The following is a 47,655-nucleotide window of genomic DNA, read 5'->3' as shown; positions in this document are numbered from 1 at the left end:
ATATAAACACCAATAACAATGAATAATCAGGTCGAACGTGAACAATTCAGCGAACGCCTCAGCGTCGCCTTGGAAACGGCGGGTTTCCAAAGTAATAGTGCAACCAGGCTTGCCGAGCTCTTCAATAGTGTTAGTTCCGAAGGTGTCAGTATCCACGCGGCTCGCAAATGGCTGATAGGACAGGCGATTCCCACCCAAAACAAAATTCGTGTGCTGGCACAAATGCTCAACGTCGAGCCTGAATGGCTCAGGTTTGGAACCCCGGCGCAGAATCCGACGCCAGAGCCACAAGCAACGGATCTACTGACAGCATCACTGTTGCACAACTTCACCCGCTTGGATGAAAAGCATAAAAAGGTAGCGGTCCAGATGCTTAGAATATTGGTGGAACTGGACTGAGCGCGATACAGACCGATCGGGGGCGAAGTTTTCATTTCACCGCCGGCGCCTGCGCCAGCAGTTCAGTCTTGCGTCCGCAAAGCCGTTTTCCTTCCCTAGAAATGCAAAAGCCCCGCGGTGAGCGGGGCTTGGAATAGGCTGTGGATTGGTCAGGCAGCTTGCTTCTTCGCCCTGCGCCGTGTCGCCACGAATCCAAGCAGTCCAATGCCAAACAGAGCGAGCGTCTCTGGTTCCGGCACGTTACCACCGTTTATAACAATCGACTGAATGCCACTGCTAACGCCATATGCGGTTCCACCGTAAGTGTTGAAGTAAGTGCTACCGGCAGTTGGATCTGACAAGTAGAAATATGCGTAGTTTACGTAAAAATTAGACGGGTCAATAGTACGACTAATGTCTAAAGAGTTAGAGGATCCGACAAACGCGTCCCAGTAATCATAAGCGTATTGCTGCATTTGAATGTACGAACCGTCATTGGCATTTCCATAGCCGTAGGTATATACCTCGTCGAGGTAATAACCTGCTACGTTTCCTGCACTCAAGCCGTTGGCAATGTAACCTTGGCCCCAATTGTTATTGGTGATAGTGGTTGAGTACGAATGTCCATCTACATTAACCGAAACGCTTATTGGAGCGTAACCATAGGAATTGCTGTACTGATTAGGATAACTTTCGTTGCCGTAATTATTATTAGTATCGAAACTGGTTGTTAGCGTGAAGGACTTGCCGAAGAGGCTACCTCCACCGAAAATACCTGAGTAATCGTAACTGTCACTATAATCACCGGAAATCGTCCCACTCGACGTATAGGTAAAGACGGTAGCAGACGCGGAACTGGCAACACCGACTGTAAGAGCGACGGCGGCAAGAATCGAAGTGATGGCTTTCATGAGGGCTCCTAGTTTCAATAATTGTTCTATAGCAACTTACGGGCCAGCATCACAAATCTGATTTAAATCAAATGCTTATTGGAAACACATGTCGAGGAAGCTCGGTAGATGTAAAGAAATTCGACACGTTTCCCTATTTGCTATTGGTAGCTTTCAGTCATCACTTCGCTACTCCGTTGATCTTCTCGAAGGTACGCAAGCTTCCCAATCCCAGCATGCCAAGCAGCAGCTGCCACAGGTTGTCGTCTAGCCCGGGCAGCGGCGGTAGCGTGTGCCCTGTCAGTAGCGCTATCCAGGTCACTATCGGACGCAGCAGGTATTGATAGACCAGCGCGGCGCCGCAAACCCAACCGATAAACGGGCGCCAGCCCGACGTGAAGACGGAAGCGTTTGCCGCCTCGGCCTTGTTGATCTCAAGCTGCCCGACAATCTGCGTCAGCTCGCCAGACTGGTTTAATTTGAATAGCTCGAGCTTGGCGGCAGCCGCTTGGCCAGGGTCCGGCCACAGCCGGTCGATAACCTTGCTGCCGACGTCGAGCACGGCGGTGACGGCATCAAGTGCCATCACATATCCTCCGCCACAAACCGAAGGTTGTCCGCTACCCTGCCCGCCCAGCCGGCGCCGAACGTCGACCATGTCCGTAGCCGACGCATGAAGTCCAGCCGCTCGGCCAGCAATCGGCACGCCACCTTCGGCTCGTTCATGGTTCGGGCGGCAGCGGCAGTGACAGGCCCCCAATGTCCATCGTCAGCCACGCCCAAGGCCCGCTGGAGGTAGCGCACAGCAGTGTCGATTCCGCTGTTGACGGCGAAATCCAGGGCTTGAAAAGCCACTCCGTCAGGAAGTTCATCAGCATGGATCTTCTCCCAGAAGTCGCGGCGGTAGATGGCAACCGCCTGGTCGCGGGTGAGGTTCTTGATGTCCAGCGTCGGATAGCTGCGCTTTGACAGACCCCAGTTAGTCTCGCCGCCCGGGTCTTCCGGATGCTTCACATAGCCGCCTTCATTCTTGAGCAGCCGGTTGATCGCGATATCGAAGCTCATCTGCGCACCACCCGCTCATTCGCCGCAGCAGCCCGCTCAAGCGAAGCGAGCCGAGTCTCGTGGCTCTGCGCCTGCTGCTGCAGGGTGGCAATCGCCGCCAGCCCGCCGATCTGGCGTTCATGGATGGCGGCAACCTTCAGCTCAGTGCGGCTGTAGTTCTCGATCAGCGTGTCCAGCTTCTGAGATATCTGGCCGGCCGTATAGATGGCGCCGGCGATGATGCACAGCAGGCCCCATGCTGGGATCGCGACCGGCAGCATGATGGTTTCTTTGAGTTTGTCCGGCATGGTATTTCCTTGTGGTTGACGGCTACGGAGTTACTTGCAATGGCGGCCGCTCGGATCGAATGCATCCAGCAGTGAATGGCAGATCCAGCAGCCGAGGGCGCTGCGCCAACCAGCGCCGGAGCGGCAATGCCGGGAGACGCGCGCCGAGACCAGCCACTCCCGCGGCAGCTCGAGGAAGAGCAGCGAGGCGACCACCATGTTGCAAGCGAAATCGATGAACAGTCCGAGGTAGAGGATCGGCAGGCCGAGCAGATAGGCCGGTCTCGGGATCGTCCCCGCATCCCTGGCGCGCTGGAGACTCATCACCGCCAAGTAGAAGAGCCAGAGGAGATAGGAGCCGACGAAGCAGCCGGCAGCAAGCTGGAGGCCGATCATTTGAGCTTCTCCCGCAACGCCCGGATCTGGTCGTCAACCGCCTTTGCCTTCCGATACAAGATGTTCTCCAGCGGATCAACGCCGAGTGCGCCCGCATTCTCTTCCAGGATTTCGAGGATGAACTCGCGTACGCCGCGCCCTGCCTTGTTCTCGGTCTCGATGCGGTCAATCTCCGCAAGGACTGCAATGTTCGGATCGGGGACGTCCGCCGGCTCGGGCATGTTCCCGGCAGCCTTCCAGTCAAGGAATGCCACATAGTCGGTATTGGCCGGTTCGGCAGGGATTGTGGCGCCATCCGACAGGCGCAAGATAGCTTTCGTTTGAGTGAGTTTGTACATGGCTTATAGCTCCGCTGTGGCGTCCCAGGTAGACGTGAAATACGACTGCGATCCGCCTGCCGTCGAAGTGGCGTAGATCTGCATAATGTCCGGTCCAAGTGCATTGGCTACCCTTGCACTAGGGAAGTTGGACGATTGGCCGGCGCTGGTCGCTGTTACGGTTGGTGTCACCCGCTTTTGAACCTTGAAGAAGACGGCTGTGTAGTAGGTGTAATTCACTGCGCCGACATCGCTACTCCAAATGGAATAATTCCCTTTTTCGTAGTAGCGCTGGCAGCGGGCAAGCTCGGACTGAATGTCACGCCGCTCAAAAGGCGTCACGGAGGCGCCTTCCTGCAGCTGCCACTCGGTGAAATCGAAGTTCTTGGTGACCACCGCTCCGCAGGCGGCCTGCACTTCAATCTCCAGCCCGTTCGAGCAGTCACCCAATGCAATATTAGGGAACGCAAGCGGCGTCGCCGTTCCGGTCGGCACTGCCATCGAGCTACTCGTGGCGATTGTCGTGACAGCAGTGAAGTTGTCCGCCGCCGTTGGTTTGCGCACGATGATCGTGTAATTGACAGCGTTGCCAACATCGTGCATGACCGCGATCTGGAACGAGCCAGCCTGATTCTTAAGCTTAATGGCATCGGCAGCTTCCATACGGTAGCGCCAGGAGATGACGCCGGCCCCGGTGAGCGTCACACCCGATGCCCTGGCAGATTTGCCGGTCCGCCCCACCGCTGCAGCCGTGTTCTGAACCAGGCTGCCCGCACTCACCACACCGCCCGATGCCCAGATCGCGCACCGATCTACCTGACCATACTGGGCGCTGGTCGTGAGTGAAACCGCTCCGCGTTGGGCCACTTCCGCGCCGCCATTGATGAGCTTTTGCACTCCGGCGACAGACAGGTAAGGCAACGCCGGCTTGTCGGCCCGAAGGATGCTTAGATTGACTGCAGAAAGCCCGACGTCAAGGGCGCCTGCGTCCATGGCAAGCGTTACAGTGGTCAATGCTGAATAAGCCGAGCTGGTGATCGTCCCGTATACCGTGCCGGCAGTCACCGTAGCCTGCACGCGCCGACCGACATGAAACTCGCCGGTTTGATCACCTGCCAAGGTAAAACTGTTCGCGCTTACATAGGTCGGGTTTGCGCCTGAGGGCTGCCACTGATTGGCTGTTGCGCCAACGTCATTGACGCCGGAGACATTGTCGACTGTCCGAATCGTGACGCCATTCGCATCTGTCAGAACGAACTTGTAGCCAAGTCCTGATTGCAACCAGATGGGGGAAGCTGGGAATCCGGCGGCATTCAAGACGACTGGATTGGCCTGCGCAACCGTGCCGCTGGAATCGGTGTAGGTCGACAGCTGCGAACTGGAGCCCGCGGCATAGGTCCAGAGCTTGTAGCCGCTTGCCGGTGCGCCGGCGGCGGTAAGCGTCTGGTCGTTGAACATGGGTGAAAGTCTGACAGATGGCATTTCCGCTCCTACTGAAGGACGATGATGCGAAACGTTGTGGAAGCCGGCGTGATGGCGCCGGCGGTGAAGTTCTTGGCGTAGAGCGTGACGGTGTCATTGGCCGTGACCACACCGCTGTAACTGATGCCCGGCGTGTCAGCGGCAGGAGTCACAAGCACGGAATCGCCTGGACGCGCCTTGTTGACAGCAACCGTCGTTGAGGCCTGCGACTGCGCAGGAATGGCGCCGAAGGCATAGATCACTGACGTCCTGAACGAGGAACGCCAGCCGTTTAGGCAGGCGAATACCTGGTTGAACCAGTTCTGCCAGCCAGGCGAGCCAGAATCTTCGGTAAGTGGTGGCCGGTTATTCATCGCCCCTGCTCCACTTCGATCGACGCTCCGGTAATCACGACCTTGACTGGATCGGTGACGCGGATCTTGAACAGGAAGTCGCGTGCCGCGCCTAGCCGGCGCCACACCGCGCGCGTCAGGTAGGAGCCAATGACGCCGATCGACGTCCACAGCTCGTTGCCCCAGGTATGGCCGTTGTCGCGCGAGATCTGCAGCAGCGCCTGCGGATCCGAGCCATCGACCTGGCCAACGCCGGTTTCGAAATCGACCTGCAACCGGTGAACCGTCAGCAGTGAATAGCTCTGGTTTAGGTGCCGACCGACCAGCTCGCGCGCAATAGGCGCCCCGTTGTCGGTGTAGACGGCCGGGTCGAGGTTGTAGACGTTACCGTTCGCGTAGTCGGTCACCCGCGGCTTGTTCAGGAAATCGACATGAATCTCCGCCAGGTGCCGCCCTCCAGAGAGCCCCGACTCCAGCGGTGTCCACAAGCTGGTAGAGGCATCAAAGAGCCACGACTTGCCAGCGCTGGGGAAATTCACCTGCAACATGGGATGGCCACCCAGCATGTAGGCGAACGCGGTGGCATCGGCGACGGTGGCATAGCTGTTGATCAGGTAATCGACTTCCGGCGTGCTGATCTTCTGCAACGCGTGACCGGCCATCATCATGATCTGCACCTGCCCCATGCGGTTCTTGAACAGGCCGGCGAGCGAGTCGTTGAATTTCACCAGACTCCAGGGTGCCGCCAGGCCGAATTCCAGGGTGGCGCCGCGGATGTTCGAATACGCGAAGTCCTGTCCGCCCGAGTTACCCCAAAACTCGATCGTCAGCTCGCCGGCGAGCACCAGCTCGCCATGGTCGGCTAGCACGCGCACCAGGTTGTCCGGGTTGGATTCCGCCGTGGCGAAGTCGAGCGCATCCCAAGTCGCTCCGTCATAGGCCTTGGATTTCTGGAACCGCCCGGAATTGGCAAAGCAGGCAATGAAATAGCCGTCCTGAAAGGTAATGGAAATCGGGTTGGCAAACAGGCCTGATGCCACGACCGCAAAGGCATTGCTGCTGACCGTGTAGAGATACATGTTGACCCCGTCGACGATGCCGATCTGAGTGCCGTTGTAGGCTAGATCCACCCGCCCCGATGTCGTGTTGAGCGTGCCGCGCGCCGTCTTGACGCCGGCGTTGTTGACCTCATACAGGGTGCCGCGGTGAACCATGTAGAGCAGGTTGCCGACCGCCAGCGCGCCGCGCACCGTCGTGTCGCCGAACGAAGTGAACAGGGACAGGCCGGGTGTGCCGTAGAACACCAGGCGGCTCTTGTCGCCCTCGGGCACGATCTCGGCATACAGGTTCAGGTGCCGCTCGGCCGAGACCGTAGTCGACTTGCCGCCCTGGTTGAGCCCAAAAAGGGGGTAAACCGGCATGTGCTATCCTTAAAAACAGAAAAACCCGCGCAAGGCGGGTTCAAGGGGGAGCGAATGGAATTTACAGATTACTTGGTAATCAAGTTCATCGTTGTGGTGGTCGCCGCGGCCATCTTCGGCTTCCTCAAGGGCTTCCTTGGGCGCTGATGACAGGCGCGATCCGGTAGCCGGCGGCTAACGCATTCCGAACGGAAGTCCCGAGCGCCGGATTCGCCTCTCCGAGCAGCGCATTCTTTACCGTCGCACTATTGAGCAGCATGTTGGTGCCGCGCCCAGTCGCGGCGATGCCAGCCAGCCCCGGAATACCGCCCATACCGCCAGCAGCCATGCCGGCAACCGCCCGCTGCATGGCACCGTGCTGCCCTTCCCTCGGTTTCAAAAACTGCGCCGAAATGTCGGCCAGCTCCTGCAGCTCCGGATTGCGGATGTGCTTCATGTTGGCAATGCGGGCAATCGAGATATTGCCTTCCACGCCGTTCTGAGCCAGGTTCTCTAGTTCAAGCATGTTGCCGTACTGCTGGCGCACCTTGGCAAACGCCGCCGCATCTTCGGAGCTGAGGGAGCGGTTGAGCGCTCCCATCAGCGACTTTTTCAGCTCGCGCGCATAGTAAGCCTCGTTCGAATTGCGGCTGCCGATGCGATCCAGCGTCTTCTTGATGTTGTACGCTGCCTGACCATCAATCTCGCCCGTGGCGCCCTTCGCTAGGATCTCGTCAATCTGCTTCTTGATGATCCGGGCACTCTCATCGCTCAGCTCATTAAAGGCTGTCTGCTCGTGGTTGGCGAGCTCGCCGAGCAGCTGGTTGTCGATCCTGACGGTATTGCTGGATAGAGTTTGATCGAACTTCGCGCCCAGATCGCCCGTTGCCTTGCGCAAGGCGGCTGTGACGTTTTCGGAATCCTGCCCCACCGTCCTGCTCAGCGCCCGGTTAAGCTGGCTTTGCATGGCCGCCTCGGTACCGGCCCGGCCGCTGAAAGGCACGTAGTTGAGCGCCGATGCAATTGCATTCAGAGGCTTGCTGTTGACTAGGCGATCCGCCGGCACATCGATGCCGAGCTCCGACGCCCGCTTGGCAAGCGCATTGACCTCCGGGGAGACTTCGCTGCCGCGCAGCTTCTGCCCAGCGACTTGGAATGCCTTGCCAGCTGCTTGTGCCGCCAACGGCAGTGCTCCGCCCACCATCGCGCCGAATTTCGCATCTTCGGGATTTACCAGGCCGGCCGACGCGCCGCCGGTGATCGCCCCGCCAGCCGCCCGGATGCCGATGTCCGTCGCTTTTCCGGCAACCGAGGCGGCAGGCGCCGCGCCGGTGCGAAAGCCGCTGGACGCGATGGACTCCAGCAGCTTCGCGCCGAAAGGCGACTCGGCCAGCGCCGGTGCTGCCTTTGCCAGCCCCTTAGCCAGCATGCCACCAGCGCCAGCGGTGCCCGCAATCTGGGTACCAATATCACCGGCTTTGTAGGCGAACGAGTCGGGATTGACGCGGTCTTTCATGACCTGGTCGATGGCTTGATCGCGGTCGGTGCGGCCAATCCATTCGTTCTGGAAGCCCGCCTTACGAGCGAGATAGTCCACTGGGGTCAGCAGCGTGGTCCCGATTCGAGAAGCTCCTTTGATAACACCGCCAACAGCATCCGCCAGCTGCGAATTGTCCGCAGGCTTGGCGGCCGGCGTATCAGGCGCCGATATATGCGACTGGATCATCGACTGCGCCTGTTCCGGCGTGGTGCCATCGGGAACCTCGAAACGGGTAATCCGCCCGTCGGGCATCTGAATGCGAGCAATAGCCATTATTCGAATCCCAGAAACTTGATGTTGCCGCTGGCGGCCGGTGCGCCGCCATTGTCTTGGAGATATTTCTGATTGATCTGCCGGATGGTCTGGATTGCCGCCTTCTTGGTGGCCGCCGGAGTATTGACGTCACCGATCTGGCCAGCCATCTGCCGGTAAAGCAGGACATCCTTGTCCGACTGCGGCCCCGACATCTTGGGCATTTTGGAGATGAGCATGCCTTCCAGCGCCTTCAACTGAGCGGCCGCCTGGTCTCCAGGCAGGCTCTTGCCGACGCTGCGTGCAGCCTGGTCGACTACGGACCCGATCATTCCCTGAGTCGATTTATCGATCAGAGGATCGGCGATATCGAGCAGGTTCAGCACCGACTTCGCGTCATCTCGCTTCTGCCCCGCGTCCTTGGATGGGAGTGGCGCACCGCCCTGCGTCACCGGCCTGAATTCACCAGTAGCGAAATTGACCACCCCACCGCGCTCGGAGTCGTATTGCGTTTTGCCAGCTGCAACCTGCTCCCTGGCGCGTGCATCGGTCAGATTCTGTCCCCGCATCGTCGTTGCATTGGTCGCCGCGTTGTTTGCACGAGAAGTGGCATTCGTTGCATCCGTATTGCGGATCGAGGTGGAGGACTGCAGCTTCGCGTTGGCATCTGGCTCGGTGTACTTCATCAGATCTTCAGCCGACAGCGATGTGCCCATCTTCCACTTCTGCAGCGCTTCAGGCGTTGTCAGATTTTGGCGAATACGCGCGATGGCCTGGTCGAGCGGGCCGAACCGCTCCATGAATGGCCGGATGGCCGGATCCGCATACGCTGCCGCCGTCCATGCTTCAGCATCTTGGGGCGTCGCCACATTGTTGACCTGTTGCTGGTGCAGTTTGAATGCAGCTGCGGTCATTTCCATGTCGGTTTTGCCAGCGGCCGACTTGTTTTTGGCAATGGTCGATTCTTTTTCGGACTGCTCTAGTTGCAACTTTTTCAGAGCAAGAGCCTTCTCAGCGAGTCCCTCTGACATCAAGCTGTTGATTGCGCTATTCAGATCGCCGCCATTGCGAGCCAAAACATTTCGGGCTTTCTCTTCAACGGCATCATTCCGCTGCGCCTGGCTGAGTTTGTACTGCACCAGCGCATTCTGATCTTGCAGGCCGCGCACCTGCATGGCCTGAGTCAGCGCATTCAGAGGATTTTCCATCTTGAGCGGCTGGATGCTGCCATACATTGAAGTGTCGATAGCCATTATTTCAGCCCCAGTTCGGCATACATGCCGCTATAGCCTTCAGTTGGGAGAGAGCTGCCTAGTGCGTTGCCGCCACCGCCACCGCCACCGCCACCACCAAGCAACTTGCTATACAGCTGGTTGCCCTGGTACAAGCCCCAGCCTTGGCTGATGCCATTGGTCAGCGCATTCGTCGAGCCAATCGCACTCGCCGCGCGCGCATTTCCAACGCCAATCTGGTTCTGGCTGACGTTATTGGCCATGTTCTGGCCCACCGACGCCACCAGTGCATTGGCTTGCTGCCCGGTGCCGGCGACACCGGCAAGACGGTTGTATGTGTTCGTGTTCTGTGTCTGGAAACGGTTGAAGGCGTCGTTGGCCTTCGTGCTGGCGTAGTCATTGCCGTACTTCGTCAGCGCCTTCAGCGTGGCGCCTGACAGCAGGGAGCCGCTGGCGGCCGCCATGTTGTTGATCCCCTTGGTTACCTCGTCCAATCCGAACTGCAGCCCCGACTGATACACCGGATCGTTCTGCAGGTCGGCGGCGCTGAAGTTGCGCAACAGGGAGCCATAGGCGGGGTCGCTCTGCGTCTGCTGCTGCGTCGCCTGCTGGCGCGAGGCATTCAGTGCATCGAGGTTCAGTCCGCTATTGGCCAGCAGCGCTTCCTGCGTCGCCGCAAGATCCGATCCTTTTGCCAGATTCGGCAAGTCGCCAAAGCGCTGCTGATGGGCCGTGATGAACTGATCCCAGGCGTTGCGGTAACCGGCGTCCGAGGCGTAGAGGTCCGCATTCGGCCGCCAGTCGCCGGCGCTGGTATCGACCAGCGACGCCTTGGTCAGCGGCTGGTAGCTGGGAACGCCGTTGCTACCGGACGAGGAGATGCCAAGCAGGTACTGTAGCCGGTTGCCGGCTGCATTGCCGCGATCCACCCAGGGCTGCTGCGTCTGCTGGGTCTGGTTGAACATGTTCCATTGCGTCTGGTTGGCATCCCTCGCTGACTGCGCCTGCGCATCGGCCGCATCGCCTGCCGCTTTGGATCCCATATAACCCGAAACGAGCGTAGCGCCCGCTGCTACCCAACCGACTGACATGATTTGCCTCCTTCATTCGGGAGCTGCTGCTCCATGGCTTCGTAACTTTCCCAAATCAACTCTTCTTCGACCTTTTCCGGGTCGGACACATCGGTGCGGAAGATGTTGGTAAACACTGTGTCTTCGTTCGCATAGCCGACCTTCTGTAGGCCGGGCGGCGAGACGATGGTAAAACCTGCCTTCACGCGCTTGGCGCCGGTCTCGGTGAGAATGGCAATGTCGCCCTTCTCAACCATGTTCACGCACGCCTTCTTGTGGATCTTGCCGACCAGGACCGTGCCCTTTGGAATGAACATCCTGCGGATATACATCCCGTCCGCAAACTCGTGTTCAACCGGCAGGTCCCGCTGGTCGGGCAGCGCAAGCAGCGCATGGGCCAGCCGGGTGATCTTGTGTCGCATGACCAGCGGCGCTTCGCCCGAATGGACAAACTCGATTCCCGTCTTGTCTGCCTTGATCAGGCCAAGCAAGGGCAAGCGCGTACCGGACACCGCAAGCGTCAGTCCGAGCGCCGGCACCGTCGCCCCATAAATTTCAGCTGGCTTGATGATCATGCGCGTCAAGGCGTCAGTAGCCCCGCAAGATATTGAACCGTCCGCTGCCGCCCGTGCTGAACTCAGGCCTCAGAACAGGTACGGTCGAATTGTTGGTCTGCAGCCGCTCGATGGACGACTTGGACAGCTCCGCCGCCGCCTGACTCACCGGCAGCCCGAACTCGGCTGCCAAGCGCACGATCAGCCCGTAGCGCAGCGCTTCGGCATACCCAGGCGGGAACGTCACATCCGCTGTCTGGTCTGTGAATTGCGTCAGCTGGCGCGGCGTCTGGATGAAGAACGTCATCGCCTGCGACGGCACCGGCCAGAAGTTGATCTCGCCCAGCGGCGTCTGTGGGTCGTAGTAGAGGAACAGCGGCAGGCCCGGTACCGAGGCCTTCAGGCCGATGTCGGAATAGGCGTCATTGTCGATAAGCGTGATCGGGTAGTCGACATTGTTCAGACGCGCATAGCAGGACTGGATGTCGATCGGCCGCGCCGTGCTGAAATCGCCACCCGGGCCGATGGTGTAGGTGCCTTTGCCTACCGTCAGCGGGAAGTTCTCCTCGAGCAGTTGGTAGACGAACAGGCGCGACACGCTCCACGAGTCCAGCATGTCGTTCAGGACCTGCAGGCCGGTCTGCACCTCGTCGTTCTTCGGTGTCTCACCGGAGGCGAGGATGCCCGCGCCGACCAAGGCGCGGGTGATCAGATCGATCGCCTTCACGGCTGCGGCGCCTCAGGCTGAGACTTCTGCTCCAGCGCCTCGTGCAGACGCTTCAGGCCCCAGCGCTTGTCGACGGCGATGCCCAGCTCGGCAGCCTTGGCCAGCAGCGCGTCTTTCTCGGCCTTGGCATCCTGCAGCAGCTGCTCGTCCTCGCTGCTAGGGCTGTCGTCGCCGGCGGGGGATGGAACGTCTGCCGGGCTATCGTGCCATTCGCCTTCCAGCGCGGCCTCTTCTTCCGCGGAATTGACGACGACGGCGCCGGCCTGCGAATACTTCCAGCGGGGGTAGGTATGGTATTCCATGCGAATCCTTCAATGGAGAAATGAAAACCCCCGCACGAGGCGGGGGCCATGGGTAAAGCGGACCGTAGCAGGCGGCTTAGGAGGTGCAGATCCGGCAAGCCAGTTCCGGATACAGCGCTTTCCATCCGTAGAGCACGTCCAGGCGGCACGGCACGGTGTCGGTACCGATCGCGTACTGGCGCACGATGCGGATGCTGATGCCCTTGTAGTTGGCACGGGCACCCCAGGCACCGTACTGGGAGACGTCTTCCAGGTCGACGGTGGCCAGCGTGAAGGCATCCTTGTGGTAAGCCAGAGACTGGTTCGACACGGTGTTGGCAGCGCCCAGCACGGTGATCGCGGCGCCGTTGGCCGGCGAGTTGGTCACGTTCTGGAACTGGCCGGCCGGGGTGATCGCCGGAGAGATCTGCAGCGTGGCATTGCCGCCGGCGTCCGAGGCGGCCTGAGCGGTCACCACAAACTGGCGAAGACGGCCGGTCGACTGGCGGCTCTGTGGGTTGACCGCGAACACGCCGGCGATGGTGAACACGTCACCGACGTTCAGGCGGGTGGCTGCCGCGGCGGTCCAGCCGTTGGTCACCAGCGCCGAGCCGGTCTGATTGGCGCCGTTGACCAGCGGCACGCCGCCCTGCGGGCCAACGGTATAGGCATTGACGTTCTGGTCCATCGCGAAGTCGAAACCTAATGCCTGCCCCATGATGCCTTTCTCGTACTGCGCCTTGATCTTCTCGCCGGACTGGAACAGTCCCTTCAGCGCGTCGACCAAATTGGCCTGTGCGAACGGATCCAGCACCACGCCGCGCTGATCATCCCGCGGGGTGCCTTCAAGATCCATCAGCGCGCCGGCGGTCAGGAAAGGGGTAGCCGAAGAAATCGGGGTGCCCGGAGTGCCGACGGTGTTCGCCACGCCCAGCGCCAGCGCCAAGCCGTCCCGGTCGATCTTGTTGGCAATAGCTGCCATCGCCGGCTTCAGATAGCGGTTGCTGAAATCATCGGCTGACAGGGTCAGGTCCTGGCTGGAGAAGGTGAAGTCCACGCCAAACTGGGTGCTGATGTTCAGCGGCACCTGGGTATCGGTGACGTCTTCGATGCCGATAGCAGCACCGGTGCGGCCGACGAAGCGCGGCGGCTTGCGGACGTTGACCGTAGCGCCGATCTTGGCGCCGCTCTTGGCGAACTGGTCCGAATATTCGCGGTTGACGTTCTTGGCGAACACCAGGTTGTTTTCGAGGACGCGCAGCGCCTCGTTGGTGATCATCTGAGGGGTAAGCAGGGTATTGGGCATCTAAAGCTCCAGTAAAAGGAAATAGCCGTCTTCCCGACGGCGTGGATGTGGTTACCGGCCCCGAAGCTGCTTGTTGCGGGCTTCAATCCAGGCTTCGGTATTGGAGGCCAGGCGCTGGTCATAAATGTCCGTTGCCGGGCCGGCTCCCTTGCCGGCGACTGGATTGATGGGGGCAGGTGCGTTGCTGGGTTTTTTGGGCGGCGTAGCGGAAAGCTTGGCTTCCAGCTTGCCGATCTCAGCTGCCTGGCGTGCGGGTGACAGGTTGGCGATGCGCTCGGCTTCGGCCGGGTTGGCAGTCAGGTGCACAGCAATCTTGGTACCAACGTCCGACTCCAGAATGGCTTCCGCCATCGGAACCGAGATCGGCAGGCGATTGAACTGCTTCATGTCAAAGCCGTCCGTCTCCTCCAGCTCGGCGAGAAACTCGTCCCGCTTGCTGCTGAATTCGGATTGCTTGGACTGCTCCTTCTGTGCCCGGTCCTCCAGTGACTTCTGCTCGAGCTTCCAGTTGGCCAGCGCATCCGCATACTGCTCCGGATCCGCGAACTGACTTAGCTGGGGCTTGCCGGGTGCCTGCACTTGCGGCGGTGCGATCTTCTGCAGTTGCTGCTCGTACAGTTCACGGCGAACGCGTTCCTGGTCTCGCTGCCGTAGCAGCTTGGCAGTCTTTTTCGCGATTTCCTTTTCAACCAAGGCCTCAACTTCGGACTTGGAAAAAGTTTTCTCGGCCGGAGGGTCATTTTCACCAGGTTCCACCTCCGTAGCGGTGACCTGGGGCGTGGGGTTTTGCGGTTCCACTTCCGCGGGGGTTGCAACTTCTGCTGCTGGCTGATTGGCCATTTCCATTTACTGCTCCGTCTCAGGGATTAGACCGCCTTCCCGGCGGTCCAAGGCTCGGTGATCCGCACCGATACGGTTACATCGAAGGGGGTATGTCCGGCATCTGGATGTCGTCAGGCGGGACTGGCAGTGGCATGGGCTGGGCTGGTGGCATGGGCTGGGCTGGTGGCATGGGCTGCTGCTGTGCCTGAATGACTGCCATCAGCTGCGACAGGATGATCTCCGCTGCCTCCAGCCGGCCGGGATCGACGGCATTGGCCTTGGCGATCTCGACGTCAGCCAACGCCCGGGCGAGCTCGGCTTCCTGATGCACCTTGGCTTCGGTGATCTTGGCTTGCGACTCGATCACCTTGGCCTTCTGCTCGAAGCGCAGCTGCTCGATTTCCTGTGTCTGCTGCTGGATGACGTGGTCCAGCTGCTGGACCGTCTGCTGCATTTGCTGCATCTGAGCCATGACCTGTGGCGGCAGCTCGGGCTGAGCTCCCTGCTCCTGTTCCTGCAACGGCGGCGGCAGCATCTTCTTCATGCGCTGCGCAATCTCGTCGGAGAACGGCATGTCCATCGACTTGAAGTACAGGTCGCCGATGATCTGCATCAGGTTCGGATTGCCATTCAGGATCTGCGTCATCGCATCGGCAGCTTCCATCCGGCGGGTGTTGTAGCTCGGCCCGACCGTCACCGTGACGTCATAGGTGCCGACGCCCAGGTTGTAGATCTTGCCTACCGCACCATCCGCTCCCGGCTCCTCGACCATCGCCTGATCCTGCTCGGGATTGATCCGGGCATGGTCTGGCGTGCCATCGGCGCCGATGATGCGCACCACCCGCTCGGTGTCGTACACCTTGGGGATCATCTCGACGATGATGCGGCCGCAATGGGCAATCGATCGCGCCAGGTTGTCGGCAAAGTGGAAGGTAGAGGTATCGCCCTCCTTTTGCCGTGCCAGAATCGCCCGGCCGGACTTCTCATTGGACTCCTGCCCGAGCGAGGCCTTGAACATGCCAATCGCAGACTGGATGTCATGCTCGGCGATCTCCATGTCCTGCGCCAGGCCGGCAGGCACACCGGCGAACGGCTGCCGCTGCGGCGCGCCCACCACCGTGCCGCCAACGGAAACCGGCTTGTAGCGCAGCACGGAATAGTTCTTGGAGTTGGCGTCTGCCCACTCGGGGAATTCCTCGATCTGGCCAGCGGCCGCAATGTACGGCGCCTTGGGCGCCAGTGCCACAGCTTCGGTAAAGGCAGAACGGGTAAAGTTGTAGAGGCGCTGCGCATCCTTGGCGCTGCGGATGATGCCGGTCAGGATGCGCTTGCCGTCGACGAAGCCCTCGTTGCCGATGACGGGGATGATGGGAATGTAGCGGGCCGGGAAGACGCGCTCCTCCTCGAGCGCTTCCTTGCCGTTCATCTTGACCCACTTGCACACCGTTTTCTTGGTCGGGCGGGTCTTTAGGATGTTGAGCTTGGGCGCGCCGGCCTTGACCGCCTCCCAATAGTCGGCCTCGATCTGAGTCGTGCCGTCTTCCAGAAACAGCATGTTCGCCGGCTGCTGCTGCAGGTAGAAATACTCAGCGACGACGACCTTTTCCTCGCCGAACCAGTTCAGATCCTTGTCGGTCTGGAAGTCGATGGGGTCGGCATTGGGGTAAGCGTCCTCGAACTCGTCCTTGGTCATGGAGGTGATGACAAACCCCCACTTGGCGTCGGAGCCGTCCGGCTCGACCGATTCAGGGTCCAGGTAGACCGACATGATGTCGGTGACGCGCTCGATGATGATTTCCTGCTCGAACGCGTCCGAATTGACGTAGTCGGTGCGAATGCGGAAGTAGCCAATACCGCAGCGCACCGCCGATTCAGCCGCATAGTCATACGCCATGTCGGCGCGGCTCTTGTCCTCGATGTGGCGGGTCAGGCCCTCGATTACCTGCGCGACGTCTTCATCGGCGTCATCGTTGACCGGGCGGACCTTGATGCTGGGGCGGTTCTGGCGGATATCGTTGACGATCTGGCGCACGTACTGGTTGGTCTTGTCGACCACCAGGCATGGCCGCGCGCCGTTCGGATCGTTCTCGCGGCGGTTCTTCATGTCCTGCGGCCACTGCTCCAGCAGGACGCTAAAGCGCAAGTCGTCCAGGCGCGCAGTGCGGTCCTGGCTTTCCCTGCTCTGGGCCAGTTCGAACCGCTTTCTTGCCGTTTCGATGAGTTTGTCTTTAGCTTTCAATTCGGTTTCTCGCGAAGAGAGTGGCGCGTCGTCGTCCCGACGATGCAATCCAGCAGAGGGAATCTACTGTCTCCCGACAGTGGTGTGGTGCGGCAGAGCCGCGGTGCTTCAGTTGCCCATCCAGCCAGTGGCGCCGTAGAACTGCCCCAGCGGCTGGACTTTCTTGGCCGGTTTGACCTTGGCGATCTCCGGCCCGGTGACGATCAGATAGCGCGTAGCGTCCATCAGGTGATCGTTTTTCTTGACGATGTGTCCCTTCTCATCGCGTCGGTAGATGCGGTACTCCGCCAGCCAGTTGCGCAATGACTTGAACACCTTGATCTGTCCGCTCGATAGGCCGGTCCAGACCGTGTAGAGGCCGGATTCGACGCCGTTGTCAGCCATCGTCAGATCCAGCCCCAGATCCTGGTAATCCTGCAGCAGCTGGTGGCCGTCGCGCTGGCCACGCCCGCGTGCCGCCGGATCGATCGTGCCGGGAATCCAGTCACCGCGGGACTTGATCGCAGAGGCGTGGATGACCGGCTCTGCCTGGCCAACGTAGTGCTCGCTGAACAGGTACCAAACCTTGGTGTCTGGGTTCTGTGCACCCCACACGCCTGCTGTTCGGTTCCATCCAACGTCCAGCCCGTACGCGCGCGGCCAATGGTCCGGGATCGGAAAGTCGTCGATGACGATGTCCGCTTCCGGTACCGGGTAGATCGCGCCGGCGCCCAGGCTGGGAATGCCCTTGGAACGGGCATCGCGCAAGTGCGGCTCGCATTCGGCCATCATCCGCGCCTTGGTCTCGGTCGACAGGTGCGGCACGTCGTCCCAACCGGCCATGACGAACGCCTTGTCGCCGTTCGTTTTGACCCGCTCGTCGCCGTCGATGCCCGATTCGCCGATGTAGCCCAGCACCAGCGGCGTCAGGCCCTTCAGCGGCGTGAAAGTCTCGATCAGCAGTCCGCCGGTGGTCATCAAGCGCATGACGCACTCGGCGCGGATGCCCTCGTTGCTCTCCTCGTCCAGCCACACCAGGTCCTTCTCAGTGCCCTGGAAGCTCACCCGGCCCTGCTCGTAGCTCTTGAGCGCCAGGCGGCTCCAGCCACCGGAGACGTGCTTGACCGTGATGTAGTCGGCCGAGCCGTTCGAGTTCGGCCGGTATTTCACCTCGCCGATACATTCGCGCGGGATCAGGCCGGTACCGAGCTCTTCCTTCGGGCCCAGCAGCTTGGTCTGGATGATGTCGCGCACCGTCTCGTTGGTGTCGCCAGCTGCCCATGCATCGATCGGCGCATCGAAGCGCCGGCCGTCCCACCAGTCCGGATACAGCCCAGTCAGGTGCAGGACGGTCTCGTAACCGCCGCCACCCTCAGTCTTTCCCACCCGGTTCGCCGCCATGAAGCAGCGCGTCGGGTGATCTTTGCCGAGTCGGAAGAACTCCAGGTGCTGGCGGTACAGCTCGCGCCGCAGCGGCCCAGTCTCCGGAAAGTACTCAAACAGCTTTCGGCCCGCTTTCCGCCGGGCTTTCTCCTGTAGCGCCAACATCAACGCCAGCTTCGGCGGCGGCTTGGGTGATGGCTGCATCAAGTTCATCATCGGTCAGGTTCGTGTAGGAAAAGTCGCCTTTGATGTTCGCTTCGACACTGGAGAGCCTCGGGTGGATGTAAGGCGCAGCAGCCTTGGCTGCCTCGAACCGCATGGCGAGCTGAGCCGCCTGTTGCGCCGGCGAGGCGTTTTCCGGCAGCGCGTCGTTGCGCATGACCTGCAGCATGAACTCCAGCGGTGTCAAACCCTCGCTAGCGGCCCTGTCTGCGATTTCCCGAGTCTTGGTGTTGGCGCTGCCGACCTTTCGGCCTGCACCGTCGCGCTTGCCGCCACGAGGCATGTTTGATTTCCTTTGAATTTTTCCAAAGTGTTTGAAAAAGAAACGCCCTGACAAGCAGGGCGAAATCCTCAGAGGAGAGGAGGAGACAACCAGTCCAGAAAGCAAAAAGCCCAGCGACTTTGGCTGGGCTCTCGTTTCGTCAGGGCGAGCCGATCCCAAGGGATCAGGTCTCGTCGTGTTTCATGACGGAATCAAATTGTTTGCTGGAACGGATTCTATTGCCTTGTTGATTTTTGTCAAGAGTATTTTGGAGCGCTTCGACCGCGCGGCCGAGCTCGATGTCGAAAAAATCGACAGGCCGTATGGGGATGTGAAGGCGTCGGCAGATGAAATCCGGCGAGGCATTGCGCACATACAGCCAACGCAGCAGGCTCTTGTGTCGGTCTTGCTGCAGGCGCCAGGCGCGGTCGACCTGCAGCGCGTCAGTTTCATTCACCAGCGGTCCATCAGCTCCCGGCAGGATGCCGTTCGTCGCCTTGCGCAGACGCTCGCAGATGACGGCAGTCAGGCAATCGCCCTCCGCACGCCTGCTCCAACTGCGCGCCCACCTGCCCCAGTTTTCCAACCGATCGGTGATCGTGAGGATGCGAGTCATCCGGATATGGCCCTCCTAGAACTCGCAAGGTTCAGCCTCAAGCGCCTGCACCCCTTCCCTCTCCCGCGCATAGCTGAGGATGGCCAGCGCATCGGCATGGTTATCGTCGACCGGCCGGAAGCCTTTGGCGCGGGCGGTAGCGATCATCTGCTCCTTGTCGGCGTTGCCCTTGCCGGTCCAGTGCTTCTTGATCGTGCCGACGCCCACCGCCTTGAGCGGGATCCGGTTGAGCGCGCACCAGGCTTCGAGGTGGGCGAGAAAGCCGCCGTAGGCGTGAGACGCGTCCAGGCTGCTGTGGTGCTTCACATCCTCGAAGTAGACCGCGTGGATCTCGCCACCGGCCGCGCGGGCGGTCTCGGTCAGGAACTGGCGAAACGCCAGCCAACGCTGGCCGTAGCCGCCGCACCTCTTCGGCGAGAAGGATTCAGAGCCGCCCTTGACTGAGCCGCCGCGGGTGCCGAGCGCCCAGCCGAGGGTGGTACCAAGGTCAATCGCCAAAATATTCATTCGTGTTCCTCAATTTCTGGTTGTAGGCTGTCTCTATCGCCCTGCACTTTGCTGCTCAGTCCACGACCGCCGGTCGTCTCGAGCCCTCGGGCAGCGAGTACTGCACCTTCGACCAGGTGCCCGACTTGACCTCGACGCCCTGCAGCGGCTTTTGCTGGGCTGGCCGTACCTGCACGTGATCCGCAATCGCTTTCTCGATCCGGCCGGACCACATGCGCACCGTCTCCAGCTCTTTGCAGGTCAGATCCTCGCGACCGTTGCGCAGCAGCTCCTGCTTGATCCCGAGGTAGACCGGGCCCCAGTTCTCGGTGCCGTAGTTCATCCGGATGTTGCGCAGGGCGTCCACTAGCCAGCCGACCTCCCGCAGCTGCGCGGTGATGGACTGCCACTGCACCGGCTCTTTGCCGAAGTGGAACCAGCACAGCCATTCGCTGGTGCCGGTGGTGCTGCTGGTCAGGGAACCCAGCATCGGGCAGCCATGGGCTGCGCAGTCGCAGGAAGCTCTGCCGTTGATCATGTCGCTCATGCTGCTTTGCCTACCGTTTTCCGTTTTTCAAGCTCAGCCTCGATGCGAGCTGCGTAGTCGCGATAGCTCTCACCGCCGCGGGGAAACAAGCCAACTTCTCTCCCCTTTTGCTCAATCCCGGCATCGCTGCGCTTCCAGGACCAGTCCTCGGACTTCGGCTTGGCAGGCTTATCGATGGGTGCCTGGGCGCCAGCTGCGGCGATGGAAGATGCGTCTTTTGCCCAGCGGTTGATGATTGCGACGATGTACCCGACACCGATGCTCTCGTTCGGCCTGCTCTCCCGGGCATCCGCGCATGCGGCACTCACGGTGGCGGCGGACACTCCTTGCTCCGCAAGTTTCAGGATCCGAGGGTCATGGGGCTGCGACGGCACGCCAGCCGCTCGCATGGCCTTCGAGATCTCGCCCGGGGAAGAGGCAGCGACGGCAACTTCCCCGATCCCAACTCCGTTTGAGGTATCGCTGACGGTATTGGTTTTGTCTGGAGTCTGGTGTCTGGAGTCTGGTGTCTGGCTAAGGTTATTTTCAGAACCCACATGGTTTCCAACATCAGAACCATCTGGGTTTTCTTCGCTTTCGATTTCGGTTATGTTTTTCTTGGGCCTTCCACCCTTTTTCCCGTTCTCTCGGTTCTTCTCCCCTTTGGCTGAAGCCGCCTCGATTTCACGTTCGCAGCGGCCCTGGATCCAGACGCCGTCGACCAACTGGAAGAACTCGTCGAGCACGTTCTCCAAGGCCGCCAGTTCATCCTTGCCGCGCGCACCGATCAGCCGGGCTGCCTTGTCCTCGGGGATCCCGGCTTCACGGGTGTAATAGACGTCCATCAGGCGCGCATACACCCCATGCTCAAGCAGGGTCAGGTGGCCAGCGTCCTTGATGTAGTCGCCTATGTGGCGCTTGTAGAAATTCATGCCGCTACTCTCCGCGCTTGAGCGGCCACAAAGGCGGCTTGCGCAAACAGGTGAACAATGCGAGTCGGGGAATTGTTTGCCATGAGCTAGGCAGCAGCCTTTTCGGTCAGCTCGGCCAGGCGCTCCTTGTAGGCGCGCGTCCAGATCTTGGCGCCGTCGGTCCCCTTCGGATACGGGCAGGCATTCAGCGGTTCGCCTTGGTGGGCAGCCAGACGCGCCAGGCGCTTGACTTCAGCAATCGACATCACGGGTTCATTCACAGCTCTACCCTCCCCTTAGCCTCAGCTGCCTTGGGCGCGAACACGCCGCGTCGCGGCTTGCTACCATCGCGCTTGACGCGTCCCTTGATGCGGGCCCAGAGCGCGGCCATCACCGCAAAGCTCTTGCGCACCTTCGGCTCGATCTTCTCCATCTGGCGATCGCAGATCTCGCCGGCATCGAGCGCATCATTGACGGCGCCGGCCATCGAACCCATCTGCGCCATCACGCAGGCCACGCCTTTGAGGATGTCGTCGTCGGAGATGTGCTCGAAGTCCTCGATCGGCAGGAAAATGCCGCCGTGGCGGAAGCACAGCGCCTGCAACGGCTCGTGCGCGGTGGCCATGCCGGCTTCCTCGGCCTTGTGCATCATCGAGGAGAATTCGCGCGTGGTCGGCGACTCCTGCAGCTTGTGATACAGCGTTTTCACGCGCAGGCCCAGGCGCTGTGCCATCGCTTCGACGCCGCCCGGGTAGGAAGACACCATGTCGTACAACAGGTCCTCCGGGCTGCGCTCTGATCGTCTTACGGTCATTGGAAATACTCCCTTTTTTTCTTAGTGAACTATTGGGGTCCGCTCGTTATTCTTCGAAGTAACAAGTCGGCGAATCGGGCGGGAGGCTCCAGCGTGATAGATTGTTATTCCCCAACAACAACCTTTTACAAAGGAACCTCCCATGATCTACGACGATCACCAAGCAGCCGAACGTGCCATCGAACTAGTCGGCAAAGCGTTGCAAAGCCAGTCAATCAAGTTGATCGGCAGCCATGTCGACAAAGCCGCAGCTACTCGAAACGCCACCTCAGATGCCGCTTACTTAGCCACACTGATCAAAGATCTATCGGCGGAAATTCAAAAACTCAGCTAACACCTTTTACTTCTCCGCTCGCCGCCAAGCCCGCTTTGAAAGCTTGTGCGGCAGTGGTGGCTGCTCTTACAGGGTCAATTCGCTGCTCCACAGCGACCCGAATCACGGCAGCAAGAATTGGGATCAACTCGCGCTGCAGTGGCGTGATCTCTTGTTCAGTCATTGGCATTGGGTTCTCCGGAGAGGCGGTTGTAGTGGAGTTTCATTGCGCGCGTTCTAGGCCAGTCGCGCTTGCTTCGGTATTGGGGTCGTCGTGGCGACGGTTCAGATGGTTTGCTTTGTTTGGCGGCATGGAATCGCTGGCTGCAGACGCCCTGTTGCGAGGGTCGATATACATATCTGCGCAGTCTTGCGGCATGACAGCTCCGCCGGTGAGATCTTCGATCTGGACCGCATAGTGAAGGGTCACCCGCGTGACACCGCGAATCCATTGGCTTACGAGCCCCTGCGACGCTGGTGGTATCAACCGCTTCCCGAAATCGCCTTGGGTTTGGCCCGTCTGCTTCAGATGTTCTTCAAGGTGCATGTCGTAGCCTGCTCTATTAGCGTTGCTCTCATTTTGTACATTCTACATTAAAAGCAATGCTTTTCAAGTGATGCTCCTCCAAATTAGCCAGACTAATAAAATTGTGGTTATGAAACGCCGCGAACTTACCGAAGAGGAAAAACAGGAGGCCGAACGCTTAAATGCGGCGTGGCTTGGGTACAAGGCCGCCAATAAGGGAGCGACGCAAACGTGGCTGGCAGCCGCCTCCGGCTTGGGAACGCAAGGCGCTGTGGGTCAATACCTGCGCGGCGTGATCCCTTTGAATCTCGAAGCCCTTTTTTCAATCTGTCGAGTCATCGGCGCCAGTCCTCATGAAATAAGTCCGAGGCTTGCGGAGACGGTGACAGAGGTTCTTGCCCCATCAAACCTTCATCGGCTCTCGTCTCAGGAGCAAGTCAACTCGGCGAGCATTTCGAAAGCACAAAGGATTCATGCGTTAGAGGACGGCGAAGAACATCCTGATGCAATCCTCATACGCCGCGTAAAGCTCACGGTTTCTGCCGGCATCGTTGGCTTCTCATTCGATTTAGTAGAAGAAGACGACAACCCCATATTCTTCCGTCGGCAATGGTTTCTGAAGCGCGGCTATGACCCCGAGAAGCTGCTTGCCATTCGCGTAAAAGGAGAAAGCATGGAGCCTCGCCTTTACGAAGGCGATACGGTCGTTGTCAACACAGCAGATACGAAGCCGAAGGACGGGGAAATCTTCGTCATCAACTATGAGGGCGAAGCAGTCGTGAAGCGCTTAGTGCGCGAGCTCGGCGCCTGGTGGCTGGTATCAGATAACCAGGATCAGCGCAAATACCCGCGCAAGCGCTGTGAGGACGATGGATGCCTCATTATCGGCCGCATGGTCCTTAGCCAAACGGAGCGCAGTTGATGGAAGTTGTTGTCGCCAATGAGATGCGTGGGCTTATGTCCGCCATTAAGAATCACCTCGAAACCCGTGCCGCTGACGCATTCACCGCTCAAGATATCTACGACATCCTTTATGAGTGGCCCGCCATGGGCAAGATCGGCGAAATCCGAGAAGCGCTCAGCTTGCTGATTGCCGGATACGAGATAGAAAAGCTGGATACCGAGTCCGGCGAAAAATGGATAGCCCTTTGAGGAGAACTTAATGCGAGTCGCTGTAGCTTTGCTTTCCCTTTCCTTGGCGGCCTGCGCCTCCTCTAGCGGGGTTCAGCAGATTGGGCGTGACACATACTCCCTATCTGCCGGCGTAGCGGGCACAGGAAGCGTGAGCGGAAACAATACGGCGTCTCGCCGCGCTGCTCTCACTGAGGCAAATAACCACTGCTTAAGCCAAGGCAAGGAAATTAACTTGCAGAACATTGGGCTCAACTCCACCTACGCAGGGAGCACAACCGAAATTGTCTTTCAGTGCCTTAGCCCTTCGGAGGCGGCAATGACAGAGAGGCCTACATTCCGAAAAGAAGCCGACACGGTCGTGGAAGTGCGGAAGTGAGCCTCCCCCAAATGATCTGCTCCTCTATGGATAAATAAATGCCGCAAGAAACCCCAGTACCAGTAAAGCCCAATTGCCGATATGGTCATGGAGATCTCATACCATTCCATCCGGAAGCCCAAGGCGCTTGGTCGCTTTCCCTAAACACAGCACCAACCACAATCCGTTTTTCGGGGAATCTCTTTATCTGTGGTAAGTGTGGCTATACGGAGTTTTTTGACCCAAATCCTCGGCAAACCGCCCAAGATGCCGAGCATCCGCTCCCGTCTTTGCAGATCGATTTTACAAAACAGCAATAAAATGGCACTCAACGTTTCACAGTTTCCTGAAAGACGAAAAAAGCCACAAGGGAGCGATTCCATTGCAGGTGGCGGCGGTGGACCGTATGATGGAGAAATGGAAGCTAGACTCGCAAAGCTAGAAGAATTTGCCACGGACGCTCGTGAGCGCTTGGTGAAGATCGAAGCTCGTCTAGACGGAATGGACGAGAAAATGGTGACTAAAGCCGATTTTCAAGAAGGGCTCAATAGTCAGATTAAGTGGATAGTTGGGACTGCTGGTGTTATCACAGCAGCAGGGATCACCGTCCTAACTTTCGTTCTCAACAACGCCGTTCCGAAGTCTACGCCGCAAGTGCCCCAGAGCCCCATTGTGATTCAAGTTCCTGTTGTCCCTCAGGCGACACCAACGGTCGCACCGTCAATCACGCCCCAGGCACCCGGCAAATAAACCAAATAGCTTCCGCCAACCAAACCCGCCCCTGAGGCGGGTTTTTTTGTTGCCTTTTGTCGGACCGCCCTGCGCAGAGAATTTATTTTATTAGCACTGCTCTTGATTTAATAAAGAGCTTCGCTAATAATATGTTCATAGCATTGCTAATAAACAGATTAAATTCTCCTTCAGGAAGGGCAGCCATGCCGACAGCATTCAACCCACACATCCCAGACTCAGCGCAACGCGCCTACGCAGCGTACCGCAACGAATTCGAACCCCTTCCCTTCTCCGATACCACCGTCGAGATCTTCATCGAATGCTTTGCCAAGTCCGAGGGTGACCCGCACATGTGGCTGGAAGATCAGGGCATCGGCGGCCAGAGCTTTGGCGCCGAGGTGCTGCGCGAGCTGGCCCGGGCCTGGGTGAAGGATCCGGCCGCTGTATACGCAGTCGCCGGTACCACCTTTTGGCAGGAGATGAAGTCCTGCGCCCTCGATCAGCGCCAGGCGGAGGGCTGAGCCGTGATGACCTCCGAGACCGCGATCAAGCTGATGCACCAGGTCATTGAGCAGGCGCGCAAGCATCACGAAACCATGAAGCCGCTGCCGCAGGAACTGCTGTGGCATTCCGAAGGCGCGCTGGGCGCCTATTGCAATGTGGCGGCGACCATGCAGGGCTTCGCGCTCTATGAACAGTACCGCAAAGAGCTCATGGAGATGGGCAAGCCGGTGGAGGTGGCGGCATGAACGCCCTCAAGACATTCGTATCCGGCCTCCTCTGCGGCGCCGCTATGTTTGTGCCAATGGCCATTGGCCTGCTCTCGAAGGCAGGTGCCCTGTGATCACCGAAACCCGCAACGAATGGGGTTTCCCCATCGTCCCCGCCGAGAAGTTCCAAAGCGCCAAGGCATACGCCGCCGGCGCGAAGGAGCGCAACAAGCCGGTGTGCACCTGCCTGACCTGCCGCCAGATCGAGATGCTGCCGTCCGTCCAACGCCTTACACAGAACTGGAGATCCAAGTGAGCAATGCCATTGCCATCATCACCGGCGCGATCAAGGAAACGCGCGACGACTTCACCGCAGTGCTTGCCGACCGCTCCATCAGCTTCGAGCGGGAAGCCGGCTTCGCGATCCAGGTGCTGCAGAACAGCGAATTCGCGCTGAAGGTCGCCATGGGCGACAAGCAGTCGGTCATGAACGCGGTCAAGAACATCGCGGCGATCGGCATCAGCCTGAACCCGGCGCGCAAGCAGGCCTACTTGGTGCCGCGCGGCGGCAAGATCTGCCTCGACATCAGCTACATCGGCCTGATCGACATCGCGATTGCCTCCGGCTCCATCATGTGGGCGCAGGCCGAGCTGGTACGCGAGAACGACGCGTTCACCCTGAACGGCTACGACCAGCCGCCGACCCACGTCTTCAACCCGTTCGGCAAAGATCGCGGCGAGATCGTCGGCACTTATGTGGTGGCGAAGCTGCACAACGGCGACCACTTGACCACGACCATGTCGATCGACGAAGTGCACAGCATCCGCAATCGTTCCGAGTCCTTCAAGAAAGGCAACGGCCCCTGGAAGACCGACGAAGGCGAGATGATCAAGAAGACCGTCATCAAGCGCGCCTACAAGCTGTGGCCGAAGACGGACCGCCTCGACCACGCCATGAACCACCTCAATACCGAGAATGGCGAGGGTCTGGCGCCGGACGCCGCCCAGCAGCCGGACCACGTCGACGTGGCGCCGCTGATCGCCGAGGCGCTAACCACCACCACCGACGCCGATGCGCTGGCTTTCTGGAAGGCGAATAACGGCCGCTTGGCGAAGCAGCCGCAAGATCACGCCAAGCTCAAGCGCGCCATTTCCGACCACCGCGCGAACCTGCGCGCCAAGGCTGAGGCGGACGAGGCGCGCACGGTTGAAATGCCGGCCGCTCCCGCCAAGACCGCTGCCACTTCCGTCGATGACGAGTTCGTCCAGCAGATGGACAACGCCGCTCCCTCCTACATCCCGGAGTAAGCCATGATCTTCCATAACCATGATCAGGGCTCCGAGGAGTGGCTCAAGTGCCGCGCCGGCGTGATCACCGCTTCCCGGTTCAAGGATGCGCGTGATCGCCTGAAGCCGCTGAAGGGCGAGACGACCGGTAAGCCGTCGGCCAAGTGCATCGGCTATGCCGCCCAAGTCGCGGTCGAGCGCATCGCTGGCCGCCCGATCGACAAGGTGTTCGAGAAGTGGCAGATGCGTGAAGGCAAAGAGCAGGAGCCGCTCGCCCGCCTCGCCTACGAAGCCAAGACGGGCCACTTGGTGGAAGAGACCGGCTTCATCACCACCGACGACAACCTGTTCGGCTACTCGCCGGACGGGCTGGTCGATGAAGACGGCCTGGTCGAGATCAAGACCATCCTGAGCGGCGACGTGGCCCTGAAGGTCTGCGGCTACCGGGATCTGTCCGGCTACATGGATCAGTGTTTGGGCGGCTTGTGGCTCACCGGGCGCAAATGGATTGACCTGGTCATCTGGTGCCCAGCTCTGGAGCCGATCGGCCGGCACTTGACCGTCCACCACATCGAGCGCGACGACGACGTCATCAACACGCTGGAATCCGAGCTGATGGAGTTCGCGGCACTGGTGACGGAAAGCGAACGACTGCTGCGCCAGGAGGCCGCCTGATCATGTCCATCCGCCTTTCCGCCTGGCTCGCGCTGCGCTGCCGCGAGCCTCAGTTCCGCCGCTGGCTGCGCGTACCCGACGAAGCCACCGCGGTGACCGCCGTGCGCGCCATCTGCGAGGTCAAGAGCCGGTCCGAGATCGACCGCGACCCGGCCGCGCAGCGGCGCTTCCACGAATACATCCGCCGCCCGTATTCGCAGTACTGCCAGCAGCACCCCCTCAACTAACCCGATCTCCTGGAGAAGAAGAAACATGTTCGAACTTGCTCAAGCCGTGAAGCTTGCCTCCGTCAACCCGCGCGCCGAGATCCACGGCGAGGACAGAGTGCCCGCCTTCGACCTGAAGATCGAAGCCTTCTGCCCAAACGACCTGCTGATCCCCTTCCACCCGGAGCTGCGCACCACGCTCTACAAGAAGGCCGAGGATCCCGACCTGGTCGAGCAGCTGGACGGCGAGGCGCTCACGGCGCTGCGCTTCCCGAAGATGGGCGCCATCAAATGGGATGTCGAGCTGACTGGCTACAAGGTCGAAGTTGACTACGGCCTGGGCGGCGACAGCAACATCATGCTCGGCGAGGTCAAGATCGATGGCTTCAAGATCTCGCCGCAGAACGGCGGCAGCGTCGGCCTGAGCTTCCGCATCATCTGCCATCCGGAGAGCGAGGACGTCGGCCGGCTCTGCGAATTCATTCAGCGCGACATCGACATCAAAGTCATCCCGCCCGAACCCACCACGCTTGGCGAGCTGTTTGGCGAGCAAAAGGCCGCGTAACACCAGGATCCAAAATACTGAGTCGGACAACTTGATTTATGAGTGTAAGAATTTCTACCGCCTTGCATGGCCAAATTTCAAGAGATGAAATTGGCAAGCTCAACATTTTCCTCGATGACAGCGGCTCGTGCTTTCCCTATTTCGCGGTACACGAGTTCTACGTGTGCAGCGAGAGATTCGAAATTGTCGAGGAAGCGATCTTCACTACAGAAATAATCTCCATCGAGCGCTTTAATCTCTTCGATAGTGCGCTTAACGATCTGTCGCATTTCTATAATTTGAAATGCGACATTGAAATCCGGAATTCTTTGGACGTCGAATGCCGAGAGCATTTCATGGACGTTCGTCAGGCTGATTATCTCTCGAGCCCGATATGTAGAAGTGTCGCTCAAGCTAGGTTTTTGCGAGGTTTCACCTTTTCTATATTTCCATGCATGCTCGACCAGTTCCTTGGCTTTATATGCAAGGGAGAGAAGCACGTCCATTTGCTTCTCGAAAGCGGCCATTTCTTTAATCTTCTCCTCCTGCCTAGCTTGACGGATTCCGACACGAGCAAGATAGAAAGCGCCAGCAATAGTCCCAATGGACCCGACTGCTTGAACCCAGGCTGCCCAATCTGCAGATTTAAGTTCGCACCAGTTCACCCATTCATACGCGCCGACACCTGCAATAGCTACCAGAACGATTACGGCATATCTGTTGTACCAAGTATCCATTTCCACTCCAACTTTTGGACAAAACCTAGCGTGACAATCTGGCACATGACTGTCTATCAAAAGCCAGGCGAAATCTCGCCCGGCAAATTGTCATCGAAATCAAAACGCCCGCATTATTCCGATAATCATAGTAAAGGCGCCCGAGCAAAACAACGTTGCGCTACCGACTACGCCGATTATTATCCATGCCCGCCCCCAGTCGAGCCTACCGTGTTCAGTGATATACATCATTCGTTCTACCGCTTGGAAGAACGGAACGAGCACGGCCAAAATTGCGCCCACAAGAAAGCATCCGAGTGCCCAAAGAATCGAGTATTTGATAGCGACAAAATGATTGTTCTTGATGAGTGCTTGAGTAAAGCCAAGGAGTGTAGCAACGCTACCGCCGTTGAGCACTGCCAAAGCTTTTCCTGCTTCAAACATCGATGTGTTGATAGTTCGCTGAGCTTCACGAAATCTTTCGGTCTGTTCCCTTACCTGCTCCAGCGTCAAATCATTCAATTCTCGTTTAAGTTCTTCTTCATTTTTCATTGGAATTTGACCACATTTGTTCATCTCAATTTTGAAAATACCACGAAGTCGACTTACTTAGCCTGAACCCTTGAATTAAACACTATGGTTTATTGGCACAAGCTCCCTGACCAACTGCCGGACGTCGACACCACCGTCATGATCTACACACCTGACGCCAATGAGCCGGTCTGGATGGGGTGGTTCGACGGCGAGATCTGGCGGGAAGTAGGCAGCGCCCGGGTGTATCCGACGCACTGGGCAGAGTTACTTGAAGGACCGAAGGAGTAAAACGATGAGCGATGACGGACTATTGACGAATGAGCAGCTGTATGAGATCACGCGAAAGAAGCGCGCTCACTGCCAGCATGCCTGGTTCCTGAAGACCTTTGGCGTAGACCTACCGCGCAATAATGAACGTGTCATCATTTCGCGCGACTTGTTTGAAAATCTGCAAGCCAAGCGTGCCGGCCTACTGGCCGCTCCTGTAGCAAGCGACCGTCCGAAAATGCATCTGGTTAGGAAAAGCGCATGAACGCCCGCCGGCGCACCAAGACCCCCAATAACCTACCCGGACGGGTCTACCCTCGGGATGGCTCCTGGTACTTTGTCCCGGTCATCGAGGGCAAGCCGAAGTGGATCCGGCTTTGCCGCATCACCGATGGGGAGCCACGGATGCTCGACCGCCTGGCGGAGGAAAAGCGCAAGATCGCGGATGCGACGATGGTCTACATGGGCAATATGCCCAAGCACGTCAAAGCGTACATCGCCGAACTGGGACCGGTAAAAAGCGACACATCCCGCAAGGAATGGGGGCGTCAAGGTAATGACGTGCTGAAGGCGTTCCGCGATTGGAACGTCGACCAGCTGGACACCGCGGCTGTGCATGACTTTCTAAAGGATAACTGGCCCGACAAGCTGCACATGCAGCGGGCCATGCGCGCCTGGCTGTCCGGATTCTTTGGCTGGTGCATCTTGCGCCGTCTGATTACGACCAACCCCTGCCGCGAGCTGAAAATGAAGAAGCCGAAGGCCCGTAAGGTCTACATCACTGATGCCGACTTCATGGCAATCCGGACCCACCTGGCCGTCGCCAGGGACGGCAAGCCAACGCCAACAGGCGACATGATGCAGTGCTTCGTCGACCTATGCTATTTGACCGCCCAACGCTCCACTGACGTGCGTCTATTACGCTGGAGTGCGATCGAGGTGGAATGGGATTCGAAGGAGGAGATCGCCGGCGTCATTCACTTCGAGCCATCGAAGACCGAAGACTCTTCCGGCGCAGCCGTCGACTGGCCAGTCACGCAGGAGATTCTGGCGGTGCTTTCCAGGGCGAAGAAGCTGCAGCCGATCTGCGACTATGTCATCCGCGACAAAGCGGGGAAACCGAAGTCAGCAGCCGCCGTGCGGGACGCGTGGAATGATGCATGCGATCGCGCGGGTCTGAAGGACAAGGACTACACGATCAAGGATATCCGCGCCAAGGCGCTAACTGACGGGAAGAAGGCGGGTCACAGCATGCAGGACCTGCAGATCGCCGGCGCGCATACCAATGCAGCGACGACGGCGATCTACATTAAGCAGCGGGAAGTGCCCGTCTCAAATGTCAAACTAAAGATGCCTACTGCGCAATAATTAGAGCGATCAATCCTATGAACTGCTATTAAGACAAGTAGATCCTGGGTTTACCATAAGGTACACTTTGGCCCTTAAAAATCACCCGATTACCCGATACTCCACGGATTCTTGAGAATGCTTGCCGATCGTTTATACCGCCCCAAAGACGGTGAAATGCTGTATCACTACTGTTCACCAGAGACGCTGCTTGCTATTTGCTCTCATAAGACGCTCAGATTTTGTGATCTTTTTTCCATGAATGATTTTATGGAAATGCACTGGGGCTATCACATTTGGGAAATTGCAGCAGGTGAGATGATAAAAACTGTAGGAAAAGAACTACTAGACGATATTGATAAAATTATACATACGTCAGGTTTAAGAGCTTTGCCCTTAGCGGCCTGTATGTCTACTCAAGGAGATGTGCTTAGTCAGTGGCGTGCATATGCACACGACGGAAATGGTTATGCGATCGGCTTTAATGCAAAGAAGCTACTTTCACTTCCGGTACGTCCCTTGAGGGTGTCATATGATGAAACTAAGCAAGTGGCAGAAGTTAAAAAAATTATTAAAGTACTTCACGAAGCCGAATCCGAAGCGGAAGTAAAACGTAGCGAAGGATTCTTTATCGCCTGTACCCATTTAGCGTTCGATCTTGCTGCATTCAAAAACCCAGCTTTTTGTGAAGAGCAAGAAATACGCTTTTTGCATGTAGCCAACTTAATGCCGAGCAATAATTCATTGCGCATAGTTGATGCTGGGGGAACCGCTTGGGAACAAGAATCAAAACTACAACAAATAAGCTTTCACATGACTCGCGGAACACCTGTCGCACATCTTGACATTGACTTTTCAAATAGAGGAAAAGAACATCCTATTAGTGAAGTTGTAATTGGCCCCAAAAATGAATCTATGCTTCCTGGGATATCAATATTTCTAGAAACTCTTGATATTCCAAATGTAAAAGTATGGAAATCTAAGGCGTCCTACCGCTAGCGATTAAATGAACAGAGTACTTTGATAAATCTCCACCTAAATAGAATTTAATCCTGAACAAGTCGGAGGTTCATACAACACTCTCAAGGCGGATACTCAATTCAACCAGTATTGATATGCAACGATTACAATCTGCCTCACTCTGAACGTACCCATTAGTGAAAACGGTATGCCATTTACCGCTTTCTGAGCGCGACGTATTTGGCAGTATGGTTCGCAAGAATGTGTAGTCATCGAACGGGATGCGAAGCAGTGTTACAAGACTAATCTCTCGCAGAACACTTAAATAATCGGCGATATAACTAAAAACTTCAACCCTCGTTCCAAGATTTGCTTTCGTTAAAACACGATCTGCATAGCTTAGGGAAGTACTTACACGCGGAATATATTGATTAAGGTGGTTAAACAATATCCATTTCGCTATTCCCAACTCCTTGAGTGAATCTTGAAAATTACCTAATGAAAGTAATTTCTCAGCCGCTTGAAGGTGCGTTCTCGCTTCGGCATCTGAAACAAGATCTACCAGCGATATTGAATCGAAGTCGTAGCCGAAATGTTCCGAGATTCCAGTTCGTAGAAAGTCTCTAGAATAAATTTCAAACTTACGCGCCTCGTCAGGCGCGGGGAGATTTCCGTAATGTTTGAAGTTGACACGAGCTTTATTTAATTCTTGGATCTTCGCTCGATCGGACAACACCAATCCCGCTTTTTCAATGGCATCTAGATTGGTAGTAAATGGAGATTGCTCTTTTACGTTGATGCTACGTTCTTTGATTAGGGCCCAAATAAAAAGCTCTACAGCATCTTGAAACAGTGAAATTGCTAAGCCACAGGATACCGCATCAGGTCTCTTGGCAAATTCAGTACCTTCGGTAAAAAGACGTTTACTAAGAAGCAGTTGAGGATGCATATCTAAGGAGGGTCAACTGCCCTTTTCGCCTTGCTTGGGCGCGACAGCGATGATGCTAGCGTTCTGCACTTTGCCACCAAGTCGCTTTCCCTCAATGCGCAGTCGTACCCGCTCACGGCTGACAAGATGCTTCTGCAAAATATTGATTGCCTTCGAATCCAAGGTATGGTCTTTGAAGGACGCCCAGAACTCATGCTTGGCGTTGCGAACTCGAACCTTGGTGCTCGACGCGTCTGTTGTATCCACCGCCAGCACACGAAATTCTTCGACAAAGACAGCTTTCTCCGACTTTTTCCGCTGCTCGTCCGTGAGTTCACGTGCCTTGGCGCCCGTTACCGGAACTCCATTGACCATCACTTCATCGGCATCCCGAGCTTCTTTCAAGACTGAGAAGTGCACCTCCTGTGCCTCTTCCTGGGTGCGCTTTACATCAGGATATTGCTTCACCGCAGCGGCAAGAACTTGCATTTGTTTCAAGCTCGCGTCCTGCTGATCTTTCAGTGACTTGGCAAGGATTTCTTGGTTTTTGACGGCTGTCGAATTGGTATCGACTTTGTCCAGATGATCAATGTACTTCTCGTATGCACCATGACCGGTGTACAGCAAGCCGGCTGCAAGCAGCACAATCATTATCTGTTTACCGTTCATCTTTTTTATGGCGCTTTGTGCGATGCCAGTGAAGACATCCTGTAAGTTCGCGTTTGTGTCACTGGAACCTTCGTACACCTTAAGGGTGTATTCGAATTGCCCTCGCTGTTCGTCAGTCAGCCTGTTCGTATTGTCATCGTTGTATATGACGCGTGCAGCAGTTTTATACAAGCCCTTCTGCAGTTCAAGGAGCGGACGCATAAGGCTTGGCGTGATTGACTGATGGTACTTTTCCCCTTTTAGATAGAGGGTATAGACCGGCCATCCGTTGAACTCGACCACACTCGGGTCAATGTCCTCGTTGAGGAACCGTTCCAGAAGCGCAACAGCATCACTGTCGTTCGAAACTACTATTTTGTCCATATGCATCGCCAAGTCAATTGCATTCAGTCAACCCACCAACCGACTCGCCGATATGCATTTGTCTAGCGCAAATAAAAACGGCTTACCTTACGTAAGCCGTTTGAACCCACCAAAACCTACGAACTGGCTTCCGGAATATTAGAGACCGATTAGAGAGATATTAGAGAAACGGCCTCCGGTTAGTATGCACTAAGCTCGGAAGCCGCTTGAACTCTAGGGAAAACTGGTCGGGGCGAGACGATTCGAACGTCCGACCACCTGATCCCAAATCAGGTGCGCTACCAGGCTGCGCTACGCCCCGAGGAAGGCGAAATCATACCGACTGGGACCGGTTTGGTCAATTTAATTCGCTTTGACAACATGGCCGTCGTTCAAGGCAAAGCCGGGCCATGCAATCTGTTTTAGGCGCGAGCACCTTCCATCAGGCTGGCCTTTACCTTGTCGGCAATGCGCTGAGCCATGCGTTCGGCCACCGCTGCCTGCTTGGCTTCCACCATGACGCGTATGAGCGGTTCGGTGCCGGAAGCGCGGATCAGAACCCGCCCTTCGCCGCGCAACTCAGCTTCGACGCTTTCTTTTTCAGCAAGCAGTTCAGGACTGCGTTGCCAGTCGAAATCGGACCCGACGCGGACATTGATCAGGCTTTGCGGGTACATGACGATATCTTCCGTAAGCTGCGCCAGGGTCTTCCCGCTGCGCTTGAGCGCAGACAGCACCTGCAGCGCCGAAATGATGCCGTCGCCGGTGGTGTGCTTGTCGAGGAACAGCAGATGGCCCGAGCCTTCGCCACCGACTTGCCAGCCACGCTCCTGCAGGACTTCCAGCACGTAGCGGTCCCCGACCTTGGCGCGCGCGAAGCCGACTCCCATGTTTCTGAATGCGACCTCCAGCGCCATGTTGGTCATGAGCGTACCCACCGCGCCCTTCACCGGGCCGGTCGCCATGCGATCCTTGACCATGATGTAGAGCAGCTCATCGCCGTTATAGATGCGTCCGGCGGCATCGACCATCAACAAGCGATCGGCGTCGCCATCAAGGGCGATGCCGAGATCGGCGCCCTGCTCCTTCACCGCAGCGGAAAGCGCCGCCGGCGCGGTGGCACCGACGCGGTCATTGATGTTGAGGCCATTCGGATTATTGCCAATGGCAGTCACTTCCGCGCCGAGCTCGTGGAACACATTGGGAGCGATGTGATATGCCGCACCGTGTGCGCAATCGACCACGATCTTCAGGCCGCGCAGGTCCAGCTCGTTCGGGAAAGTGCTCTTGCAGAATTCGATGTAGCGGCCCTGAGCGTCGGGCAGGCGCTTGGCCTTGCCCAGCCTTTCCGACGCCACGCAATCCATCGGCAACTCGAGTGCCGCCTCGATGGCCTGCTCCACCGCGTCGGGCAGCTTGTTGCCCTGGGCCGAGAAGAACTTGATGCCGTTGTCTTGGAAGGGATTATGCGACGCCGAAATGACCACCCCGGCGGACAAGCGCAACGCGCGGGTGAGATAGGCAACCGCAGGCGTGGGCATCGGCCCGGCCAGCATGACATCGACGCCGGCAGCGGCAAAGCCGGCTTCCAGCGCCGCCTCCAGCATGTAGCCGGAGATGCGGGTGTCCTTGCCAATCAGCACCGTTGGCCGACCGCCATCTTCGGTTTGAGCCAGTACCTTGCCGGCGGCATAGCCGAGCTTCATCACGAAGTCCGGCGTGATCGGCGCTTCACCGACCTTGCCACGAACGCCATCGGTTCCGAAATATTTGCGTGTCATTTCTTTTCCTATCGATTACGGTCTGGCAGCTTGCCAGACTTTGAGTGCATCAACCGTCTCAGCGACATCATGGACGCGCACGAGCATCGCGCCATGGGCAACCGCCGCGATCGCCGCCGCCAGGCTGCCAGCCAGCCGCTGTTCAACCGGACGACCGGTGATCTGGCCGATCATGGACTTGCGCGACATGCCTGCCAGAACAGGCAGGCCGATTCGTTCGCCTAATGTACGCAGGTTCTTCAGTAAAGCATAGTTATGGTCGACCGTCTTGCCGAATCCGAAACCCGGATCTATGCAAAGCCTGTCGGGCGTAATTTGCGCAGCCACGGCGTCCTTTACTCGCTGCTCGAGAAACGCGGCAACCTCGGAAATGACGTCGGCATATGCCGGCTGAGCCTGCATGGTTTGCGGCTGGCCTTGCATATGCATGATACATAGGGCGGCTTCGCTATCCTTGACTGCAGTCAACGCGCCCGGAGCACCGAATCCGCCGATGTCGTTGATCATGTCGGCGCCGGCAATGAGCGCTTCGCGCATGACTTCGGGTTTGTAAGTGTCGATGGAGATGGCCTTGCCGCAATCCCGCAAGGCGTAGATGACCGGCATCACCCGGTCCAGCTCTTGCTGCAGAGGCAGCGCCGGGGCGCCGGGGCGGCTGGATTCACCGCCGATGTCGATGATGTCGACGCCGTCGGCCATCATGCGCTCGGCATGGGTCATGGCGAAGTCCAGAGACTGGAAGCGGCCGCCATCGGAAAACGAATCCGGCGTGACATTGAGTATCCCCATCACGAGCGGCCTGGCCTTGGGGCCTGTCATCGGGAAGCGGAAGCGGCCACACTGGAAATTTGTCATCGTCTTTCCAAAACAAAAAAAGGGTGAGGATCGCTCCTCACCCTTGCTGATGCGTTGCGGCCAGTATTAAACCATGGCCGGTGCCTGATGTTAAGCCGGTGCCGGCGCGTTCGGCGACACGCCGCCCGAAGTATTGTCAGGAGACGGCTTGCGAACCGGCAGGCCAGCCTTCGGCGGACGCGGATCGTGGCCATCCATGATGTCGTTGACCTGCTCCGCATCGAGGGTTTCCCACTCGAGCAATGCATTGGCCATGACTTCCACCTTCTCTTTGTTTTCCTCGAGGAGACGGCGGGCCAGCGCATACTGGGTATCCAGGATGCGGCGGATTTCCGTGTCCACCTTCTGCTGGGTGGCCTCGGATACCGTCTTGGACGTCATGCGTCCGAAATAGGCATCCTGCTCGCTGTCTTCATACACCATGGTACCGAGAGACTCCGACATGCCGTAGCGGGTCACCATGGCGCGGGCCAGCTTGGTGGCACGCTCGAAGTCGTTGGAGGCGCCGGTCGACATCTGATGCATGAAGATTTCCTCAGCGATCCGGCCGCCGAACAGGATGGCAATCTCTTCCAGCATCTTGTCCTTGTACATGTTGACGCGGTCATGCTCGGGCAACTGCCAGGTCAGGCCGAGGGCGAAGCCGCGCGGCATGATGGTGACCTTGTGCACCGGGTCCGCCTTCGGCAAGAGCTTGGCGACGACGGCGTGGCCCGATTCGTGGAAGGCGGTGTTGCGGCGCTCTTCCTCGCGCATGACGGCGGACTTGCGTTCCGGGCCCATCACGATCTTGTCCTTGGCATCCTCGAAGTCCTGCATTTCCACCAGGCGCTTGCTGCGACGGGCGGCAAACAGGGCGGCCTCGTTCACCAGATTGGCCAGGTCGGCGCCGGAGAAGCCGGGGGTGCCGCGGGCAAGGATATCGGCCTTGACGTCCGGAGCGATGGGTACCTTGCGCATGTGGACATACAGAATCTGCTCGCGGCCGCGGATGTCGGGCAGGCCGACCATCACCTGGCGGTCGAAGCGGCCCGGACGCAGCAGCGCCTTGTCGAGTACGTCGGCCCGGTTGGTCGCAGCGATCACGATGACGCCGGAATTGGCTTCGAAACCATCCATCTCGACCAGCAACTGATTCAGTGTCTGTTCGCGCTCATCGTTGCCGCCACCCATGCCAGCGCCGCGATGACGGCCGACCGCATCGATCTCGTCGATGAAGATGATGCAAGGCGAATGCTTCTTGGCGTTCTCGAACATGTCGCGGACGCGGGAAGCGCCCACGCCGACGAACATTTCGACGAAGTCGGAACCGGAGATGGTGAAGAACGGCACCTTGGCTTCGCCGGCGATGGCGCGGGCCAGCAGGGTTTTACCGGTACCTGGGGGGCCGACCATCAGCACGCCGCGCGGGATGCGGCCGCCCAGCTTCTGGAACTTGGTCGGGTCGCGCAGGAAGTCGACGAGTTCCTGGACTTCTTCCTTGGCCTCGTCGCAGCCTGCGACGTCGGCGAAGGTCACGTTGTTGCTGGCTTCATCCAGCATGCGCGCCTTGGAGCGCCCGAAGGAGAAGGCGCCGCCCTTGCCGCCGCCCTGCATCTGGCGCATGAAGAACACCCAGACGCCGATCAGCAGCAGCATCGGGAACCAGGAAATGAATACTTGGGAGAGGAACGACTGTTCTTCCGGCTGCTTGACGTCGAACTTGACGCCGTTGTTGATGAGGTCGCCGATCAGGCCGCGGTCGAGGTAGGTGACCGCTGTCTTGATCCGCTTGCCATCCTGCGTCGTCGCCACGATGGTGCGGTCCTCGATCGTCGCTTCCTTGATGTGCTTCGACTTCACCTCATCCAGGAAATCGGAATAAGGAATCGGGGTCGCGCCGCCCGACAGGGTGCGCCCGTCGAATTGCTTGAACACCGTGAAGAGCACCAAGGCTATCACCACCCAGATGGCGGCTTTGGAAAACATATTGTTCACTAGAACTCCTTGGACGCCGCGCGCCCATTGTCAAGGCATGTGAAACCGATTCTACAGCAATAATCCGCGCTTACCAGACGCCAGATGCGGCAAAGCCGGCGAAAATCAATAGGCGGCGTCCCAAATTCAAGGGATTAGAGAGGATTCTTGAGAATTTTTCCCAGCAGGAAAACCTCGGAGGACTTGTCCCGGCTAGCCTTGGGCTTCTTCGGAATGACGGTCTTGAACTGCTGCCTGAATTTTTCAACGAGCTGGGTGTAGCCTGAGCCATTGAAACATTTGACGAGCAGTGCCCCCGAAGGTTTCAGGTGGGCCTGGGCGAAGTCGAGCGCGAGGTCGACGATATGCTCGACGCGGGCGGCATCGGTCACCGCCACGCCGGACAGGTTGGGCGCCATGTCGGACATAACGAAATCCACCTTGCGGCCTTCCAGCACCGCCTCAAGCTGCTGCAGCACGGACTCCTCGCGGAAGTCCCCTTGAATGAAATGCACGTCGGCGATGGGCTCGATCGGCAGCAGGTCGAGGCCGACAATGGTGCCATGGATGCCGCCGCCCTCTTTTCCCGCCAGCTTGTTGCGTGCGTACTGGGCCCAGCTGCCGGGCGCGCAGCCGAGGTCGACGATCACCTGGCCCGGGCGGATCAGCTTCTCCGCATCGTCGATCTCCTTCAACTTGTACACCGCGCGTGCGCGATATCCTTCCTTCTGCGCCTGCTTGACGTAGGGGTCGTTTACGTGGTCATGCAACCAGTTTTTGTTCAATTTGTTTTTGGCCATTCGCGTAGAATACCGCTTTTAAGGGATTAACCATGTTGAAACTCACACCTGCGCAGCGCAGCGACCTCCGGTCCCAGGCGCATGCCCTCGACCCGGTCGTCATGATCGGCGAATCCGGATTGACGCCTTCGGTCATGAAGGAAATCGACTCCAGCCTGAATGCCCATGAATTGATCAAGGTGCGCGTCTTCGGCGACGACCGCGAAGCGCGCATCGGCATGTACGAATCCATCTGCAGCGAACTCGGTGCCGCGCCGGTGCAGCACATCGGCAAGCTGCTGGTGCTCTACCGCCCCAAGAAAGAAGAAAAGTCGGACGCTCGCGGCAAGCGCGGCAAAGGGCTGCGGGAAGTGACGATCGTCAAGCCCAGCTCGAGCGGCACCAAGAAGCCAACCGTGCAGAAGGTTCTGCTCAAGGGCAACGAACGGGTGACTGCAGGGGGTAACATCAAGCGCGCCAAGGTCCGGCAGAGCAGCACCAAGAAATCCGCGCTCGGCCGTTCGCGCTGAGCCTAATGCGGCAGTCAATCAAACTGCCGTCCAGAGATACCGGCCTTGCGCTGCACTTGCAGCGGCCAGCCGGCCAATTCCATCGGATTCAGATATACCGCACGTCCAGCACTTCGTATTCGCGGATGCCGGACGGCGCCTGCACTTCGATCACATCGCCGGCATGCTTGCCGATCAGTGCGCGCGCGATTGGTGAAGTGACCGAAACCTTGCGTTCCTTGATGTCAGCCTCGTCTTCACCGACGATCTGATAGGTCACCTTCTGCGACGACTCCAGATCTTCCAGGTCGACGGTGGAACCAAACACGATGCGGCCTTCCGCATCCAGCGTAGCGGGGTCGATGACCTGGGCGGCGCTGAGCTTGCCTTCGAGTTCGGCGATGCGGCCTTCGATGAAGCTTTGTCGCTCCTTGGCGGCGTCGTACTCGGCGTTTTCCGACAGGTCGCCCTGAGCGCGTGCTTCGGAAATGGCATTGATGACGGCAGGACGATCCTTGGTTTTCAGGCGTTGCAGTTCTTCCTTCAGGAGTTCCGCGCCGCGCTTGGTAAGAGGTACTGTGCTCATGTATTAATTTCTGCAAATGAAAACCACAGAGGTCACAAACAGTGCCAGTACTGCGGCACTTTCTGTGACCTCTGTGGCTGATTAGGGGGATTTGCTTGGACCTAGTTTAAGGTGTTATGCAAACCTTGTAAATCATAGACATTCAGCTCGTCCAGATAGCGCATGCCTTCGACCGCCGCCTCGGCGCCGGCGATGGTGGTGAAGGTCGTGGCGCGCGCCGCTAGGGCCGAGGTCCGGATCGCGCGGGAATCGGCGATGGCGCTGCGCTTTTCCTCGACGGTGTTGATGACCAGGGCGATCTCGTTGTTCTTGATCATGTCGACCACGTGCGGACGGCCTTCGACGACCTTGTTCGCCGTCTGCACCGGGATGCCGGCCGCTTCTATTGCCGCAGCCGTGCCCTTGGTGGCGACCACCGAGAATCCGAGCGTCACCAGATCGCGCGCCACTTGCACGGCGCGCGGCTTGTCGCTGTTCTTCACGCTGAGGAACACCTTGCCGGAACGCGGCAGCTTGACGCCGGCGCCCATCTGCGACTTGACGAAGGCTTCGCCGAAGGTCTTGCCCACGCCCATCACCTCGCCGGTCGACTTCATTTCCGGTCCGAGAATGGTATCCACGCCCGGGAACTTGACGAACGGGAACACCGCTTCCTTGACGCTGTAGTAAGGCGGCACGACCTCGTTCTGGATGCCTTGGGATTCCAGCGACTGGCCGACCATGCAGCGCGCGGCGATTTTCGCCAGCTGCAGTCCGGTCGCCTTGGACACGTAAGGCACCGTGCGCGATGCGCGCGGGTTCACTTCCAGCACGAAAACCACGTCCTTGGTCTTGCCGTCGACTTCCTGCTGCTGGATGGCGAACTGCACATTCATTAGGCCGACCACGTTCAATCCCTTGGCCATCAGCGCCGTCTGGCGCTTCAGCTCGTCGATGGTTTCCGGCGACAGCGAGTACGGCGGCAGCGAGCAGGCGGAGTCGCCCGAATGCACGCCGGCCTGTTCGATGTGTTCCATCACGCCGCCGATGAAGGTGCGCTTGCCGTCTGACAGGCAGTCGACGTCGACCTCGATGGCATCGTTGAGGAAGCGGTCCAGCAGCACCGGCGAGTCGTTCGATACCTTGACCGCCTCGCGCATGTAACGCTCCAGGTCGCGCTGCTCATGAACGATCTCCATCGCCCGGCCGCCCAGCACGTAGGACGGGCGCACCACCAGCGGGTAGCCGATTTCCTGCGCTAGGCGCAGTGCTTCGTCTTCGGTGCGCGCGGTGCGGTTCGGCGGCTGGCGCAGACCGAGTTCGTGCAGCAGCTTCTGGAAGCGCTCCCGGTCTTCGGCGGCATCGATCATGTCCGGCGAGGTGCCGACGATGGGCACGCCGTTGGCTTCGAGGTCGAGCGCCAGCTTCAGCGGGGTCTGGCCGCCGTACTGCACAATCACGCCCAGCGGTTTTTCCTTGTCGACGATTTCCAGCACGTCTTCCAGCGTCAGCGGCTCGAAGTACAGGCGGTCGGAAGTGTCGTAGTCGGTCGATACGGTCTCCGGGTTGCAGTTGACCATGATGGTCTCGTAGCCGTCGTCGCGCATCGCCAGCGCCGCATGCACGCAGCAGTAGTCGAACTCGATGCCCTGGCCGATGCGGTTCGGACCGCCGCCAAGCACCATGATCTTCTTCTTGTCGGTCGGCTGGGCCTCGCACTCTTCGTCATAGGTAGAGTACATGTAGGCGGTGCGGGTGGCGAACTCGGCGGCGCAGGTATCCACGCGCTTGTACACCGGACGCACGTTGAGTGCGCGGCGCTTCTCGCGCACGGCGGTGTCGGTCGTCTTGAGCAGCTTGGCCAGGCGGCGATCGGCAAAGCCCTTCTGCTTCAGGCGAAACAGGGTATCGCGATCGATTTCTTCCAGAGACTGCTTTTCCAGCCACAATTCGATGTCGACGATTTCCTTGATCTGCACCAGGAACCACGGATCGATATGGGTCAGCTGGTGCACTTCCTCCAGGGAGAAGCCCTGGGCGAACGCATCGCCGACGTACCAGATGCGGTCCGGCCCCGGCTCGCCGAGCTCCTCCTCGATGGTCTCGCGGTCGCGGGTCTTCTCGTTCATGCCGTCGACGCCGACTTCGAGGCCGCGCAGCGCCTTCTGGAAGGATTCCTGGAAGGTGCGGCCGATGGCCATCACTTCGCCCACCGACTTCATCTGGGTGGTGAGATGGTTGTCCGCCGCCGGGAATTTCTCGAAGGCGAAACGCGGGATCTTGGTGACGACGTAGTCGATGCTCGGTTCGAACGAGGCCGGGGTAGCGCCGCCGGTGATCTCGTTGCGCAGTTCATCCAGGGTGAAGCCCACCGCCAGCTTGGCCGCGACCTTGGCGATCGGGAAGCCGGTGGCCTTGGAAGCCAGCGCCGACGAACGCGATACGCGCGGGTTCATCTCGATGACGATCATGCGGCCATCTTTGGGATTGATGGAGAACTGCACGTTGGAACCGCCGGTATCGACGCCGATCTCGCGCAGCACCGCGATGGAGGCGTTGCGCATGATCTGGTATTCCTTGTCGGTCAGCGTCTGCGCCGGCGCCACAGTGATGGAATCGCCGGTGTGCACGCCCATCGGATCGAGGTTCTCGATCGAGCAGACGATGATGCAATTGTCCTTCTTGTCGCGCACTACCTCCATCTCGAATTCTTTCCAGCCGATCAGGGACTCCTCGATCAGCAGTTCGGAGGTCGGCGAGGCTTCCAAGCCGCGCTTGCAGATGGCCTCGAATTCTTCCGCGTTGTAGGCGATGCCGCCGCCGGTGCCGCCCATGGTGAAGGATGGGCGAATGATGACCGGGAAGCCGATCTCCTTCTGCACCGCCCAGGATTCCTCCATGGTGTGCGCCACGCCGGAACGGGCGGAACCGAGGCCGATCTTGGTCATCGCCTGCTTGAACTTGGAGCGGTCCTCGGCCTTGTCGATGGCTTCCGGGGACGCGCCGATCAGTTCGCAGTCGTATTTCTTCAGCACGCCGTTGCGGTGCAGGTCGAGGGCGCAGTTGAGCGCGGTCTGGCCGCCCATGGTCGGCAGGATGGCGTCGGGACGCTCCTTGTCGATGATGCGTTCGACGATCTGCCAGGTGATCGGCTCGATGTAGGTGACGTCGGCCATCTCCGGGTCGGTCATGATGGTGGCCGGATTGCTGTTGACCAGGATGACGCGGTAACCCTCTTCGCGCAGCGCCTTGCAGGCCTGCACGCCGGAGTAGTCGAATTCACAGGCCTGGCCGATGACGATCGGGCCGGCGCCAATGATCAGGATGCTTTTGATGTCGTTACGCTTAGGCATTTTTGTGTTTCTCCATCATCGCCACGAAGCGATCGAACAAGGGGGCGACGTCGGTCGGGCCGGGTGACGCTTCGGGGTGGCCCTGGAAGCAGAAGGCCGGCTTGTCGGTGCGCTCGAAGCCCTGCAGGGAACCGTCGAACAGGGACACGTGGGTCACGCGGCAGTTGGCCGGCAGCGAATCCTGGTCCACGGCGAAGCCATGGTTTTGCGAAGTGATCATTACCTGCTTGGTATCCAGGTCCTGCACCGGATGGTTGGCGCCATGGTGGCCGAACTTCATCTTCAGCGTCTTGGCGCCGGAAGCCAGCGCCATGATCTGGTGGCCGAGGCAGATGCCGAAGGTCGGAATGCCGCGCTCGATCAGGTCCTTGGTAGCCGCGATGGCGTAGTCGCAGGGCGCCGGATCGCCCGGGCCGTTGGCGAGGAAGATGCCGTCAGGCTTGAGGGACAGCGCATCCTTGGCGGTCGACTGGGCCGGCAGTACGGTGATCTTGCAGCCGCGTTCGGCCAGCATGCGCAGGATGTTGCGCTTGACGCCGTAGTCGAAGGCGACCACGTGATATTTGGGGTTTTCCTGTTTGCCGTAGCCCTCGCCGAGCTTCCACTCGCTTTCGTTCCAGACGTAGGTCTTGGTGGTGGACACCACCTTCGCCAGATCCATGCCGTTCAGCCCCGGGAAGGACTTGGCCAGCGCCAGCGCCTTCTCGACGTCCGCCTCGCCGGCCAGGATGGCGCCATTCTGGGCGCCCTTCTCGCGCAGGATGCGGGTGAGCTTGCGGGTATCGATGCCGGCAATGCCGACCACGTTCTCCGACTTCAGGTAATCCGACAGGCTCTGCTTGGAGCGGAAATTCGACGTCAAAAGCGGCAGGTCCTTGATGATCAGGCCGGCGGCATGAATACGGTCGGATTCGACATCCTCGGGATTGGCGCCGACATTGCCGATATGCGGATAGGTCAGCGTGACGATCTGGCGGCTGTAGCTGGGGTCCGTCAGGATTTCCTGGTAGCCGGTCATGGCGGTGTTGAACACCACCTCGCCGATGGTATGGCCGGGGGCGCCGATGGAAAAACCCTGGAAGATGGACCCGTCTGCGAGCGCGAGGATGGCCGGAACACTGTGGCCAGAAAAGAATGGCAGCAAGGGGTAACTCCTGAGATGGTTACCGCCGTTGCGCTGCGCCTGAACGATCGTGCGCCAGACGGCATTGCGCCTTGGCTTGCATGAGTCTTTTTGGCGGGATGGAGGGGTTATGCGCTACGGCGGACGAAATTGGATAAACCGCGAGATTATAGCGGAAAGCCCCTCTTCGAGCAATCCGCTCCGACGCCGGAATCCCCTTTCGCCGCCTGTCTTTTATTGACTGGTTGCTCAGGCGCCGAGCGCGGCGATGCCGGCCTTGGCAATCTGCACGTCTTCGGAGGATTTCACGCCCGACACGCCTACGGCGCCGATGACCTGGCCATTGACGACGATGGGTACGCCGCCTTCCAGCATGCCTTCCAGCGTCGGCGCACTCATGAAGGAGAAGCGGCCGTTGTTGATCATGTCCTCATAGATCTTGGTTTCGCGGCGGCCGAGTGCTGCAGTCTGTGCCTTGGCCGGAGCAATGTGGGCCGAAATCGGCGCGGCGCCGTCGAGGCGCTGCAACCAGAGCAGATGCCCGCCGTCGTCGACGATGGATATGGTCACGGCCCAGTTGTTGGCCTTGGCTTCCGCTTCAGCAGCGGCGGCGATTTTCTTGATCTCTTCCAGACCGAGGATTTGCTTGGTTTGCATCTCTTCTCCTTGTTGATTGAACGCGGCATTGTACGACAGGCATGCAACACCCGCATCACGCGCCGGTACGTCAGCTTTCCGCATCCAGCCGAGCCGCCAGCCGAAATGGACTAAGCCTTTTCCGCGTCAACTCGCAAAACATTTGGAAACATCAAATCTTTCTTCCAAGAATTTGTTTTGACAGACATTTCCAAATCCTTTACAGTCGTGTGTCCTTGAGGAAATCTTATTAAGATGGCAAGAACACACATCCCTTCGGTTTGGCGCAAGCCGATGAATCGCCTGATTCTCGCCGCAGCGCTCAGTATTACCGCACCGATGAGCAGCCATGCAAGCGACCTTCTGCTGGCAGGATCGGCTGTTACAAGCAATGCCATTGCAAAGCTGCAGGATTTCTCCACCCGCGCCTCCGAACTTGCCCTGCGCGCCATGAGCCTGATCGGCATCCGTTATAAATTCGGCGGTTCCGACCCGGAAGCGGGTCTCGATTGCAGCGGTCTGGTGCGTTACGTCTTCAAGGAAGCGGGAGCGGCCAATCTGCCCCGCACTTCCGAAGAGATCAGCCGGGTCGGCGAGCAGATCGACCCGAGCGAGCTGAAGCCTGGCGACCTGGTTTTCTACAACACTCTGAAACGCAGCTTTTCCCATGTCGGCATCTATCTCGGCGACAATCGCTTCATCCATGCGCCGTCCGCCGGCGGACGCATTCGCATCGAAAGCATGGATTTGAGCTACTGGAAGGCCCGCTTCAACGGCGCTCGGCGCATTGTGAGCCAAAACCAGGACCAGCATTAAGCACGGCCCTTTCTTTCACGCCCCTTCGCGTTTCTGCCTTAGCTTCTGCTGAATCGCCGGCAACGCCGCGACCGCGGCCTGTTCGCCGGCGAGAATTGCCGTGTTCCGGCCAGGGAAATCATTGCCTTTCATCGTGCCGAGCCTGGGCTGGATCACCACGTCCGCCTCTCGCAATTCGAACTGGTTGATGGTCTGGCCCATGATGGCGAAGGTTTGCAGCAGCATGTCGATCGTATTGCTGGTGGCTGGCTGAGCTTCCGGCGAGGCAGAGATATTCACCGCGATGACGAAATCGGCGCCCATCTGACGCGCGAAACGTACGGGCACGGGTGAAACCAACCCTCCATCCACATACTGCACTTCGCCAATTCGCACCGGCTGGAAAACACCCGGCACCGCCGAAGAGGCACGCACCGCCTGGCCGGTATTGCCGCGTTGAAACAGCACCGCGCTACCGTTCGCCAAGTTGGCCGCCACCGCGCCGAACGGGATTTTCATTTTTTCCAACGGCAGGTTGCCGATAGTTCGGTTAATGTAGTTTTGCAGTGCTTCGCCCTTCAGCACGCCGGTCGCCTTGGCGAACAGCGGCACCGACCAGTCCGAGATCGTGGCTTCATCCATTTCCAGCGCCAGCTTGTTGAGGGCGAAGCCGTTGTTGCCGGCCGCATAGAGAGCACCGACCACGCTGCCGGCGCTGGTGCCGACCACGATGTCCGGGACGATGCCCTGAGCCTCCAGCGCCTTGATTACGCCGATATGGGCAAAGCCCCGCGCCGCGCCGCCGCCGAGGGCGAGACCGATGCGAACCGGACGCACCACCTTGGCAGGGGGCGGCGCACTTGCGACGGAGGAAACGGAAGGCAGGGATGGCGCGCTGCCGCAACTAGCGAGGATGGCTGCGGCGAGCGGAACAAGGAAGGTTTTCAGGAGGCGTAGCGAAGACATGAATGACGGACCGGAATTATTGAGGGAACACGCCGGCTAGGCGGCGGCAGGCGATTGTAGCCCACGCCGGTTTCCATGCGCCCAGCGTTCGCCGCGGTTTAACGCCCGTGCGTCGGGACCGCCTCTTCGCCCTGCTTCGCCAGCGCATTCGAGGGAAAGCGCGCGCTGAACGTACTGCCTTTGCCGGGCTCCGACTCGATGCTCAGCGTGGCGCCATGGCGCATGAGCACATGCTTGACAATGGCCAGTCCCAACCCGGTGCCTTGCGTCTGCCGCGACCGGCTCTTGTCCACCCGGTAGAAGCGCTCCGTCAGCCGCCCGATATGGCCCGGCTCGATGCCGAT

The 47,655-nt window shown here is 58.9% G+C and carries 60 protein-coding genes and 1 tRNA gene; 18 read left to right on the top strand and 43 right to left on the bottom strand.

The features are described from left to right. Positions 1–18 precede the first annotated feature (18 nt). Positions 19–399, top strand: coding sequence for a hypothetical protein (locus CHB88_RS22725; RefSeq protein WP_089401646.1), 381 nt, complete (start codon positions 19–21; stop codon positions 397–399). A 149-nt stretch (positions 400–548) separates the two neighbouring features. Here the strand turns inward: CHB88_RS22725 and CHB88_RS22720 are convergent, their stop codons facing one another. From CHB88_RS22720 to CHB88_RS22600, 26 genes are all read right to left on the bottom strand, one after another. Next, positions 549–1,289 (bottom strand): PEP-CTERM sorting domain-containing protein, encoded by a 741-nt coding sequence (locus CHB88_RS22720; protein ID WP_089401645.1) that lies wholly within the window; start codon positions 1,287–1,289, stop codon positions 549–551. A 160-nt stretch (positions 1,290–1,449) separates the two neighbouring features. After that, the gene (locus CHB88_RS22715; protein WP_089401644.1) at positions 1,450–1,854 is read right to left on the bottom strand and encodes a holin family protein; all 405 of its coding nucleotides are present in this window, start codon (positions 1,852–1,854) and stop codon (positions 1,450–1,452) included. Continuing rightward, positions 1,854–2,333, bottom strand: a complete 480-nt coding sequence (locus CHB88_RS22710) for a glycoside hydrolase family 108 protein (protein WP_089401643.1) — start codon at positions 2,331–2,333, stop codon at positions 1,854–1,856. The genes CHB88_RS22715 and CHB88_RS22710 overlap by 1 nt, the downstream gene beginning before the upstream one ends. Continuing rightward, complete coding sequence (locus CHB88_RS22705) at positions 2,330–2,620, bottom strand: hypothetical protein (protein ID WP_089401642.1); 291 nt, start codon at positions 2,618–2,620, stop codon at positions 2,330–2,332. Before CHB88_RS22705 ends, CHB88_RS22710 begins: the two co-directional genes overlap by 4 nt. 30 nt (positions 2,621–2,650) lie before the next feature. Beyond that, positions 2,651–2,995 carry a hypothetical protein gene (locus CHB88_RS22700; protein WP_089401641.1) on the bottom strand — a complete coding sequence of 115 codons (345 nt, stop codon included), beginning with the start codon at positions 2,993–2,995 and terminating at the stop codon, positions 2,651–2,653. Continuing rightward, positions 2,992–3,333 (bottom strand): hypothetical protein, encoded by a 342-nt coding sequence (locus tag CHB88_RS22695; protein WP_089401640.1) that lies wholly within the window; start codon positions 3,331–3,333, stop codon positions 2,992–2,994. The genes CHB88_RS22700 and CHB88_RS22695 overlap by 4 nt, the downstream gene beginning before the upstream one ends. Positions 3,334–3,336: 3 nt before the next feature. After that, positions 3,337–4,770, bottom strand: a complete 1,434-nt coding sequence (locus tag CHB88_RS22690) for a hypothetical protein (RefSeq protein WP_089401639.1) — start codon at positions 4,768–4,770, stop codon at positions 3,337–3,339. Between the two features lie 32 nt (positions 4,771–4,802). After that, complete coding sequence (locus CHB88_RS22685) at positions 4,803–5,147, bottom strand: hypothetical protein (RefSeq protein ID WP_143131443.1); 345 nt, start codon at positions 5,145–5,147, stop codon at positions 4,803–4,805. Then, entirely contained in the window at positions 5,144–6,547 is a 1,404-nt protein-coding gene (locus CHB88_RS22680; RefSeq protein WP_089401637.1) for a packaged DNA stabilization protein, read from the bottom strand. Before CHB88_RS22680 ends, CHB88_RS22685 begins: the two co-directional genes overlap by 4 nt. Positions 6,548–6,671: 124 nt before the next feature. Continuing rightward, complete coding sequence (locus CHB88_RS22675; protein ID WP_089401636.1) at positions 6,672–8,339, bottom strand: hypothetical protein; 1,668 nt, start codon at positions 8,337–8,339, stop codon at positions 6,672–6,674. After that, the gene (locus CHB88_RS22670; RefSeq protein ID WP_143131442.1) at positions 8,339–9,571 is read right to left on the bottom strand and encodes a hypothetical protein; all 1,233 of its coding nucleotides are present in this window, start codon (positions 9,569–9,571) and stop codon (positions 8,339–8,341) included. The genes CHB88_RS22675 and CHB88_RS22670 overlap by 1 nt, the downstream gene beginning before the upstream one ends. After that, the gene (locus tag CHB88_RS22665) at positions 9,571–10,641 is read right to left on the bottom strand and encodes a hypothetical protein (RefSeq protein WP_143131441.1); all 1,071 of its coding nucleotides are present in this window, start codon (positions 10,639–10,641) and stop codon (positions 9,571–9,573) included. Before CHB88_RS22665 ends, CHB88_RS22670 begins: the two co-directional genes overlap by 1 nt. Then, on the bottom strand, positions 10,623–11,195 hold the full coding sequence (locus tag CHB88_RS22660; protein WP_089401633.1) for a hypothetical protein: 573 nt from the start codon (positions 11,193–11,195) through the stop codon (positions 10,623–10,625). The genes CHB88_RS22665 and CHB88_RS22660 overlap by 19 nt, the downstream gene beginning before the upstream one ends. Before the next feature lie 13 nt (positions 11,196–11,208). Beyond that, entirely contained in the window at positions 11,209–11,901 is a 693-nt protein-coding gene (locus CHB88_RS22655; protein ID WP_089401632.1) for a phage adaptor protein, read from the bottom strand. Then, positions 11,898–12,203 carry a hypothetical protein gene (locus CHB88_RS22650; RefSeq protein ID WP_089401631.1) on the bottom strand — a complete coding sequence of 102 codons (306 nt, stop codon included), beginning with the start codon at positions 12,201–12,203 and terminating at the stop codon, positions 11,898–11,900. Before CHB88_RS22650 ends, CHB88_RS22655 begins: the two co-directional genes overlap by 4 nt. 76 nt (positions 12,204–12,279) lie before the next feature. Then, on the bottom strand, positions 12,280–13,488 hold the full coding sequence (locus CHB88_RS22645) for a P22 phage major capsid protein family protein (RefSeq protein ID WP_089401630.1): 1,209 nt from the start codon (positions 13,486–13,488) through the stop codon (positions 12,280–12,282). A gap of 51 nt (positions 13,489–13,539) precedes the next feature. Next, complete coding sequence (locus CHB88_RS22640) at positions 13,540–14,334, bottom strand: hypothetical protein (protein WP_089401629.1); 795 nt, start codon at positions 14,332–14,334, stop codon at positions 13,540–13,542. Positions 14,335–14,404: 70 nt separating this feature from the next. Continuing rightward, positions 14,405–16,549, bottom strand: a complete 2,145-nt coding sequence (locus CHB88_RS22635) for a portal protein (protein WP_176442616.1) — start codon at positions 16,547–16,549, stop codon at positions 14,405–14,407. A gap of 108 nt (positions 16,550–16,657) precedes the next feature. Then, positions 16,658–17,929, bottom strand: coding sequence for a terminase large subunit domain-containing protein (locus CHB88_RS22630; RefSeq protein WP_089401627.1), 1,272 nt, complete (start codon positions 17,927–17,929; stop codon positions 16,658–16,660). A 94-nt stretch (positions 17,930–18,023) separates the two neighbouring features. After that, on the bottom strand, positions 18,024–18,416 hold the full coding sequence (locus CHB88_RS22625; protein WP_176442614.1) for a hypothetical protein: 393 nt from the start codon (positions 18,414–18,416) through the stop codon (positions 18,024–18,026). 163 nt (positions 18,417–18,579) lie between these two features. Continuing rightward, on the bottom strand, positions 18,580–19,011 hold the full coding sequence (locus CHB88_RS22620; protein WP_089401626.1) for a hypothetical protein: 432 nt from the start codon (positions 19,009–19,011) through the stop codon (positions 18,580–18,582). A gap of 15 nt (positions 19,012–19,026) precedes the next feature. Next, entirely contained in the window at positions 19,027–19,518 is a 492-nt protein-coding gene (locus CHB88_RS22615; RefSeq protein ID WP_089401625.1) for a RuvC family protein, read from the bottom strand. A gap of 55 nt (positions 19,519–19,573) precedes the next feature. Beyond that, a complete protein-coding gene (locus CHB88_RS22610) occupies positions 19,574–20,044 on the bottom strand; it encodes a hypothetical protein (protein ID WP_089401624.1) in 471 nt (156 codons plus the stop codon). After that, entirely contained in the window at positions 20,041–20,955 is a 915-nt protein-coding gene (locus tag CHB88_RS22605; protein ID WP_089401623.1) for a YdaU family protein, read from the bottom strand. Before CHB88_RS22605 ends, CHB88_RS22610 begins: the two co-directional genes overlap by 4 nt. An 86-nt stretch (positions 20,956–21,041) precedes the next feature. After that, positions 21,042–21,200, bottom strand: a complete 159-nt coding sequence (locus CHB88_RS25310) for a hypothetical protein (RefSeq protein WP_176442613.1) — start codon at positions 21,198–21,200, stop codon at positions 21,042–21,044. A gap of 11 nt (positions 21,201–21,211) precedes the next feature. Beyond that, positions 21,212–21,748 (bottom strand): phage regulatory CII family protein, encoded by a 537-nt coding sequence (locus tag CHB88_RS22600; protein ID WP_143131439.1) that lies wholly within the window; start codon positions 21,746–21,748, stop codon positions 21,212–21,214. Positions 21,749–21,890: 142 nt separating this feature from the next. Here CHB88_RS22600 and CHB88_RS22595 point away from each other — a divergent pair, with 142 nt between their 5' ends. Continuing rightward, a complete protein-coding gene (locus CHB88_RS22595) occupies positions 21,891–22,082 on the top strand; it encodes a hypothetical protein (protein ID WP_089401621.1) in 192 nt (63 codons plus the stop codon). On the opposite strand, the gene CHB88_RS25305 is transcribed toward CHB88_RS22595, so the two are convergent. Next, positions 22,075–22,251 (bottom strand): hypothetical protein, encoded by a 177-nt coding sequence (locus tag CHB88_RS25305; RefSeq protein WP_176442612.1) that lies wholly within the window; start codon positions 22,249–22,251, stop codon positions 22,075–22,077. The two genes, CHB88_RS22595 and CHB88_RS25305, sit on opposite strands and share 8 nt — an antisense overlap. Before the next feature lie 33 nt (positions 22,252–22,284). Beyond that, a complete protein-coding gene (locus CHB88_RS22590) occupies positions 22,285–22,608 on the bottom strand; it encodes a helix-turn-helix domain-containing protein (RefSeq protein ID WP_089401620.1) in 324 nt (107 codons plus the stop codon). A 109-nt stretch (positions 22,609–22,717) separates the two neighbouring features. Here CHB88_RS22590 and CHB88_RS22585 point away from each other — a divergent pair, with 109 nt between their 5' ends. The 10 genes from CHB88_RS22585 to CHB88_RS22545 all read left to right on the top strand — a co-directional run bounded on the left by CHB88_RS22585 (position 22,718) and on the right by CHB88_RS22545 (position 28,251). Further along, a complete protein-coding gene (locus CHB88_RS22585; RefSeq protein ID WP_176442611.1) occupies positions 22,718–23,509 on the top strand; it encodes a S24 family peptidase in 792 nt (263 codons plus the stop codon). Then, positions 23,509–23,739: a hypothetical protein gene (locus tag CHB88_RS22580; protein ID WP_089401618.1), complete on the top strand. Its 231-nt coding sequence runs from the start codon at positions 23,509–23,511 to the stop codon at positions 23,737–23,739. The genes CHB88_RS22585 and CHB88_RS22580 overlap by 1 nt, the downstream gene beginning before the upstream one ends. 574 nt (positions 23,740–24,313) lie before the next feature. Beyond that, positions 24,314–24,826, top strand: a complete 513-nt coding sequence (locus tag CHB88_RS24920) for a hypothetical protein (protein ID WP_143131438.1) — start codon at positions 24,314–24,316, stop codon at positions 24,824–24,826. A gap of 185 nt (positions 24,827–25,011) precedes the next feature. Next, complete coding sequence (locus tag CHB88_RS22570; protein WP_089401616.1) at positions 25,012–25,329, top strand: hypothetical protein; 318 nt, start codon at positions 25,012–25,014, stop codon at positions 25,327–25,329. A gap of 6 nt (positions 25,330–25,335) precedes the next feature. Beyond that, positions 25,336–25,557: a hypothetical protein gene (locus CHB88_RS22565; protein ID WP_089401615.1), complete on the top strand. Its 222-nt coding sequence runs from the start codon at positions 25,336–25,338 to the stop codon at positions 25,555–25,557. A 91-nt stretch (positions 25,558–25,648) separates the two neighbouring features. Then, complete coding sequence (locus CHB88_RS25735) at positions 25,649–25,834, top strand: hypothetical protein (RefSeq protein ID WP_245845194.1); 186 nt, start codon at positions 25,649–25,651, stop codon at positions 25,832–25,834. Further along, positions 25,831–26,826, top strand: coding sequence for a recombinase RecT (locus CHB88_RS22560; protein WP_245845193.1), 996 nt, complete (start codon positions 25,831–25,833; stop codon positions 26,824–26,826). Before CHB88_RS25735 ends, CHB88_RS22560 begins: the two co-directional genes overlap by 4 nt. Before the next feature lie 3 nt (positions 26,827–26,829). Continuing rightward, on the top strand, positions 26,830–27,480 hold the full coding sequence (locus CHB88_RS22555) for a lambda exonuclease family protein (protein WP_089401613.1): 651 nt from the start codon (positions 26,830–26,832) through the stop codon (positions 27,478–27,480). A gap of 2 nt (positions 27,481–27,482) precedes the next feature. Further along, on the top strand, positions 27,483–27,707 hold the full coding sequence (locus tag CHB88_RS22550) for a hypothetical protein (protein WP_089401612.1): 225 nt from the start codon (positions 27,483–27,485) through the stop codon (positions 27,705–27,707). Positions 27,708–27,732: 25 nt separating this feature from the next. Continuing rightward, entirely contained in the window at positions 27,733–28,251 is a 519-nt protein-coding gene (locus CHB88_RS22545) for a hypothetical protein (RefSeq protein ID WP_089401611.1), read from the top strand. A gap of 77 nt (positions 28,252–28,328) precedes the next feature. Here the strand turns inward: CHB88_RS22545 and CHB88_RS22540 are convergent, their stop codons facing one another. Beyond that, the gene (locus CHB88_RS22540) at positions 28,329–28,967 is read right to left on the bottom strand and encodes a hypothetical protein (RefSeq protein WP_089401610.1); all 639 of its coding nucleotides are present in this window, start codon (positions 28,965–28,967) and stop codon (positions 28,329–28,331) included. 99 nt (positions 28,968–29,066) lie between these two features. Continuing rightward, positions 29,067–29,498, bottom strand: a complete 432-nt coding sequence (locus CHB88_RS22535; protein ID WP_089401609.1) for a hypothetical protein — start codon at positions 29,496–29,498, stop codon at positions 29,067–29,069. Positions 29,499–29,582: 84 nt separating this feature from the next. Between CHB88_RS22535 and CHB88_RS25415 the strand changes: the two genes are divergently transcribed. The 4 genes from CHB88_RS25415 to CHB88_RS22515 all read left to right on the top strand — a co-directional run bounded on the left by CHB88_RS25415 (position 29,583) and on the right by CHB88_RS22515 (position 32,093). After that, positions 29,583–29,768, top strand: coding sequence for a hypothetical protein (locus tag CHB88_RS25415; protein WP_089401608.1), 186 nt, complete (start codon positions 29,583–29,585; stop codon positions 29,766–29,768). A gap of 4 nt (positions 29,769–29,772) precedes the next feature. Next, positions 29,773–30,012 (top strand): DUF4224 domain-containing protein, encoded by a 240-nt coding sequence (locus tag CHB88_RS22525; RefSeq protein WP_089401607.1) that lies wholly within the window; start codon positions 29,773–29,775, stop codon positions 30,010–30,012. Next, positions 30,009–31,115, top strand: a complete 1,107-nt coding sequence (locus CHB88_RS22520; protein ID WP_089401606.1) for a tyrosine-type recombinase/integrase — start codon at positions 30,009–30,011, stop codon at positions 31,113–31,115. The genes CHB88_RS22525 and CHB88_RS22520 overlap by 4 nt, the downstream gene beginning before the upstream one ends. 117 nt (positions 31,116–31,232) lie before the next feature. Beyond that, entirely contained in the window at positions 31,233–32,093 is an 861-nt protein-coding gene (locus CHB88_RS22515; protein WP_089401605.1) for a DUF2971 domain-containing protein, read from the top strand. A 70-nt stretch (positions 32,094–32,163) separates the two neighbouring features. On the opposite strand, the gene CHB88_RS24915 is transcribed toward CHB88_RS22515, so the two are convergent. The 7 genes from CHB88_RS24915 to CHB88_RS22485 form a co-directional block, all read right to left on the bottom strand. Further along, positions 32,164–33,003, bottom strand: a complete 840-nt coding sequence (locus CHB88_RS24915; protein WP_143131437.1) for a hypothetical protein — start codon at positions 33,001–33,003, stop codon at positions 32,164–32,166. A 12-nt stretch (positions 33,004–33,015) separates the two neighbouring features. Then, complete coding sequence (locus CHB88_RS22510; RefSeq protein ID WP_143131436.1) at positions 33,016–34,014, bottom strand: hypothetical protein; 999 nt, start codon at positions 34,012–34,014, stop codon at positions 33,016–33,018. 224 nt (positions 34,015–34,238) lie between these two features. Beyond that, a tRNA-Pro gene (locus CHB88_RS22505) sits at positions 34,239–34,315 on the bottom strand. 100 nt (positions 34,316–34,415) lie between these two features. Then, positions 34,416–35,774, bottom strand: coding sequence for a phosphoglucosamine mutase (glmM, locus tag CHB88_RS22500; protein WP_089401603.1), 1,359 nt, complete (start codon positions 35,772–35,774; stop codon positions 34,416–34,418). A 15-nt stretch (positions 35,775–35,789) separates the two neighbouring features. After that, a complete protein-coding gene (gene folP / locus CHB88_RS22495; RefSeq protein WP_143131435.1) occupies positions 35,790–36,629 on the bottom strand; it encodes a dihydropteroate synthase in 840 nt (279 codons plus the stop codon). A 90-nt stretch (positions 36,630–36,719) separates the two neighbouring features. Further along, complete coding sequence (ftsH, locus tag CHB88_RS22490; protein ID WP_089401602.1) at positions 36,720–38,606, bottom strand: ATP-dependent zinc metalloprotease FtsH; 1,887 nt, start codon at positions 38,604–38,606, stop codon at positions 36,720–36,722. 134 nt (positions 38,607–38,740) lie between these two features. Further along, positions 38,741–39,385, bottom strand: coding sequence for an RlmE family RNA methyltransferase (locus CHB88_RS22485; RefSeq protein ID WP_089401601.1), 645 nt, complete (start codon positions 39,383–39,385; stop codon positions 38,741–38,743). 32 nt (positions 39,386–39,417) lie between these two features. Between CHB88_RS22485 and yhbY the strand changes: the two genes are divergently transcribed. After that, a complete protein-coding gene (gene yhbY, locus CHB88_RS22480) occupies positions 39,418–39,894 on the top strand; it encodes a ribosome assembly RNA-binding protein YhbY (protein WP_089401600.1) in 477 nt (158 codons plus the stop codon). A gap of 88 nt (positions 39,895–39,982) precedes the next feature. Here the strand turns inward: yhbY and greA are convergent, their stop codons facing one another. The 4 genes from greA to CHB88_RS22460 form a co-directional block, all read right to left on the bottom strand. Beyond that, on the bottom strand, positions 39,983–40,459 hold the full coding sequence (gene greA, locus CHB88_RS22475) for a transcription elongation factor GreA (protein WP_089401599.1): 477 nt from the start codon (positions 40,457–40,459) through the stop codon (positions 39,983–39,985). A 101-nt stretch (positions 40,460–40,560) separates the two neighbouring features. Next, a complete protein-coding gene (carB, locus tag CHB88_RS22470; RefSeq protein WP_089401598.1) occupies positions 40,561–43,791 on the bottom strand; it encodes a carbamoyl-phosphate synthase large subunit in 3,231 nt (1,076 codons plus the stop codon). Continuing rightward, positions 43,784–44,935: a glutamine-hydrolyzing carbamoyl-phosphate synthase small subunit gene (gene carA, locus CHB88_RS22465; RefSeq protein ID WP_089401597.1), complete on the bottom strand. Its 1,152-nt coding sequence runs from the start codon at positions 44,933–44,935 to the stop codon at positions 43,784–43,786. The genes carB and carA overlap by 8 nt, the downstream gene beginning before the upstream one ends. A 228-nt stretch (positions 44,936–45,163) precedes the next feature. Continuing rightward, positions 45,164–45,571, bottom strand: coding sequence for a GlcG/HbpS family heme-binding protein (locus CHB88_RS22460; protein ID WP_089401596.1), 408 nt, complete (start codon positions 45,569–45,571; stop codon positions 45,164–45,166). Between the two features lie 234 nt (positions 45,572–45,805). Here CHB88_RS22460 and CHB88_RS22455 point away from each other — a divergent pair, with 234 nt between their 5' ends. Continuing rightward, the gene (locus CHB88_RS22455; RefSeq protein ID WP_089401595.1) at positions 45,806–46,366 is read left to right on the top strand and encodes a C40 family peptidase; all 561 of its coding nucleotides are present in this window, start codon (positions 45,806–45,808) and stop codon (positions 46,364–46,366) included. 15 nt (positions 46,367–46,381) lie between these two features. On the opposite strand, the gene CHB88_RS22450 is transcribed toward CHB88_RS22455, so the two are convergent. Beyond that, a complete protein-coding gene (locus tag CHB88_RS22450; RefSeq protein WP_089401594.1) occupies positions 46,382–47,311 on the bottom strand; it encodes a patatin-like phospholipase family protein in 930 nt (309 codons plus the stop codon). Positions 47,312–47,409: 98 nt separating this feature from the next. Continuing rightward, positions 47,410–47,655, bottom strand: a 246-nt coding sequence (locus CHB88_RS22445) for an ATP-binding protein (RefSeq protein ID WP_245845189.1), incomplete at its 5' end; no start/stop codon positions are given.

Origin of the sequence: Noviherbaspirillum humi (assembly GCF_900188095.1) — a bacterium.
In the GTDB taxonomy this organism is placed as follows: Bacteria; Pseudomonadota; Gammaproteobacteria; order Burkholderiales; family Burkholderiaceae_D; genus Noviherbaspirillum; species Noviherbaspirillum humi.
Note: the sequence above shows the minus strand (reverse complement) of the source record. Positions and strands in the feature narration are given on the sequence as shown.

Bases quoted from the DNA above. Each gene is read 5' to 3' on its own strand.
- CHB88_RS22725 (WP_089401646.1), top strand. From the start codon at position 19: ATGAATAATCAGGTCGAACGTGAACAATTCAGCGAACGCCTCAGCGTC.
- CHB88_RS22720 (WP_089401645.1), bottom strand. From the start codon at position 1,289: ATGAAAGCCATCACTTCGATTCTTGCCGCCGTCGCTCTTACAGTCGGT.
- CHB88_RS22715 (WP_089401644.1), bottom strand. From the start codon at position 1,854: ATGGCACTTGATGCCGTCACCGCCGTGCTCGACGTCGGCAGCAAGGTT.
- CHB88_RS22710 (WP_089401643.1), bottom strand. From the start codon at position 2,333: ATGAGCTTCGATATCGCGATCAACCGGCTGCTCAAGAATGAAGGCGGC.
- CHB88_RS22705 (WP_089401642.1), bottom strand. From the start codon at position 2,620: ATGCCGGACAAACTCAAAGAAACCATCATGCTGCCGGTCGCGATCCCA.
- CHB88_RS22700 (WP_089401641.1), bottom strand. From the start codon at position 2,995: ATGATCGGCCTCCAGCTTGCTGCCGGCTGCTTCGTCGGCTCCTATCTC.
- CHB88_RS22695 (WP_089401640.1), bottom strand. From the start codon at position 3,333: ATGTACAAACTCACTCAAACGAAAGCTATCTTGCGCCTGTCGGATGGC.
- CHB88_RS22690 (WP_089401639.1), bottom strand. From the start codon at position 4,770: ATGTTCAACGACCAGACGCTTACCGCCGCCGGCGCACCGGCAAGCGGC.
- CHB88_RS22685 (WP_143131443.1), bottom strand. From the start codon at position 5,147: ATGAATAACCGGCCACCACTTACCGAAGATTCTGGCTCGCCTGGCTGG.
- CHB88_RS22680 (WP_089401637.1), bottom strand. From the start codon at position 6,547: ATGCCGGTTTACCCCCTTTTTGGGCTCAACCAGGGCGGCAAGTCGACT.
- CHB88_RS22675 (WP_089401636.1), bottom strand. From the start codon at position 8,339: ATGGCTATTGCTCGCATTCAGATGCCCGACGGGCGGATTACCCGTTTC.
- CHB88_RS22670 (WP_143131442.1), bottom strand. From the start codon at position 9,571: ATGGCTATCGACACTTCAATGTATGGCAGCATCCAGCCGCTCAAGATG.
- CHB88_RS22665 (WP_143131441.1), bottom strand. From the start codon at position 10,641: ATGTCAGTCGGTTGGGTAGCAGCGGGCGCTACGCTCGTTTCGGGTTAT.
- CHB88_RS22660 (WP_089401633.1), bottom strand. From the start codon at position 11,195: ATGATCATCAAGCCAGCTGAAATTTATGGGGCGACGGTGCCGGCGCTC.
- CHB88_RS22650 (WP_089401631.1), bottom strand. From the start codon at position 12,203: ATGGAATACCATACCTACCCCCGCTGGAAGTATTCGCAGGCCGGCGCC.
- CHB88_RS22645 (WP_089401630.1), bottom strand. From the start codon at position 13,488: ATGCCCAATACCCTGCTTACCCCTCAGATGATCACCAACGAGGCGCTG.
- CHB88_RS22640 (WP_089401629.1), bottom strand. From the start codon at position 14,334: ATGGAAATGGCCAATCAGCCAGCAGCAGAAGTTGCAACCCCCGCGGAA.
- CHB88_RS22630 (WP_089401627.1), bottom strand. From the start codon at position 17,929: ATGGCGGCGAACCGGGTGGGAAAGACTGAGGGTGGCGGCGGTTACGAG.
- CHB88_RS22625 (WP_176442614.1), bottom strand. From the start codon at position 18,416: ATGCCTCGTGGCGGCAAGCGCGACGGTGCAGGCCGAAAGGTCGGCAGC.
- CHB88_RS22620 (WP_089401626.1), bottom strand. From the start codon at position 19,011: ATGACTCGCATCCTCACGATCACCGATCGGTTGGAAAACTGGGGCAGG.
- CHB88_RS22615 (WP_089401625.1), bottom strand. From the start codon at position 19,518: ATGAATATTTTGGCGATTGACCTTGGTACCACCCTCGGCTGGGCGCTC.
- CHB88_RS22610 (WP_089401624.1), bottom strand. From the start codon at position 20,044: ATGAGCGACATGATCAACGGCAGAGCTTCCTGCGACTGCGCAGCCCAT.
- CHB88_RS22605 (WP_089401623.1), bottom strand. From the start codon at position 20,955: ATGAATTTCTACAAGCGCCACATAGGCGACTACATCAAGGACGCTGGC.
- CHB88_RS25310 (WP_176442613.1), bottom strand. From the start codon at position 21,200: ATGTCGATTGCTGAAGTCAAGCGCCTGGCGCGTCTGGCTGCCCACCAA.
- CHB88_RS22600 (WP_143131439.1), bottom strand. From the start codon at position 21,748: ATGACCGTAAGACGATCAGAGCGCAGCCCGGAGGACCTGTTGTACGAC.
- CHB88_RS22595 (WP_089401621.1), top strand. From the start codon at position 21,891: ATGATCTACGACGATCACCAAGCAGCCGAACGTGCCATCGAACTAGTC.
- CHB88_RS25305 (WP_176442612.1), bottom strand. From the start codon at position 22,251: ATGCCAATGACTGAACAAGAGATCACGCCACTGCAGCGCGAGTTGATC.
- CHB88_RS22590 (WP_089401620.1), bottom strand. From the start codon at position 22,608: ATGCACCTTGAAGAACATCTGAAGCAGACGGGCCAAACCCAAGGCGAT.
- CHB88_RS22585 (WP_176442611.1), top strand. From the start codon at position 22,718: ATGAAACGCCGCGAACTTACCGAAGAGGAAAAACAGGAGGCCGAACGC.
- CHB88_RS22580 (WP_089401618.1), top strand. From the start codon at position 23,509: ATGGAAGTTGTTGTCGCCAATGAGATGCGTGGGCTTATGTCCGCCATT.
- CHB88_RS22570 (WP_089401616.1), top strand. From the start codon at position 25,012: ATGCCGACAGCATTCAACCCACACATCCCAGACTCAGCGCAACGCGCC.
- CHB88_RS22565 (WP_089401615.1), top strand. From the start codon at position 25,336: ATGACCTCCGAGACCGCGATCAAGCTGATGCACCAGGTCATTGAGCAG.
- CHB88_RS22555 (WP_089401613.1), top strand. From the start codon at position 26,830: ATGATCTTCCATAACCATGATCAGGGCTCCGAGGAGTGGCTCAAGTGC.
- CHB88_RS22550 (WP_089401612.1), top strand. From the start codon at position 27,483: ATGTCCATCCGCCTTTCCGCCTGGCTCGCGCTGCGCTGCCGCGAGCCT.
- CHB88_RS22545 (WP_089401611.1), top strand. From the start codon at position 27,733: ATGTTCGAACTTGCTCAAGCCGTGAAGCTTGCCTCCGTCAACCCGCGC.
- CHB88_RS22540 (WP_089401610.1), bottom strand. From the start codon at position 28,967: ATGGATACTTGGTACAACAGATATGCCGTAATCGTTCTGGTAGCTATT.
- CHB88_RS22535 (WP_089401609.1), bottom strand. From the start codon at position 29,498: ATGAAAAATGAAGAAGAACTTAAACGAGAATTGAATGATTTGACGCTG.
- CHB88_RS25415 (WP_089401608.1), top strand. From the start codon at position 29,583: ATGGTTTATTGGCACAAGCTCCCTGACCAACTGCCGGACGTCGACACC.
- CHB88_RS22525 (WP_089401607.1), top strand. From the start codon at position 29,773: ATGAGCGATGACGGACTATTGACGAATGAGCAGCTGTATGAGATCACG.
- CHB88_RS22520 (WP_089401606.1), top strand. From the start codon at position 30,009: ATGAACGCCCGCCGGCGCACCAAGACCCCCAATAACCTACCCGGACGG.
- CHB88_RS22515 (WP_089401605.1), top strand. From the start codon at position 31,233: ATGCTTGCCGATCGTTTATACCGCCCCAAAGACGGTGAAATGCTGTAT.
- CHB88_RS24915 (WP_143131437.1), bottom strand. From the start codon at position 33,003: ATGCATCCTCAACTGCTTCTTAGTAAACGTCTTTTTACCGAAGGTACT.
- CHB88_RS22510 (WP_143131436.1), bottom strand. From the start codon at position 34,014: ATGGACAAAATAGTAGTTTCGAACGACAGTGATGCTGTTGCGCTTCTG.
- glmM (WP_089401603.1), bottom strand. From the start codon at position 35,774: ATGACACGCAAATATTTCGGAACCGATGGCGTTCGTGGCAAGGTCGGT.
- folP (WP_143131435.1), bottom strand. From the start codon at position 36,629: ATGACAAATTTCCAGTGTGGCCGCTTCCGCTTCCCGATGACAGGCCCC.
- CHB88_RS22485 (WP_089401601.1), bottom strand. From the start codon at position 39,385: ATGGCCAAAAACAAATTGAACAAAAACTGGTTGCATGACCACGTAAAC.
- yhbY (WP_089401600.1), top strand. From the start codon at position 39,418: ATGTTGAAACTCACACCTGCGCAGCGCAGCGACCTCCGGTCCCAGGCG.
- greA (WP_089401599.1), bottom strand. From the start codon at position 40,459: ATGAGCACAGTACCTCTTACCAAGCGCGGCGCGGAACTCCTGAAGGAA.
- carB (WP_089401598.1), bottom strand. From the start codon at position 43,791: ATGCCTAAGCGTAACGACATCAAAAGCATCCTGATCATTGGCGCCGGC.
- CHB88_RS22460 (WP_089401596.1), bottom strand. From the start codon at position 45,571: ATGCAAACCAAGCAAATCCTCGGTCTGGAAGAGATCAAGAAAATCGCC.
- CHB88_RS22455 (WP_089401595.1), top strand. From the start codon at position 45,806: ATGGCAAGAACACACATCCCTTCGGTTTGGCGCAAGCCGATGAATCGC.
- CHB88_RS22450 (WP_089401594.1), bottom strand. From the start codon at position 47,311: ATGTCTTCGCTACGCCTCCTGAAAACCTTCCTTGTTCCGCTCGCCGCA.